Origin of the sequence: Streptomyces sp. RB17 (assembly GCF_009604455.1) — a bacterium.
Lineage (GTDB): Bacteria > Actinomycetota > Actinomycetes > Streptomycetales > Streptomycetaceae > Streptomyces.
The window spans coordinates 570365-625731 of the sequence record NZ_WEGL01000001.1 but is presented as its reverse complement, the minus strand read 5'-3'; the positions used below and the strand labels follow the sequence as shown (position 1 = coordinate 625731).

Below are 55367 nucleotides of genomic sequence, written 5' to 3'. Positions count from 1 at the left end.
CGAGCCCGGTGACCTCGTCGGGGAAGCGCTCGAGCCCGCACCGGCCGATGACCAGCGTGCCGAGCGGCCGGCCGCCCGCGATCAGCCGGTACGCCAGCGCCGTGCCGTCGGCGCCCTGCGGGCCGAGCGCATGGCCGGGCCACGGGTACGGCTCGGGGCCGGAACGCAGCCCCTCGCCCGGGCAGGGCGGCTCCTTCTCCAGGGCGCACCGCAGTTCCTCGATGCGGTTCTCGCTGGCGTGCCAGACCCGGTCGGGGCCGCTGCCGGCGCCACCGCGCACGGTCGCCTCGTCCTCCAGCCACACCGCGCACCAGTCGGCGAGCCGCGGCACGATGAGCTGGCCGGTGAGGGCGGTGACCAGGTTCTCGTCCAGCTGTCCGGCGAGCAGGTCGGAAGCCTCGGCGAGGAACGACAGCGCGCCCCGGCCGAGCCAGTCCCGGTCGCCGCCGGCGCGGTGCGGCTGCGGGGCCAGGTCCTCGGCGACCTCCAGGGCGGCGTCCGGGGCGGGGGCGTCCGGGTCCTCGACACCGCCCGGGGGCAGCCGCGCCCAGACGGTCTTGGCGCCGGCGCGGTAGGTGACACCCCAGGACTCGGCGAGCGTGGTGACCAGCCGCAGGCCGCGCCCGTACTCGGGGGTGTCGTACGGCCCCTCGGCGCCGAGCGGGTCGCGCGGGGCGCGGGAGGGATGCCGGTCGCCCACCTCCAGGACGAACGCGCCGGTCTCCTCCAGCAGCCAGTCGACCTCCACGTCCGTGCCGGCGTGCACGACGGCGTTGGTGACCAGCTCGCTGACGACGGCCATGGCGTCGTCGACGAGCCGCGCCGGGATCTCCGACACCCCGGACGCCTCGGTCAGCGCGGCCCGCACCAGCGCACGGGCCGCCCCGGGCGCGAGGGGGCTTCCGGGCAGCGTGGCCCGCCCCCGCACCTCCCGGGCCCGGGGCTCGCTCTCCCGTTGTGTCGGTATGGCCGCCATGTCCATGCGGCCAGGGTGACAGACCGAGGGCACCTATAAGCGCTGAGTTACCGAAGTGGACAGAAGAGGGCCACTTTCGAACGTCGGCGAGCGCAACCTACTCAGGGGCGCGGGGCTGTACCCGATCCGCGGCTCCGCCGCGTGGCAACGAGCAACCACGACGGAGCCGCACACCTGCCGAACCGGCCCTTACTTCCCCCGCGTCACTTCTCCCGCGTCACTTCTCCCGCGTCACTTCTCCCGCGTCCCGGCGTACATGTCCTCGATGAGGTCCTTGTACTCCCGCTCCACGACGGGCCGCTTCAGCTTCAGGCTCGGCGTGATCTCGCCGTGCTCCACATCGAGGTCCCGCGGCAGCAGCCGGAACTTCTTGATCGTCTGCCACTTCTGCAGCCCCGCGTTGAGCTGCTGCACATACCCGTCGACCATCTCCACGGTCTGCGAGGCGGCGACGATCTCGGCGTACGGCTTGCCCGCCAGGCCGTTCTCCTTCGCCCAGTCCGCGATCGCGAGCTCGTCCAGGGCGATGAGGGCGGTGCAGTAGTTCCGGTCGGCGCCGTGCACCAGGATGTTGGAGACGTACGGGCACACCGCCTTGAACTGGCCCTCGACCTCGGCCGGGGCGACGTACTTGCCACCGGAGGTCTTGATGAGGTCCTTCTTGCGGTCGGTGATGCGCAGATAGCCGTCGGGCGAGAGCTCGCCGATGTCGCCGGTGTGGAACCAGCCGTCGGACTCCAGCACCTCGGCGGTCTTCTCGGGCAGCCCGTGGTAGCCCTCCATGATGCCGGGGCCGCGCAGCAGGATCTCGCCGTCGTCGGCGATGCGCACCTCCGTGCCGGGCAGCGGCTTGCCGACCGTGCCGGTGCGGTAGGCCTCGCCGGGGTTGACGAAGGAGGCCGCGGACGACTCGGTGAGGCCGTAGCCCTCCAGGATGTGGATGCCGGCGCCGGCGAAGAAGTAGCCGATCTCGGGCGCCAGCGCGGAGGCCCCGGAGACACAGGCGCGCAGCCGGCCGCCGAAGGCCTCACGGAGCTTGGCGTAGACGAGGGTGTCGGCGACCTTGTGCTTGGCGGCGAGGCCGAAGGGCACCGCGGCGGTGCCGGTGCGCCGGAAGTTGTCCTGGCTGACCTTTGCGTACTCGCGGGCGACCTCGGCGGCCCACTGGAAGATCTTGTACTTGGCCGGTCCGCCCTCGCGAGCCTTGGCGGCGACGCCGTTGTAGACCTTCTCGAAGATGCGCGGCACGGCCGCCATGTACGTCGGCTGCACCACCGGAAGGTTCTCGATGATCTTGTCGACGCGGCCGTCGACGGCCGTGACGTGGCCGACCTCGATCTGCCCGGAGGTGAGGACCTTGCCGAAGACGTGCGCGAGCGGCAGCCACAGGTACTGCACGTCGTCCATGGTGACCAGGCCGGTGGCGGCGATCGCCTTCGCCATGTACGCCCAGTTGTCGTGCGGCAGGCGCACACCCTTGGGGCGGCCGGTGGTCCCGGAGGTGTAGATGAGAGTGGCGAGCTGGTCCTTGGTGATCGCGCCGACCCGCTCCTTGATCAGCTCGGGGTGCTGCTCCAGGTAGGCGGCGCCGCGACGCTCCAGCTCGGCGAGGGTGATCACCCAGTCGTCCGTCTCGACGCCGGCCGGGTCGATGACGACGACCCTGGTCAGCTCGGGCAGCTCGGCGCGCTTCTCGACCGCCTTGGCGACCTGGGCCGCGTCCTCGGCGATCAGCACCCGGCTCTCGGAGTCGGAGAGGATGAAGGCCGACTCGTCGGCATTGGTCTGCGGGTAGACGGTGGTCGTGGCGCCGCCGGCGCACAGGATGCCGAGGTCGGCGAGGATCCACTCGACCCGGGTGGAGGAGGCGAGCGCCACCCGCTGCTCGGACTGCACGCCGAGTTCGATGAGGCCGGCCGCGATCGCGAACACCCGCCCGGCCGCCTGCGCCCAGCTGAGCGACTTCCAGTCGTCGGGGCCCTGGCCGGACGCGGGCGGCACCGGGTAGCGGTAGGCCTCGGCGTCCGGTGTGGCCGCCACGCGCTCCAGGAAGAGGGCCGCCACGGACGGCGGACGGTTCTCGATCAGGGTCTGTGTGTCGCTCACGACATCCTCCGGGCCCGCGACGGTGCGGCTGTACTCGGTGCGGCTGGGGTTAACTCACGGTGGGGGTACGAGCTGTTGTATCGCTGTTGTTTAACTCGCGAGTAACTATCGAGCAGGGATCAGAGTAAGCCGCGACCGGCCGCTGCGTAAGAGGCATCGGCCTGTCTGTTTCCACGCATCTTCCACGCAGAGCGACGCTACGCACGCGTAGGGGCCCGTCGCGCTTTGCCGCGACGGACCCCCTTGTGTCCCGTTTGTGGACGTAACCCTTTGTTACCGCTGGTTACTTCTTGCCCTTGGCCGACCCCGCGCTGTCATCGCTGGACAGGACGGCGATGAAGGCTTCCTGCGGAACCTCCACGGAACCCACCATCTTCATCCGCTTCTTGCCTTCCTTCTGCTTCTCCAGCAGCTTCCGCTTACGGGAGATGTCGCCGCCGTAGCACTTGGCGAGGACGTCCTTGCGGATGGCGCGGATGGTCTCGCGGGCGATGACCCGGGAGCCGATGGCGGCCTGGATCGGCACCTCGAAGGCCTGCCGCGGGATGAGCTCGCGCAGCTTGGCGACGAGCCGCACCCCGTACGCGTACGCGGCGTCCTTGTGGGTGATCGCCGAGAAGGCGTCCACCTTGTCGCCGTGCAGCAGGATGTCGACCTTGACCAGGCTGGAGGTCTGCTCGCCGGTGGGCTCGTAGTCGAGGGACGCATAACCGCGGGTCTTGGACTTCAGCTGGTCGAAGAAGTCGAAGACGATCTCCGCGAGCGGGAGGGTGTAGCGGATCTCGACCCGGTCCTCGGAGAGGTAGTCCATGCCGAGCAGGGTGCCGCGCCGGGTCTGGCACAGCTCCATGATCGAGCCGATGAACTCGGTCGGCGCCAGGATGGTGGCGCGCACGACCGGCTCGTACACCTCGCCGATCTTCCCCTCCGGGAACTCGCTCGGGTTGGTGACGATGTGCTCGCTGCGGTCCTCCATGACCACGCGGTAGACCACGTTGGGCGCGGTGGCGATCAGATCGAGGCCGAACTCGCGCTCCAGCCGCTCCCGGATCACGTCCAGGTGCAGCAGGCCGAGGAAGCCGACGCGGAAACCGAAGCCGAGGGCGGCGGAGGTCTCCGGCTCGTAGACCAGCGCGGCGTCGTTGAGCTGCAGCTTGTCCAGGGCCTCGCGCAGCTCGGGGTAGTCGGAGCCGTCCAGCGGATACAGACCGGAGAAGACCATCGGCTTCGGGTCCTTGTACCCGCCGAGCGCCTCGGTCGCCCCCTTGCTCTGGCTGGTGACGGTGTCACCGACCTTGGACTGCCGGACGTCCTTCACACCGGTGATCAGATAGCCCACCTCGCCGACGCCGAGGCCGTCGGCCGGCAGCATCTCGGGCGAGTTGACGCCGATCTCCAGCAGTTCGTGCGTGGCGCCGGTCGACATCATCTTGATGCGCTCGCGCTTGTTGAGCTGGCCGTCGATGACACGGACGTACGTCACGACACCGCGGTAGGAGTCATAGACCGAGTCGAAGATCATCGCGCGGGCGGGCGCGTCGGCGACACCCACCGGCGCCGGGATCTCCTTGACGACCTTGTTCAGCAGCGCGTCCACGCCGAGACCGGTCTTGGCGGAGACCTTGAGGACGTCCTCCGGGTCGCACCCGACCAGGTTCGCCAGCTCCTCGGCGAACTTCTCCGGCTGGGCGGCCGGCAGGTCGATCTTGTTCAGCACGGGGATGATCGTGAGGTCGTTCTCCATCGCCAGGTAGAGGTTGGCGAGGGTCTGCGCCTCGATGCCCTGGGCGGCGTCGACGAGGAGGATGGTCCCCTCACAGGCGGCGAGCGACCGCGAGACCTCGTAGGTGAAGTCGACGTGACCCGGGGTGTCGATCATGTTGAGGATGTGGGTCGTGCCCTGGTCGGGGCCCTCGGTGGGGGCCCAGGGCAGACGCACCGCCTGGGACTTGATCGTGATGCCGCGCTCGCGCTCGATGTCCATCCGGTCGAGGTACTGAGCACGCATCTGCCGCTGCTCGACCACGCCGGTCAACTGGAGCATCCGGTCGGCGAGCGTGGACTTGCCGTGGTCGATGTGCGCGATGATGCAGAAATTGCGGATCAGAGCCGGGTCGGTACGGCTCGGCTCGGGCACATGGTTAGGGGTCGCGGGCACGCAGGGTCCTGTCTCTTGAGGCGCCTTATGCCTCGGGTCGGATCGATACGTAGTCTCCATGGTCCCACGCGCGGGGACCGGGCACCGTTTTGGGCCGCTCGCAGGGCCACTGGTACTGTAGATGGCTGTGCCTCTTGCCCTCTCGGCGTGAGGTGCGTCAGAGAAATTTTGGATCACCGGTAGCGGGACCTTCCTGGCCCCGCACCAGAACCTGAAAAGGCTCCTTCGTGGCGAACATCAAGTCCCAGATCAAGCGGATCAAGACCAACGAGAAGGCTCGGCTGCGCAACAAGGCCGTCAAGTCCTCCCTGAAGACCGCGATCCGCAAGGCTCGCGAGGCCGCTGCCGCGGGTGACGTCGAGAAGGCCACCGAGCTGCAGCGCGCTGCCGCGCGTGCGCTCGACAAGGCCGTCTCGAAGGGCGTCATCCACAAGAACCAGGCCGCCAACAAGAAGTCGGCGCTTGCTTCCAAGGTCACGTCCCTCAAGGGCTGAACCTCCTTTTTGATCTGACCGCCGGAAGGACCCAGAGCGGGCCCTCTCTCATCCGCTCCCGGCCGGCACCCCCGGATTCGCACGCGGCCTGCGTTCGCCACGCGGGTGCGAGTCCACCAGCTTGATCCGAAGGCCCCGGCAGCCTCCCTTCCCCAGGGCGGCCACCGGGGCCTTCGGCATGCGCCCGTCTTGCGTTGGTGGGGGGTGGTGGGCATCGGTGCCGGGGTGCGTGCGTTGGTGCGGGGTGGCGCATGTAGGTGCGGGGTGGCTCGCGTCGGTGTCAGGTCGCGTGCGTTGGTGCGGGGTGGGCGTGCGTGGGTGCGGGGTGGGCGTGCGTGGGTGCGGGGTGCGCGCGTGGGTGCGGGGTGCACGCGTGGGTGCGGGTGCACGCGTGGGTGCGGGGTGGCTCGCGTCTGTGGGGGATAGCGTGCGCGTCGGTGCGGGGGTTGCGCGTGTCGGTGCGGGGGTTGCGCGTGTCGGTGTCAGGTCGCGTGGGTCGGTGCGGGGTCGCGCCCGTCGTGTCAGGTCGCGTCGCGTGCGTTGGTGCGGGGTGGGCTTGCGTGGGTGCGGGGGCGCGCCCGTCGTGTCAGGTCGCGTCGCGTGCGTTGGTGCGGGGTGGGCGTGCGTGGGTGCGGGGGGTTGCGCACGTCTGTGGGAGGTAGCGTGCGGGTCGGTGCAGGGTGGTGCGCGTCAGTGCCGGGCGGCGGGTGGGCATGTCTGGGTGGGTGCGTGTCGGTACGGGGTAAGTCGCGTCGGTGCCGGGCAACGGGCACGTGGGTACGGGATAGCGCGCGGCGGTGCGGGGTGGCACGCGTCGGTGCGGGGTGGCGCGCGTCAGTGCCGGGCAACGGGCGCGTCAGCGAGGGGCTGCGCGCGTCAGCGCCGGTCCCTCCGGGATCCACCCCGAGATGAATCGGGGTCCTCCCCCGGATCCGCTCGGGCCCCACCCGATCCCCAGTCGGGGCCACGCCCCTCCCCTGATCCACCCGGGCCACCGGGTCCTCCCCCGGGCGACCCCCTAGCCACCCAGGTCAGCACCGGGTCCTCCCCATGTCGGCACCGGATCCCTCCCGAGTCGACACCGGGTCCTCCCCCGAGTCGACACCGGGTCCTCCCCCAAGTCGGCACCGGGTCCTCCCCCAGGCGGCGGTGGGCCGCCTCGCGGCGGTGGTGGATCAGCCTCGGCCTCTCGACCGGGCCGCCCGGGCGATCGTCACGACCGCCTTCTCCAGGGCGTACTCAGGGTCATCGCCGCCGCCCTTCACCCCGGCGTCGGCCTCGGCAACGGCCCGCATCGCCGCCGCGACCCCGTCCGGCGTCCACCCCCTCATCTGCTGTCGCACCCGGTCGATCTTCCACGGCGGCATCCCCAGCTCCCTCGCCAGATCCGCCGGCCGCCCCCCGCGCGCGGAGGACAGCTTCCCGATCGCCCGCACGCCCTGGGCCAGCGCACTAGTGATCATCACCGGCGCCACGCCCGTCGCCAGCGACCATCTGAGCGCCTCCAGCGCCTCCGCCGTACGCCCCTCCACGGCCCGGTCGGCGACCGTGAAGCTGGAGGCCTCGGCCCGGCCGGTGTAGTAGCGTCCGACGACCGCCTCGTCGATCGTCCCCTCCACGTCGGCGACCAGCTGGGACACCGCCGAGGCCAGCTCCCGCAGATCGCTGCCGATGGCGTCGCAGAGCGCCTGGCACGCCTCGGGCGTGGCCGACCGCCCGAAGGAGCGGAACTCGCCCCGCACAAAGGCCAGCCGGTCCGCCGGCTTGGTCATCTTCGGGCAGGCCACCTCCCGCGCTCCCGCCTTGCGCGCGGCATCGAGCAGTCCCTTGCCCTTGGCTCCGCCCGCGTGCAGCAGCACGAGCGTGATCTCCTCGGCGGGCGCTCCGAGATATGCCTTCACGTCCTTGACCGTGTCGGCGGACAGGTCCTGCGCATTGCGTACGACCACGACTTTCCGCTCGGCGAAGAGCGAAGGACTGGTGAGCTCGGCGAGCGTGCCGGGCTGCAACTGGTCCGGGGTGAGGTCGCGTACGTCCGTGTCGGCGTCGGCGGCCTTGGTGGCGGCCACCACCTCCTGCACGGCACGGTCGAGCAGAAGGTCCTCCTGGCCCACGGCGAGTGTCACCGGGGCGAGAGGGTCGTCATTCACAGTCTTCCTGGCCATCACTGACAGCATCCCACGCGGCACTGACAACCAACCGACCCCGGCACCCTGACCGGTCCCGGAGCGGACCCGGAGTCGGTCTCGGGGTTACGGCTCCTCGCGCCAGCCGTCCCACCGTCCAGCGAACTCGTCCAGCTCCGCCGGGTCCAGCCGCTCGTCCTCGTCCCGCAGGACCACCAGCCACTGGGCGTCCTCGGCGTCGTCCTCGCCGGCCAGCGCGTCCCGGATGATCCGGGGCTCCTCGTCCATCCCGAACCGCTCCCCGAGCGCCTCGGCCACCTCCTCGGCGGCATCCCGGTCAGGCAGCACCAGCACGTGTCTCACATCGCTCACGGGCCCATTCTCCGGCACCGCACCAGAACCGAACCGCCAGGTCAGACCGCCCACCGGAGCGGACGGGTCCGATTATGGGGACGGCACGACAGGCCCTAGAAATCCGACACATTCGCAGCAACTCGCCCGAATCAGAAGTCCAGGTTCCGGTTTCGCACAGCCGGCACGCAGTCCAGCTCGATCCCGAACCGCTCCCGGTACGCCGTCAGCACCTCCTCGTCCGTCTCCAACTCCCGTGTCCCGCGCGTACCGTCGCCCGCCGTCGTCTTCAGTTCCCGCCCGCTGAGCGTGACCCTCCCTCCGTCGTCACTGACCCGTGAGCAGACCAGTGACCGGGTGAAGTGCGACAGCGGCGAGGTGCTGTGCCACCACGCACCGGCCGCGAAGTCCCCGAGCACCCGGGGCCGCGTCTCCAGCCGGTACTGCGGCCTGCCGTCCCGTACGACGTCCAGGTCCCCGGAACCGGCCGGGCCGCCGCTCACCCCCGCCGCGTCGGGCCCTGCCGCGTCCGGCCCTGCCGCCACCACCCGGAACACGCCGACCGGGTCCGTCTGCTCCTCGCGTTCCGTGCAGCTCAGCGGGTAGTGACTGTGCGCACCGAACCCGACGTCCGCGAGCCAGGTCTCCCCCTCCGCCGTCCGCACCCGCAGGGCGAGATGGTCGTACGGAATCCCGAGCCGCCCCTCGACGCCGTACACGCGCGCCGCGAGCAGCTCGACCTCATAGCCGAGCGCGGCGAGCAACGCGCCGAACGTGCCGTTCAGTTCGTAGCAGAAGCCACCCCGCCCGCGTCCGATCACCTTGTCCAGCAGCCGCTCCTCCTCCAGGACGATCTCCTCGCCGAGGTGGATCGACAGGTTCTCGAAGGGGACGGTCCGCAGATGGCGCAGCTGCAGTCCGCGCAGCGCCCGGCCGGTGGGCTTCTGCGGGCGCTCGGCACCGATCCGGCGGAGATAGGCCTCGACCTGGCTTGAGTTCATGGACCCAGTCTGGGCGAACACCCCGTCATCGGTCTCTTGCCACCCGCACCTCGCCGCCCGCCCCTCCCGTCCCGCCGACCGCGAGTTCTCCGTCCCGGTCGGTGCGCAGCACCAGCGCGCCGCCCGCCCTCAGCGCGGCCACGGTCGCCGGTGCCGGGTGGCCATAGGGGTTGTCGGCGCCCACGGAGATCAGCGCCACTCGGGGAGCCGCGAGCCGTATCAGCTCTGGGTCCTGATAGGCCGAGCCGTGATGCGCCACTTTCAAGACGTCCACACCGGCCAGCTCGGCCGCGGCCGGCGACTGCACCAACGCCTGCTGGGCCGGCGGTTCGAGGTCGCCCAGCAACAGCAGCCGCAGCCCGCCCGTGCGCACCAGCATCGCGACGCTGGCGTCGTTCGGTCCGTCCGGCTCGGGCACCGGGTCCGGCCAGGCGGGGGTCTGCGTGTCTCCGGGCGGCCGGGTGTTCGGTGGGGGCCACAGGACCCGCCAGGACAGCTGTCCGGCACGCCGTTCCTCTCCCGCCACGGCCCGCGTGACCGGGATGTGCCGCGCCGTCGCCTCCCTACTGACGAACTCGGCCTGGTCGGCGGGCTCCTCGAAACCCGTGGTCTCGATCGCGGCCACAGAGCGGCCCCGCAGCACCCCGGGCAGTCCCGCCACATGGTCGGCGTGGAAGTGGGTCAGGACGAGCAGCGGGATGCGCGTGATGCCCAGCTGGCGCAGACAGTGGTCGACCAGCGCCGGATCGGGGCCGGCGTCCACGACCACCCCGGCCCCCTCGCCCGCCGCCAGTACGGTCGCGTCGCCCTGCCCGACATCGCACATCGCGAACCGCCAGCCCGGCGGCGGCCAGCCCGTGATCACCCGGGTCAGCGGCGCCGGCCGCACCAGCGCCAGCAGGAGCAGCACCCCGAGCAGCCCGCACCACCACGGATGCCGCGTGAGCCGCCGCCCGGCCAGGACGACGGCGACAGTGACCGCCGCGAGCAGCAGCGCCCCCGGCCAGCTCCCCGGCCAGTCCACACCCGCGCCGGGCAGCGCCGCGCCCGTCCGGGCCACAGCGGCGATCCACCCTGCGGGCCAACTCGCGCACCAGGCCAGCGCCTTGGCCGGTGCCATCGCCACCGGCGCCGTCATGAGCGCCACGAATCCCAGCACCGTGGCCGGTGCCACCGCCACCTCGGCCAGCAGGTTGCACGGCACCGCCACCAGGCTCACCCGCGCCGACAGCACCGTCGTGACCGGGGCGCACACCGCCTGTGCCGCGGCGGCCGTCGCCAGCGCCTCCGCGAGCCTCGGCGGCACCCGGCGCCGCCGCAGCGCCTCGCTCCAGCCCGGTGCCAGGACGAGCAGCGCGCCGGTGGCCAGCACGGAGAGCAGGAAGCCGTAACTGCGGGCCAGCCACGGGTCGTAGAGCACCAGCAGCAGAGCGGCCGTGGCCAGTGCTGGGATCAGGGATCTGCGGCGCCCGGTGGCAAGGGCGAGCAGCGCGACCGCGCCACACGCGGCGGCCCGCAGCACGCTGGGGTCGGGTCGGCAGACGACCACGAATCCCGACGTGAGCGCTCCGGCGAGCAGCGCGGTCGCCCGCAGCGAGAGCCCGAGGCGCGCGGCGAGACCACGGCGTTCGACCAACCGGGCCAGTCCGGGCGGCCCGATGAGCAGGGCGAGCAGGACGGTGAGGTTGCTGCCGGACACGGCGAGCGTGTGCGCCAGGTCCGTCTGCTTGAACACCTCGTCCAGCTCGGGCGTGATCCGTGAGGTGTCCCCGACGACCAGCCCGGGAAGGAGCGCCCGCGCATCCCCCGGCAGACCGTCGGTCGCCTCCCGTAGCCCGGCCCTGAGCCGTCCCGCGAGTCGTTGCACCCCGCTGGGCCCCGCCACGATCCGCGGCCCCGGCCGGCCACGCACCCGCAGCACGGCCGCGGTCCGCTCGCCGCCCGCCAGCGCGGGCGCCAACCGCCCGCCGACCCGCAGCCGCGTGGACGGCAACAGCCCGAGCCAGGCGTCATGAGCAGCCTGTGCACCCTGCTTGCGCTGCGCGCCCCGCGCATCCCAGGCGCCCTGCGCACCCCACACGCCTGGTGCGCCCGGGCCGGCGGACCGTGCCGCGCTCCCGCCTGTCGGAGAGCCGCCGTCCCGAGCGGCAGCCCCTTCCGATGCCGGAACGTCCGCGTCGACGACCAGCAGCACCGGAGTCCGCGTCCGCACGCTCGTCCCGTCGCTCTGTTCGACGCGCCGCACCTCCGCCCGGACCAGTACCGCCTGCGGGGCGGCGTGATCGCCGCGCACCCGTGGCCGGCTCAGCCAGGGGTCGCCGCTGACCTCGACCTCGGCGGTCACCGTCGCGTACCGCCGGGCCAGTTCGGGTAACGGCCCGCGGCGCAGGTCCGCCCCGTGCAGTCCGGCCGAGGCGGCCGCCGCTGCGACGCACAGCAGCACGGCGGCGCTGGACGCACGCGCCCAGGCGAACCGTCCGAGCGGCCTCACGGCCTGCGCTCTCCGCGTGACCCGCCCGGCCGGTACGGGCTGTGCGGGCCGTGGGGACTTCCGCGCCGCCAACAGGGCGACCCCGGCCACCAGGCAGGCGATCGCGATCCCGGCCGTCCAGCCCGCCGAGGTGTCCAACGTCAGGGCCGCCGTGACCCAGGCCGCGAGCGCGGGCGGCACCAGGCGCAGGTCCATGGGTCCGGCCCGTTCGCCACGAGCGGCGGTCCCGTCCTCGCCGGTGTCGCGGGCGGTGCCACCGGACCCCGGGTCTCCCGACCGCTCTCCTCCTCGCCGGGCACGCCCGAGCACGCCCGTCCTCCCGCGCCCCGGCAATCCGTCGACGATCGTGCGGCTCATGGCCGTACCAGGTTCCGCAGATCGCTGAAGCGGCGGTCGCCGAGTGTTCTATGGGTATCTAGCAAAGCGCAAAGTCCGCACTTCAGAACGTGCGGCGGCCCCACCAGGTGTTACCAGCACCGTGATGGGGCCTAACGGATCTACCTGCCAACACAGGAGACCGCTATGGCACAGTCTGCCATCAGCCAGCACATCGAGGCTTGCCTCCCCGCGATCCCGGCGCAGCCGAAGGCCGCCGGCCAGTCGCAGCCCATCGCCCCGGCCGTCCCCGCCGGCTTCCGTCTGGTGCCGACCCTGATAGGGCGCCCGGGCAACGTGGCCACGGTGTGGATCCAGTGCCCGACGTGGTGCCACATCGATCACGCCAACGACCGCCAGGTGGCCGTCGAGGACGTGTGGCACTCCGGGGACTTCGTCGACCTGGAGCTGCCGCACCGCGGCGGCAAGGAGCTGCTCGCGTACTTCCGGCTCGGCTTGGACCCGTACAGCAGCGACCCGGCGAAGCGGCGCACGTTCGTGTACGGCGAGGACGGCGACAGCGTCGACGGCCGCTACATGGACCCGCAGCACATCCGGGACTTCTGCGACCGCACCGAGGCCGCCATCGCGCAGCTGCGGGCGCTCGCCGAGGCCGCGGAGGCGACGGCCGGCGACTCCGACCCGGACATGGACGAGGCCCTGCGCCGCGTCCGCCAGGGCGGTGCCGTCTGATGCCGCGCCGCAACGGAAACGTCGTCCGGACGCGTGAGCGCGTGGAGCCGGATCTGCTGTCCCCGAGGGACGCCCGCCGTCTGGCCGCGAAGGCCCGCCGCAGGCGGTGGTCCGCGTGATCGCCGAGCCGAGGAAGTGGCTGCTGCAGACGATGGACCATGGCCGCGTCGAGGTCGAGTGCCCGTCGTGGTGTATCGGTCACGGCTGGCAGATGGGCGGCGGGATCGGCCGGAACGACATCACGCACCGGTCGGTGCGGGTGAAGGCCGGCACGGCGACCGACGCCGACGAGTGGCTGCCGATGCTGACCGCCTGCATCTCCTGGGCGCCGTACACGGAGCAGGTGCCGGTCATCTCGCTGGTGCTGGACGTCGAAGGCGACTTCCCGGCCGAGGACGGCCGCCACATCGCCGAGGGCCTGCGCCTGGCCGCCACCCGCGTCGAGGCCCTCGCCACCGAGGCGCTCCGTCTGCGGGGTGAGCTGTCGTGAGCGACGAGCGCGAGCTGCTGCAGGCCGTCCTGGAGGCCATCGCCATCCCGTACCCGGCCACGGTCGGGGACGCCGAGGTCCACGACCCCATCCTGCTGAGCCGCGTGATGGACGCCCGGGTCGCCCTGGAGGGCGTCCTGCGCCGCGGCGACGACGCCGGCTGGTCCGCGGACTACCTGCGATCCCGGCTGGCGGAGAAGCCGCCCGTCGGCTACCGCGCCGAGGGCGGGCAGCGATGACCGCCCGCTGGCCTGTTCGCCGGCCGACCGAGCATGCCGCCCTCCGTGCGGTGTGCCGGTCGGCCCGGCCGATCCCCCCTGTTCCTGCCCTGATGTCCGCGTTGATCGATGCCGTCGACCGCCGCGACCTCGAGGGCGTTTGTCTCGCCGCGCACCGTGTGGTGCGCGCTGCTGCCCCGAAGGAGTTGGGCGAATGAGCAAGCTGAAGAAGGCGGCGCCCTGGGTGCTGCCCGCCGTCCTCACCAGCGTCGCTGTGGCGTGGGCGGTCGACGCCATCGGCGGGATCCTCTCCCACCAGGCGGCGGCCCCGTTCGCGTACAGCGTCGCCGTCCTGTACGACGCCGTCTGGCTGTACGCCCTGGCGCAGGAGACCGCGCACCGCCGGCAGGGCTCCAACGCCCGCCTGCCCAAGGCCATCGGCTGGGTGTTCCTGCCGCTCACCGTCGCCGTGCTGGCCGCCCGCGGGCTGCTCGCCGGTGACGTCCTCGCGGCGGCCGTCGGCGCCCTGATCCCCGTGCTGGCCAAGGTGACGCTGGTGATGGCCATCGACAGGGACCGCACCCGCATCAGCGCCCGCGCCCAGGCCGCCATCGACCGGACCCGTGCCGCGACCCGTGACCGCATCGCCGTGTCCCGTGCCGTGGCTGCCGCCCGGGCCGACGAGACGAAGGCCGCGGCGGAGATCCTGAAGGCGACGCGGGAGGCCGAGGCCGAGGCCGTCACCGTCACGCATGACGCCTATGAGCGGTACGCCGAGGTGATGGACCGGCACCCCCTGCCGGAGCCTGCCGGGGAGCTGCCCGGGCTGGTCTCCGACAGTGAGCTGGAGGCCCTGCTCTCTGGGGGTGTGCCGGAGGGTGTTCCCGCACTTGGCACGGGGGTGTCCGACCCGTCCGGCACGGGCGGCGGCACGCCGTCGGCACAGTCGGCGAAGGCCGCCAACGACCAGGCGGTGGCGCTGCTCGCCGCGCAGCTGTACGCGACGAACCCGCCGCCGTCGAAGCGGAAGTTCCGGGAGGCCATGCGCGCCCAGATGAACGCCCGCCACCTGACCGGGTCATGGGAGACGATCGACGCCCTGTACGACCGGGAGAAGGCCCTCGCCGGCCCGGGCGGGGGCCAGCCGTGAGCAACCTGGAGAAGGCCGCCCGCGACGCCGTCGAGGCCGCCGACAACAGCCAGATGACCCAGCAGATCCTGGCGATCCTCGCCGCGCAGCAGCTGCTCAACCAGCAGCAGCCGCAGCAGCCGGCGCCCATGCCGGTGTCCCGGCCTATCGGCCTGTACGTGGCCGCGGGCATCGGCGGAGCGGTGGCCCTGTCGTTCCTGGCCATGGCCGCGGCGCTCCTGGCGATCGCCGTCACGGTCGGCGCCGTGTCCGCAACGGTCTGCGTGCTCGTCCTGCGATCCATCTGGCGCGACTACGAGAAAGGGAAGTGACCATGCAGCCCGCCAGCAAGCACGACGCCCTGACCCCGTGGGAGATCGCCAAGGTCATCCGGTGCGGCCACAAGGTCTTGAGGGCCCGCAGCCACCGTGAGGCGGCCCGCTGGGAACGCGAAGCCGACCGGATCATCGCCGCCGCTGAGGCCCGCGAGAACGCCCGAGCCAAGGGCCGCAAGAAGTAGCTACGCCACGGGGCGGCCGTCACCCAGGCAAGGCAACCGGCCGCCCCGTGCTCCCAGTCACACAGCTAGAGCAACTGGAGATCACATCATGACCGACACCGTCCCGGAGCAGGTAAACGGGCACGTCGAACCGCAGGTGTCCCTGCTGAAGTTCACCCCCGAGCAGCCGGCGGCGCCCGAACCTGTCGACAACCCGAACCTGCCCGCTCCCGGCGTCACCGAGGAGAAGCGCAAGCCGATACTGCCTGCCTGGCTGAAGGACAGCACCGAGTTCGCTACGGCCGCCAAGCACACGGCCAGCCGTCTCGGATACGCCTCGATGTACCACGGCGCGCGCCTGCCCTGGTACGGGCTTCAGCTGGCCTCAATGTCCCCGCGCGGCGCCTGCCGGTTCATCGCCTCGACCAATCGCTGGTTGTGGGACCGGGAGGCCGCACCGCTGCGCGACCACGCGGTACGCACCGAGGACGTCGAGGAGTACCTGCACCTGGCCCGGCTGCGCGGCAACCGCGTCCGCCTGCGCGGCCTGGTGACGGTCGTGGCCTGCGTGTTCGGCGTCGGCTTCGCCCTGTGGCTGTACGTCATGGCCCCGGCGTACCTGTGGGTGTTCGCGGCCGGCGGGGTGCTGACCCTCGGCTACTTCGGCCAGCAGCCGGACGCCCCGGTCATCGGTCCCGCGGTGATGCGCACCGAGCTGCAGAAACTGACCGGCACGATCGTGCTGCGCGCCCTGGACGCCATCGGCAACCCGAAGATCTCGGCTGCCATCAAGAAGGGCGGCGCCATGGACGGGATGCGCTTCACCAGCGAAATCACGCGTGACGGGCCCGGCTACCGGGCCGACCTCGACCTGCCTTACGGCGTCACTCCGGACGACGTCATGGAGAAGCGTGAGGCCCTGGCCTCGGGGCTGCGCCGCAAGGTCGGCTGCGTGTGGCCGTCCGGCGATCCCGACGAGCACGAAGGCCGCCTGGTGCTGTGGGTCGGCGACCGGCCCATGAACGAGACGACGAAGCCGGCCTGGCCGCTGCTGAAGGACGGACGCGTCGACCTGTTCCGCCCCGTCGTGTTCGGCAACGACCAGCGGATGCGCTGGGTCGAGGTGACGCTGATGTTCGCGTCCATCGTCATCGGCTCCATCCCCCGCATGGGCAAGACGTTCCTGCTCAGGCTGCTGATGCTCATCGGCGCCCTCGACCCGCGGGCATGGCTGCTGGCCTTCGACCTGAAGGGCACAGGCGACCTGGGCGCCCTCGAACCGGTCGCCCACCGCTACCGGGCGGGCGAGGAAGACGAGGACATCGAGTACATCCTTCACGCCCTCCGTGAGATCAAGGAGGAGCTGCGGCGCCGGGCGAAGGTCATCAAGTCCCTGCCCCGCTCGCGCTGCCCCGAGTCGAAGGTCACCCCGGCCCTCGCCGACGACAAGAGCCTTGGCCTGCACCCCATCGTCATCGGCATCGACGAATGCCAGGTGCTGTTCGAGCACGAGAAGTACGGCGCCGAGCTGGAGAGCATCTGCACCGACATCACCAAGCGCGGGCCGGCGCTGGGCATCGTGGGCATGTACGCCACGCAGCGCCCCGACGCCAAGAGCCTCCCGCCGGGCATCTCCGCCAACGCCGTCCTGCGGTTCTGCCTGAAGGTCATGGGCCACCAGGCCAACGACATGGTTCTCAGCACCGGCGCCTACAAGTCCGGCATTCGCGCCACCATGTTCAGCCGCCGTGACCTGGGCATCTGCTACATGGCCGGTGAGGGCGACGACCCGCGCATCGTCGCGTCCGCGTTCGTCGACGCGCCCAAGGCCGAGCTGGTTGTTGCCCGTGCCCGGAAGATGCGCGAGGAGTACGGCAACATCACCGGTCACGCCCTCGGCGAGGGCCCGGCCGCCACGGTCGGCATGGACGTCCTCGGCGACGTCCTGAAGGTGGTCGCCGCCAGCGAAGAGCAGGTGTGGAACGAGCGGGTGGCCGGCCGTCTCGCCGAGCTCCGCCCGGACGTGTACGACGGCTGGACGGCCGCCAACGTGACGACGGCGCTGAAGCCGTGGGGCGTCACCATCCGCGATGTGTGGGGCGAGACCGACGACGGGGAGAAGGCCACCCGTCGAGGCTTCCGCCGCGCCGATGTGGTCGCCGCCGTCACGCGCCGTGAGGCCGACAGGCTCGCCGCCTGACCCTCGGACCGCTGCTAGGCCTAGCAGACAGCCCTGCTAGGCCTAGCAGCCCCGCTAGCACCGAATCCGGCCCTTGAGCAGGCGCCTAGCGCCTAGCAGGGGCGCCGCTGAAACCCCGGGAAACGCCCGGATCGAAGGGGGAGAGACCTCATGCTGACTGCGATGGCCGCGACGCTGCTGTGGGCCGGTGGTTACGCCGTGTTGTGCTGGGCTAAGCCGTTCGCCCCGTGCCGGAAGTGCCGCGGCCTGGGCCAGATAGAGCGGTTCGGCAAGCCGCGGACGTGCCCGCGCTGCCACGGCCGCAAGCTCAGACTGCGCGTCGGCCGGCGTGCCCACAACGCATGGCGCCGAACCCATGACGCCGGCACCCGCTGAACGGGAAGATGAGCCGTGCCCTCACGACGGTCTTCATCCAACGAGCCGAGCCTGCTCGTCGCCATCTGGTGGATATTCCTCGCCGCCTGCGCCATCGTGATGTTCCTCGGCGGCATCAACTTCATCTCCAGCCTCTTCGGCCCTGACGACGAGCCCCGGCCCGCGCCGACTGTCACGGTCACCGAAACCTTCGGCCCCTCGCCGCTGGCCACCGACGTCCCCGACGACGTCATCGACAACGAACTGAACGACATCCCCACCCCGACCGCCTGTACCGACGCCGACGCCCGCGGAATCGTCCCCCGCGACCGCTGGACGCCATGCGGTCAGATCCTCGGCTACTTCGACGACTGGACGACGCCGCCTCCCGGAGCACCCGCCGTCGCGCCTTAGAACCCCCGCCACACTGGCCCAGCCCGAAGCCAGACGGCCCCCGCCTCGTTCATCGAGGACGGGGGCCTTTCGTGTTTTCGGGGGTCAGCAGGCGGGTCCGACCGAGACCTGTACGTTCTTCAGCCGCTTGGGCGAGTCGGCATCAGCGTTGTAGCCGGGGTTGTCGCTCGCCCACGCTGCCTCCGTGCAGTAGCCATCCCCGGTCGGCGAATCCTGCTGCAGCTCGTCGAACGTGGTCTGGCAAGAGGTCACGTTGTAGTTCCCGATGACCTGGGCGCTGTTGGGGGCGCCAGGCGTCTTGTACCAGACGATGACGTCCCGCTCAGGCCCGCAGCCCTTCGAGCGCGACGGCTTGGGCTTCGGCTTCGGCTTGGCCACGTGGGATGCGCTGGGCTCGGGTGCGGCGGAATGGCTGCTCCGTGTGGCCCGCGGGGTCGACGTATGCGCCGGCTTCGACGCGGTGTCCGATCCTCCGGAACTACACGCGGCGGTCAGCAGGATGGCGGCGATGGGCAGGATGGTGCGGCGCACGGGCCCCCCTCTTCCTCGGCTGTGCGAAGTGCGGGAACAGAGTGGCACCTGCACACGGAGGGCGGGCGCGTATTGCCGGACTGTGACCCCGCTCAGTCGGTCCCAAGCAACGGCCCCCGCCTCGGGTCTCGAGGACGGGGGCCTTTCGCGTTTCCCTACACTTCGCGCATGGAGGGGTGGAAGTTCTGGTGGGGGATCGCGGCGTTCTTCCTGGGCGGCCTGGCAACGCAGCTGAATGGTTGGCTCGCGTATCGGCGGCAGCGCAAGGACAAGGCTGCTGACGCAGCGGACGCTGCTGAACAACGGCGAGCCGAGTTCGAACTCGAGCACCTCATGGCGACGAACCAGAAGTTGCACGACTACCGCGAGAAGTTCCTGGACTTCACCAATGCGGCCGCGGAAGCCGACTCTTCCGATGGACGGGACAGTGCCGCGCGTCGCCACGCCCTGGAGGTGGCAAACGAAGCACTGAATGCCTGCGAGCTCGGTCTCAACGGGAACGTCGGCTTCATCCTCGACGACACCGTCCGGGCATCGGTCCGACAAGCCACCAAAACAATCGAGGACGCAGCTACCCGCGCCATCGGCGGACAGGCAGTCGACTACCTCGCGGTGAACCGGGCCGTCAGCGACGCCTCCGACGCCCTCTCGGCGCGTGTCCGAGCGCTATACGCCCGCCAGGCTGAGCGCTGACGTTCTACCCGTCCTGTCAGGCCCTGACCCCACGCAGGATCCGGTGAGGCTCCGTCTGCTCGATCCGCTTGAACTCCTCATAGTCCAGGCCGGCCATGCCGCGCACGACCAGGCCGTGCTCCCGCAGCCACGCATCCCGCTTCTGTCGCCATTCCAGGATCGCCTCGTAGCGGCCCTCGAGCTGGCCGTCGTGGTCGCGCGCCCAGTTGCGGGCCATGAACTCCCGGCCCCATACCCACTCCGGTACGCCGTCCTCGTCCTGCTCCGGCGGCCGATCCAGGCCCGCGCGGGCCGCACGGCGGGCCGAGACCATCATGCCCCCCTGAGAGGCACCACAGGGGCCGGCGCCGAAGGCGGCAGCTGCCAACCCAGCGCCGCCATGCCCTGCGGCGTGAGCCCCAACCGGTCGCCCAGGTGCCGCGCTTCCTGCGCATGCCAGGCCGCAGCCTGCCCAGCCAGTACGGCGAACGTGTACGAGACGTACAGGGCCACGGCCATGATGAACGAGTCGTCCCACTCGTTGGCCTGCGGGCCCTCCCACAGCATCTCCCACATCTCCCGCTCGGCATCCGACCAGGCACGGCCAGGCGGCAGATCGGGCACGGGGTCGGTACACACGGGCGGCAGAACGATCCGGCGGCGGTTCCCGCCGGCCCGCTCACTGCTGCGGCTCGCGGTGTACCGGGAGCGGTCTTTCCCAGGATTCGGCAGGGGTCCGGGCATCCGAGACACCTCACTTTCAGTTACTGATCAACTATGGACCGGAAACCGGTTTGGTCTATCTGGGATCGCGACCAGCGACACACCTCCCCGTCGGTCAAAATCCTGGCGTCCTGGACCTTCCCCCCGGTGGGTGGTGACGCTGCGGCCGTCACTGCTGGTCACGACGCTGCCCAGCCGCCCGGGGTCGTCGTGCCTGTCTTCCGTGAGTGGCAGCCGCGGCAGATGCCGCGGAGCCGGTGCGGCGCGTCCGGGTCGGGCACGCCGGCAGCCACCAGGTCCCGGCGTTCGTCGGGGTGGTGGTCGGCGACGGTCGACGGCTGGCCGCATCGCTCGCCATGCCCGTGCGCCTGGTCGGTGCACACGCACTGCGGGTCGCGGTCGAGGACGAGGCGCCGCACCGACTGCCAGCCGCGGCCGCCGTAGCCGCGCTGCCTGGCGCTGCCGCGCTTCTGCTCTGCTTCGCGTCGGTGCTCGGGGCAGCGTCCGCCTTGGTCGGTGAGCTCTGGGCAGCCGGGGACGGTGCACACTCTCCAGCCTGGTCGTCGTGGCATCGGTGCCTCCTGCCTTGCCTGTTGTGCTCGGCCTCGACCGATCGAGGTCGAGACCGAGGATGAGAAGACGATGAGCGCGTGCTGATGCGCATCGTGTTGTGCCTTGCCTGCCTGGCCTTGCCTGGTCTGCCGTGGTGGCGGCCGGCGCAGAGGAGGAGTAGGGCCCCGCGCCGGCCGCCGGTCTGTGGGTGTCAGGCGACCCGCGGTCGGGACGTCATGGCCTGCGGGTGGTAGCGGTGGTAGGCCTCGTCCTGCTGGGCGCAGGTCGGCAGCCAGATCTTCCCGCCGTTGTCGAGGAGCCAGCCGAGCTTGATGTGCAGGACGTGGGAGTGCCACGGCCACGGCGCCGCGCCGTGCCGCGCCTTCTCCCAGTCGCTGAACAGGTCGGGGAGGTTGCCGACTTCGGCGAGCGGGCTGAGCAGCTGCAGCGGGTCGGCGGTCTCACGCATGGCGCGGCGCCGGCAGATCTCCCAGCTGGCGCGCAGGGCGCCGTAGCGGGGCACGAGACTGTGCAGGCGGACGATGGCGGCGCGCACGTCCTCGTCCTCTTCCAGCATGTTGATGCTCGGCGATTCCTGCATGGCGTACCTGGCTGCGGTCTTGCGGTCGGCTCGCACCTGGTCGAGGAGTTCGGCGAGAGCGGGCTGCAGGTGTTCGGTGATGACCTGGTCGGCGCCGCCCCAGGCCAGGAAGCCGATCGCCTTGTTGGCCATGGGTTCGACTTCGAGCTGCTGCTTGGCGTTGAGGTGGATCTGGTTGCGCCCGTCGCGGTGGGCTTCGAGGTATTCCTCGGCAGCCGCGTAGTGCTCGAGGAACTCGTCGGGCATGGTGTGGTAGCCGAAGCGGGCGTTGCCGGCGAGGGCGGTGGTGCCGCTGTCGTTGAGCTGCTGAATGGGGTCGTAGAGCATGATTTCTCCTGTGGGTTAGAAGCGGGTGGGCGGGTAGATGCCGACCTTGGCGAGGGCGGCGCGGACTTCGTCGTGGGTGACTTCGGGCCGGGCGTAGTAGCCGTCCGGCGTGGGCTCGAACGGGTTGACGTCCTCGGTGGCGAGCGCTTCGGCGACGGCGGCGCGGGCCGCGCGCTTGGCCTCTTCGGTTTCGTACATGGGGTTTCTCCTGTTCAGCCGACGGGGGTGATGGGCAGTCCGTAGGTGTCGACGACGTACTCGTCTCCGGTCGGGGCGGAGAAGTGGGCGAGCAGGCGCCAGGGTTCGGCGACCGTGTGCCATAGCCGAGTCCGGCCGGCGCGCCTGGTCATGATGTGTTCGGCGTATGCGCGGTCGACGGTCCAGTAGGGCCCGGTTCGGTGGTCGCCGGTGGCGCCTCGCCACAGCTCGACGGGCTGCGGGGGCCGGTACCAGGGGCGGCCGTCCTCGGTGTAGCCGGTTGCCCTGAACAGGGCGAGCCACTGTGAGGGCGGCAGCTGCAGCGTGTCGGACACGCGCCATGTCGCCGGGAGTACAGCGAGCAGGGTGTCGGTCGAGAGCTTGCCGCTGGTGAACGCTTCCCAGAGCAGGCGCGGTTTGCTGTCGCGGCTGGTGCGGCCGAGCCACCAGATGAGCCAGTCGGCGTCGATGGCGTCCTGTTCGCCTATCTCCTGGGTGAACTCTGCGGTGAGGTCGAGCTGCGCGCCCTCGATGGCCGGGGGGTGGGGCGCGGTGCCGGAGTGGATTCCGTAGACGCGCAGGACGGTGCGGGCAAACGCTGCGAACGAGGGGTCGACCTGCTCGTTGTCGACCAGCTGCTGTATGGCGTCGGTGGTGGTCATGGCATCTCCGGGGGGAGTTGGAGGTTCGGGCACTGTCCGCCGTGAACGTCGGTGCACAGGGGGATGTGGGTGCTGCGGCAGAGGCGGGCGCCGCAGCTGCGGACGCACGGCCGGCCGCGTCCGGTCTTCAGGGGCCGGTCGCAGACGGCGCAGCGGCTGCGCGCCCGGGTCACTCGTCGTCCTCCGTGGCCCAGCGGGCCAGCTTCGCGGCGTACCGGGCCTTGAGGCCGTGCGCGCGGGCTTCGGCGAGTTCGGAGCGCTGCTGCCGCCTGCGCTCCCGCTTCCTCTTGGCTGCGGCGATACGGGCCTGTATCCGCTGCTCGACGTGCGACTCGGTCATGAGGCCTCCTGTCGGCCGTGGCAGCGCTTGTAGCGCCGGCCGGAACCGCAAGGGCACGGGCTCTTGCGGGTGATGACGTGGACGTCCTCGGCGGCCTGTACGGCGTTCTCTGCCATCAGGGCAGTGCAGGCGCCGCACAGGTGCCCGCTGATGCTGAGCGGGCCGAGGGAGGTCAGGTGCGGGGTGACGGTCTCGGTGCGCCGGCCGCAGCAGTCGCAGTGGTGGTCCCACAGGAACTGCGTGGTCTCTCGGGTCTGCTGCAGCCGGGCGATGCAAGCGGGCTGCATGCAGACGAGCGTGGGCGGGTCGCACAGGATGAGCACGGGGCGGATCTGCCGGGTGTGCTCGCACAGGTGGGTGACGTGGCCGCTGCTGAAGGCGGCGAGGAGCATCCGCAGCCGGGGCTTGACCATGCGGCGCAGCAGGGCGGCGTCTTTCGGGGCGTCGCCAAGGAGCGCCCAGCCGCCCCGGGCGATCGCCGCTAGGGCCATGTTCTGCCCCATGGCACCCGCTTCGCGGGTGGCCGCCTGCAGCTGGTCGAGGGTGGCGACCGGGAAAGAGTCCGCCCCGGGCATCGTGCCCATGAGCTCGTCGAGTTCTGCGTCGGTGAGGAACTGGCGGGCGGTCACGCGGACTCCTTCGGCGGGTCGTAGATCCAGGGGTGCACGTCGTACCTGGGTGAGGGCTTGCGGCCGGTCTTCCCCTCCCGCTCGGGGTCGGGCTTCCGGGCGACCCAGCCGAGGTCTTCCAGGTGGTCGACGGCCGCTTTGATGGCGTCGGCGCCGCCGTCCAGAGCCCATTTCTTCTGCACGCCGCGCTGTACGTCGCGCAGGGAGAACGGCTCTGCGGGCTTCTCTCGGCCTCGCAGCCACGCCAGCACGTCACGGCCCGGGGTGAGTTGGGCGTCCCGGTTGGCGCCCATCAGGTCGAGGCAGAGCCGGGCGTGGGCGATGAAGTACGGCGCCATGCTGATGGCTGCAGCCATGTACGGGCCGGTTACCTCGGTTGCGTCAGAATTGTCATAGAGGGTCAGCGCCGCGGCGATGCGAGCGAGCTTGGCCGGCAGCTTCGACGCCCACGACATGATTGGGCGCAGGTCTCCGAGGTTCCCCATGCGGGGCTCGAGGTGTTCCTCGAACCGGTACATGAACTCATTGGCCTCTGGCGTGAAGGCGAGGACGCGCGGCGCCTCGGCCTCCCACAGCTTCGCCACAAGATTCTTGATGCGCTGGCCGTAGTCGGCCGCGATCGTGTCCGGCACGGGCACGGCCGCCCTCGGGTCGCGCTGCCCGAGATTCGACTCGGGGTAGCTGTAGAGGGGCCGCTGCACGAACCCGTTGTGCAGCACCTCGTCGTCCTCGCTGCGGGCCAGGCCCTGCAGGATGACGGGCTGCACGAGCAAACCGAGGGTCAGGTGCGCGTTCGTCAGCTCGGTGCTGCCGCGCTGGACGCGGTGCACCGGGACGGCTTTCCCGTCGTATGCCTGCAGGGCGAACGTAGTGTCGGGTGAGCCGTTGCCGAACCTGCGTCCGGTGACGTTCGCGAAGAACACGCCCTCGCTGTCGAGGACGGCGCCGCGGCCGGCGTTCTCCGATGCCTTTACGGGCATCGCGGCCGGCGTGATGTCTCCCCAGAACAGCGAGGGGAGCGCGGGAGGCTGGCCGATGTCCTGAAGCGTCTGCAGGGCGATGACCGCGTCATCGGCGGCCAGCTGGGCATTCTCAGGCTTTGCCTTGATGGCGTTCTTCTCGGCGTCCTTCAGCCGTTCCTCGGCGATCCGGATGCGCTGCTTCGTCTGCTCGATGACGGGCTCTGTTTCGGCGCGCAGCCGGATCTCTTCCTCACGCAGAGGGCCGGTGAGCCGTTCCTCTACGCCGGTCTTGCGCTCGCCGGGCAGGGCGACGCCGACAGTCCACAGGGTGACGGGCTCGCTCCAGCCGGGCCGGATGCGCACGTAGGCGCGTCCGCCGATGGCTGTGGTGATGCAGGGCAGCGCCATCATCGCGGGCAGGTCGGGGGCTACCTGGGTGGCCTTTGCGATCGCCTCGACCATGCCGGAGAGGCTCTTTCCGAGCAGCATCAGGGGGAAGCCGGGCAGCGGCGGCCGGTCGATGGGTACGGGCGCGTCCCAGACGGGCTCAACTTCCCTGACAGAACTGACAGAACCGTCCTCGGGGTCCGCATCGTGGCCCCTGGCAGGGGTTGCGTCAGTTTTGTCAGGCACTCGGCCCCTCTCGGTGGTTGCTTCGCGGACCTCGGCCAGAACCTCGGCAGGAAGCGCCGCGGCGGCCGTCGACGACTGCCGCCCGTGGGCGGCGCGCAGGATGTCCCGCGCCGCCTCGGACTCGCTGCCGTTGTGGTGAAGGTGCGCGAACAGCTGTCCTGCGCTCATCACGTGGCCGGTGGGCAGGCCCGGGGTTTCGGACCAGATGGTGATCGCGGCACCGTCCTTGTGGACGTTGGCGCCGGTTCCGGACGTCTGGGCGTCCCAGCCGGGGTAGCTCCACAGCTGATCGGAGCCGCCGCAGTAGCCACAGCCGCCGGGCGCCTGCTCGCGGTAGGTCCAGCCGGCGGCCGACAGGACGTCGGGCACGGCGTTGTGCTCGCCGAGGATTCCCAGCGGTCCCCGATTTCCACTGACAGAACTGACAGAACCCTGTTTGCGGTCCGCTCGGCGAGACGCCAGCTGGGTTGCGTCAGTTTTGTCAGAGCGTCGCGGGGTCGGCGTCTTCGGCAGCAGCCCGTCGACGGTCTCGCGGAGCTCGGCGAAGCTGTAGCGGGGGCCGCCGGACTCAAGGACGCGGCACACTCGCGGCTCGGTGACGATCTTCCGGTTGACCGTGCCAGGTACGCGGAGGACGCGGGAGAGGTCGCCAACGCCGGTTCCGTAGCTGCAGCCGAGGCGCTCGGCGGACAGGCCGAGGACGCGCTGCCAGTCCGCAGCGAGCCGCGACGCCTCGTCGAGGTCGACGTCCTCGCCGACGACGAGCGGCACCATGAAGCTGGTCCGCACGTACAGGCCGCCACCAGAGTGAATGAGCTGCGTGTGGGGCGGCAGTCCGGACTCGGTGTAGACGCGCAGCGCCTGCTCGTCGTCCAGGGGAAGGTTTTGGTCCTTGTGGCCCGGGCCGGCGATGTCGATGTCCGACCACATATCGATCAGGGCGTGCGTGTCGGCGGCGCCGCCGCGCTTACCCGGGGCGAGCCGTTCCCGCACGGTGGTTGCGCGGGCGTAGATGCCGCTGACGCCCTGCCCGTTCCAGCGAGCGATGGCGTTCAGCGCCTGGTCGACTGATTCGACCTGTACGCCGGACCAGTCGCCTACGCAGCTGAGGGCGATGAGGCCGCCGGCCTCGCCGAACTGGGTCTTCAGCCATTCGCCGGTCACGCCGGTGTCGGCCAGCACGGATGCCGTCTTGAACCTGCTCACGCCGTCACCGCCTGGGGGCGCAGGACGACGAGGTACTCGACGCCGCACGGCGCGACCTTGAGGACGGAGCGGACGAGGGGAAGTGGGGCCCGGTGCAGGTGGGGGTGCCCGCAGCGGGGGCAGCGGTCTACCTTGACCTGCCGGTGCCACGTCGCGGAGCGGGAACGGTACGTGTCGAGGCGACCTGCTACACGGGGTGGGTTGTCCTGCGCTACGGTGAGTGCAGTCGACCCGCCGTCCGCGGAGACTTTCGGAGATGGGCCTGTGCCGAGCAGGCCCTTCTCTGCGTTATGGGTCATGCCGCTCGCTGCCCTTCTTGTGGGGCCTCTTCCGGCAGCTGTCGCAGTCCCAGCAGGGCTGCTATGCGCCGCAGTTGCTCGTCGGTGGGTTCGCCGATCGCGTCGGCCAGGGGGTTGTTCATGCCGCCCTCTGGCTCTGCTCTTCGAGGCGCCGCTGGAAGTACGCGCGGACGCTCGCGGCGATGACCAGGCGCCGGCTGCCCTCCTTGACGCTCTGGAGGTCACCGGAGCGGATCAGCTCGTAGACGGTCGACCTGCTGAGGCCGGATGCCTGCACGGTTTCGTCCACGGACATGGCGATCTTCTCGACCATGGATCTCTCCCAATGAATCCACGGAGCCTCATGGCTCATCTGCTGGGCAGAGTACACGCGAGATCATGCATTAGTCCACGGAATCTCATGCACACTCTCACGGACATTGACGCACACGCGTGGACGCCCGTACCGTTCGGGCATGGCTGATCAGTGGCAGGACATGGACGAGGGCGAGATCGAAGCCGCCCTCACCAGCTCTTTCGGCGGCATGTGGCGGTCATGGGTGTCAGAGAAGGCGCCGTTCAAGCGAGCCGCTGCACAGTTCACCGAGGGCAAGGACGGCCGCCTGGTCATGTCCGGCCTGCTGGTGCTCGACGACGCGATCACGACGGACCGCCTCAAGTCGGTGCCGGTCCGGGCGCTCGAGAACAGTTGGAATCTGACGAAGAGCGAGGCCGCCCGCGAGGAGATAAGGGGTCTCCCCAAACTGGAGCGCGCCGGCAGGACCCCGGAAGCGTTCGCCCAGCTGGTCGCCGAGCACTACAAGGCGTGGGCCGCAATCGTGCCGCATCCCGTGGCCGCTATGGCGGCGGACGCCGGCGTGAAGCCGCCCACCGTTCACGGATGGGTGAGAGAGGCGAGGCTCCGCGGGTTCCTGCCGCCAGCGTCGCGCGGGAAGGGCTGACCCGCTGCAGCAAAAAGCCCCCGGCCGGCGCCGGGGGCTTCGCTATTTGGACTTGATCGGTGCCAGCCGATCCGGGTTGAACTTGTTCCCGTATCTGCGATCGTGCGGCAGGACGTCGTATCCGGGGATGAGAGCGAGGATCACTTCCCGCTTGTCGGCGGGAGTCAGGCGCTTCCAGCTGGCCTGTACGTCGCCCGCGAGCAGGCCGCGGAGGATCCGCGGGGTAGCGGACACGACCAGGGCGCGCGACGCCTTCACGCGTTCGTCGATGAGAGATCGGGCCTCCCTGTACTCGGCGAACGTGATCTCGCGTTTCGCCCACATGCGGGCGAGCTCCTTCAGTTGCTCTTCGTCTTCTGCGAGCTCCTGACGGGCAGCCTCGGACACCTCAGTCGTGGCGACCCGCTGCAGCCGGTGCAGGACCTTCGGACGCGACAGCAGGTCGAGAACCTGGCGCTCAACCTCGTCCTCGACGAACGACGCCTTCACCGCGATCTTCCCGCAGCCGCCGCGGGGCGTGGCGCACCAGTAGCGAGGGCCGCCGTTGCCGTGCGAACCCTCGAGCATCCGGCCGCACTTGGAGCAGCGCAGAACCCCGTTGAGCCACCGCTGCAGCGTCAGGTCTGTCGTACCGGCCCGCTGCGCGAGACGCAGACAGATCTCTTCCCATCGGTCCTTTGGGACGATGGCGTCCCAGACGGCCGGCCCTACTACCTCACCCTTATGCGAGCGCAGGCCCGCGACGGATGCCTTGGAGACCACGGAACCGACGCTGCGGCCAGACCAGGGCACGCCCGTAGCGGTAGGCACTTCCCGATAGTTGAGGTCTTCGGCGATGGAGTGCAGGCTCTCGCCGAGCTCTGGGTCGATGCGCCCCCTCTGCTCGTCGGTCCAGCCGTCCCAGTCGCCGAGGATGCGCGCGCCGATCTCCCGCAGCACCTTCGCCTCGTCCTCGACGACCTCGTGCCCCTCCGCAGTGAAGCCGTAGCCGCGGAACCCTCCCCCGCCCGGCTTGCCCTCGGCGGCGAGTGCCTCATGCTTCCGTGCGACTCGGCGCGCAGTGTCTCGGCTCGACTTGTTGGCCACAGCTACGAGGACGCGCGCCATGGTGATGTCGCCGTCGGTGTCGAGCCTGAGCGAGCCCGTGACGGACGTGACGGGGATGCGCGGATTCCTCGACTCGACGATGTCGATCAGGTCTTCAAGGTCGCGGGGATCACGGGCGGTGCGGTCGAGGTCCCAGGCGAGAAGTCCGTCACGCTCCCCCGACGCCAGTTTGTCGAGCGCGCTTCGGAATCCGGGGCGCACGGTGCGGAGGGCTGTCGTACCGTCAGGAAGGCGTACCTTCCGCCTCTTGTAGGCGCTCGTGTCGTTCTCGACGATGACCTCGGCGATAGTCCATCCGAGCCGGTCAGCAAGGGTGCGGCCGTCATCTTCCTGCCGTCCAACCCCAGCAGCATCACCAGCTTTGTCGTCTGAGATCCGCACGAGGAGGATCGCGGCTCTTGGCTTCATGGTTCGTAGATTAGCATTGACATCTCGGATCGCCGATGCCGTTGACCTCGCGCAGTTCGTCCACCGAGCGGAAACCGCCGTGCTGGGTGCGGTAGTCGACGATGTGCTGAGCGAGGACCGGGCCGACTCCCGGCAGCGCGTCGAGCTGGTCCGCGGTGGCCGTGTTGAGGGAGACGGGCGCCGCGGGGCCCCTACCGGCCGGCCCGGCGACGGGCCCGGCCGACGGGCCGGGAGGGGCCAGCGCCCCGGCGGGCGCGCCGACGACGACCTGTTCGCCGTCGACCAGGAAGCGTGCCCGGTTGAGGCCCTCGGTGCTCACGCCCGGACGGACACCGCCCGCCGCCCGCAGCGCGTCGGCCACCCGGGAACCGGCCGGCAACCGCTGGATCCCCGGGTGGCGGACCTTGCCGCTGACGTCCACGACGATCTGCCCGCCCGGTGTCGCCGAGGCGCCTGTGCCCGCACCGGCGGCCCTGGAGTCGTCCTCCTTCTTGGCGTAGGGCGTGTCCCCCTTGTCCCCCTTGGCGTAGGGCGCCTCCGCGCGCACCACTTGAGGGGCGCTGACGGACTCGGTCCGCCCGGCCCAGAAGTGCTGTACGGCAAACACCGCGGCAGCCACGAGCACCACCGCGAGCGCCACGACTCCCCGCCGCTCCACCCCGCACCGCGCCTGCAACCACACCGGCATCCGCTCCCGCAGCGCCGGCCCGACCCGCTCCCGCCAGCCCGGTCCGACCGGGTCGGGGAGCTCCAACGGGCTCGGACCACCGGCTGGTTCCGGGTCGTGAGTCGTACTCGGAGCCGGAGCCGGAGCCGGCATGAGCGTCGGCGTCGGAGTCGACGTCGGCCTGTCAGCCGGCACCGTGAGCGGAGGCTCGGTCGGTACAAGCGCGGCCATGGCGGTCACCGTCCTCACCGGACTCAGCCCGGGCGCCCGGCCCATGACCGATGCCGTAGCCGCCCTGGGCGCCGCATGGGTGGCCCTGGTCGCCGCCTCGGTGGCACCGGTCATCGCCTGGGTGGGCCCGGTCACCGCCTCGGCGACCTCGGTCCCTGCCTCCGCGGCCTCGGTCGCTGCCTCGGGTGCCCTCGCGGTCGCCGGCCTGGGGGACCCCTCCCCCTGCGGTGGTCCGTTCCCCGACTCCCGCCTCCGCACGGCTCGTTCGCCGAAGAGGAGTTCCGTTCGGCGGCGCAGTTCCTCGGCCGGTGCCGGCGGGCGGTGGGGTGCTCGGCCGCGGTCGATGCCACGGCGGTGACGGATGCGACCGTCGGAGGTGGGGCCACGGCCGGGGCCACTGGTAGGAGTCACGGTGCGTGAACGTGATCGAAGTGCCATGCGACGAGGATGGGACATCCCGCCGATTCGCGATGATCTTGGTCAATTCCCGGGGATGACAAACCCGTTGTGGATAACTCCGTCACCCCTGCGAGTGACTGGCTCAGCGGGGGGAGACCACCGCTCCGAGCAGCCCGGGTCCGGTGTGTGCCCCGATCACCGCCCCGACCTCGCTGACATGGAGGTCGGCCAGGCCCGGCACCCGCTCCCGCAGCCGGTCGGCGAGTGCTGCGGCGCGTTCGGGCGCGGCGAGGTGGTGGACGGCGATGTCGACCTCGGCGCCGCCCGCCCGTTCGGCGGCGATCTCCTCGAGTCGCGCGATGGCCTTGGACGCCGTACGGACCTTCTCGAGCAGTTCGATGCGGCCACCGTCCAGCTGGAGGAGGGGTTTGACGGCCAGTGCGGAACCGAGCAGGGCTTGTGCGGCTCCGATGCGGCCGCCACGGCGCAGATAGTCGAGGGTGTCGACGTAGAAGTAGGCGGACGTGCCGGCGGCCCGCTTCTCGGCGGCCGTGACGGCCTCGTCCACCGTGCCGCCGGCCCCGGCCGCCTCGGCCGCGGCGAGCGCACAGAAACCGAGGGCCATCGCCACCATCCCGGTGTCCACCACGCGTACCGGAACCGGCGCCTCGCGGGCCGCGAGGACCGCCGCGTCGTAGGTGCCGGACAGCTCGGCGGACAGATGTAGGGAGACGATGCCGCTCGCGCCGGACTCGGCGATCCTGCGGTAGGTTGCCGCGAACGTCTCGGGGCTCGGGCGCGAGGTGGTGACGGGACGCCGCTTCTGCAGCGCCTGGGCCAGGGAGCGCGTCGAGATCTCGGTGCCCTCTTCGAGTGCCTGGTCGCCGAGGACCACGGTCAGGGGCACCGCGGTGATGCCGTGACGCTCCATCGTCCGCGGCGGCAGGTAGGCCGTTGAATCGGTGACGATCGCGACATGGCGGGACATGAGCTGGAGGTTACCTGCCGTAGTGCTCGCGCGGCAGCCCGGCCCCCCATGGTGCGGGCCCGGAGCGGCCAGGTCAGGTGGTGCTCTCGGGGCGCGGCTTCTTCTGCCAGGGGTGGGCAAGGCGCGGCGACGGCGGGGTGATCGCCTGGCGCGCCTGCTCCTCGGCGGGGCGGGGCGTCCGCGTGCGGGTGTGCTGGGCCGCCGGGCCGTCGGATGTGGACGCGGCGGATGGGTCGGGTCGCTGTCCCCGCGCCGGTGCGGGACCGGCCGGGGTCCAGTGGCGCAGGGCGTCGGCCTCCATGCCTATCTGGTCGCTGAGCGCGCCCAGATCGTCGTCGACGAAGCGGCGCGCCCGGTCGCGGACCGCCCGGCGCAGTGCGTCCGCGGACTTGGTGATGCGCTCGGTGCGGCTGCGCAGCTCGGCCAGCCGTGCGCCGAGCTCGGCCCGGTCCGGCTCCGACTCCAGCCGCCTGAGGTCGGCGTCGAGCTCCTGCCCGTGCGCGCTGAGCCGCTGGAAGAGCCCGAGGGACTCCTTCAGCGACTCGTCCTCGGCGGCGCCCGCGCGCAAGGCGTCCTGGGTGGCTCGCATGGAGGTGCGCAGCGCGAGTCTCAGCTGCGCGATCTCGGCGGCCGGACCGACCTGGACGAACGACTTGGCGCGCAGCGTGTGGTCCTCGACGGTGCGGCGGGCCTGTTCGATCGTCCGGTCCACCCCGCGCTTGGCGGCGCCGACCGCCTTGACCGTGGCGTACGCGCCCAGGCCGATGAAGAGCAGGAAGAGCAGGGCGAACACGGCGATCAGTGCTTCCACGACGCTCCTCCTCCGGGTGGTGCGGCACACGCCGCTGTGCTTTCCACGGTAAACGCAGCGGGCAGGCCCGGAGTTCCGGAAGAACCCTGAACCTGCCCGTAGGGGACCACCCCGAGAACCTGCTCACCGCGCGCCGGTCGTCACGCCGGAACGATGTTCACCAGCTTCGGCGCCCGGACGATCACCTTGCGGATGCCCGCGCCGCCCAGCGCCGCGACGACCTTTTCGTCGGCCAGTGCCACCTTCTCCAGGTCCTCCTCGGAGATGGCCGGCGGCACCTCCAGGCGGGCCTTGACCTTGCCCTTGATCTGCACGACGCAGGTCACGGTCTCGTCCACCACGTAGTCCGGGTCGGCGACCGGGAAGTCCTGGTGGACGACCGAGTCGGTGCGGCCCAGCCGGCGCCACAGTTCCTCGGCGATGTGCGGGGCCAGCGGGGCGACCATCAGCACCAGCGGCTCGGCCACCGAACGCGGCACGGCGGTGCCGGCCTTGGTCAGATGGTTGTTCAGCTCGGTGACCTTGGCGATGGCGGTGTTGAAGCGCAGGCCCTCCAGGTCCTGGCGGACGCCGTCGATCGCCTTGTGCAGAGCGCGCAGGGTCTCCTCGTCGGGCTCTGCGTCGGTGACGGTGACCTCACCGGTCGCCTCGTCGACGATGTTGCGCCACAGCCGCTGCAGCAGCCGGAACTGACCGACCACCGCGCGCGTGTCCCACGGCCGGGATACGTCCAGCGGGCCCATCGCCATCTCGTACAGGCGCAGCGTGTCGGCGCCGTACTCGGCAGCGATCTCGTCCGGGGTCACCGCGTTCTTCAGCGACTTGCCCATCTTGCCCAGCAGGCGGGTGACCTTCTCGCCCTGGTAGTAGTACGCGCCGTCGCGCTCCTCCACCTCGGCGGCCGGCACCGCGATGCCGCGGCTGTCGCGGTAGACGTAGGCCTGGATCATGCCCTGGTTGAACAGCTTGTGGAACGGTTCGGCCGACGACACGTACCCCAGGTCGTACAGGACCTTGGACCAGAAACGCGCGTACAGCAGGTGCAGCACGGCGTGCTCGGCGCCGCCGACGTACAGGTCGACACCGCCGTGCGGCCGGCCCTCGCGCGGGCCCATCCAGTACTGCTCGATCTCGGGGTCGACCAGCTGCCGCTCGTTGTGCGGGTCCAGGTAGCGGAACTCGTACCAGCAGGAACCCGCCCAGTTGGGCATGGTGTTGGTCTCGCGGCGGTACTTCTTCGGCCCGTCGCCCAGGTCCAGTGTGACGTCGACCCATTCCGCGTTGCGCGACAGCGGGGTCTCGGGCTGGGTGTCGGCGTCGTCCGGGTCGAAGGTGCGCGGGCTGTAGTCCTCGACCTCGGGCAGCTCCAGCGGCAGCATCGACTCGGGCAGCGGGTGGGCGACGCCGTCCTCGTCGTAGACGATCGGGAAGGGCTCGCCCCAGTAGCGCTGGCGGCTGAACAGCCAGTCCCGCAGGCGGAAGTTGACGGTGCCCTCGCCGATGCCCCTGTCCTGCAGCCAACCGGTGATGCGCGCCTTGGCCTCGACGACACCCAGGCCGTCCAGGGACACCTCGTCGCTCGCGGAGTTGACCAGCTTCGCCTCGTACGACACGAAGGCGTCGTCCCAGGTCGCGGAGTCGGTGCCGCGGCCGTCGGTGGGCTCGACCACGCAGCGGATCGGCAGCTCGAAGGCGCGCGCGAAGGCGAAGTCGCGGGTGTCGTGCGCCGGGACGGCCATGATCGCGCCGGTGCCGTAGCCCATCAGGACGTAGTCGGCGATGAAGACGGGGATCTGCTCGCCGTTGACCGGGTTGGTGGCGAACGCGCCGGTGAAGACGCCGGTCTTGTCCTTGGCCTCGGCCTGGCGCTCGACGTCGGACTTCGACGCTGCCTGCGCGCGGTAGGCGGCGACGGCCTCGGCCGGGGTGGCGTGTCCGCCGGTCCACACCGCGTGCGTGCCCTCGGGCCAGGCCTCGGGGGTGAACTTCTCGACCAGCGGGTGCTCGGGCGCCAGCACCATGTAGGTCGCGCCGAACAGGGTGTCCTGGCGGGTGGTGAAGATCGTGATGTGCTCGCCGTCGATCGGGAAGTCGACGCGGGCGCCCTCGCTGCGGCCGATCCAGTTGCGCTGCTGCAGCTTGATGGCCTCGGGCCAGTCCAGCTCCTCCAGGTCCTCCAGCAGCCGGTCGGCGTAGGCGGTGATGCGCATGTTCCACTGGCGCAGCTTGGCCTTGAAGACCGGGTAGTTGCCGCGCTCGGAGCGGCCGTCGGCGGTGACCTCCTCGTTGGCCAGTACGGTGCCCAGCCCCGGGCACCAGTTGACCGGCGCGTCGGAGGCGTAGGCCAGGCGGTACTCGCCCAGGATGTCGGCGCGCTCGCGGGCGTTCAGCTCGCTCCACGCGCGCGTGGTGCCCGGAACCGCACGCTCACCGGACTCGAACTGTGCGATCAGCTCGGAGATCGGGCGGGCCTTCTTCGCCTCGTCGTCGTACCAGGAGTTGAAGATCTGCAGGAAGATCCACTGGGTCCACTTGTAGTAGTCCGGGTCGATCGTGGCGAAGGACCGGCGCTTGTCGTGGCCCAGGCCCAGCCGGCGCAGCTGGGCCTTCATGTTCTCGATGTTGCCTTCGGTGGACACGCGCGGGTGCGTGCCGGTCTGCACGGCGTACTGCTCGGCGGGCAGGCCGAAGGCGTCGAAGCCCAGGGTGTGCAGGACGTTGTGGCCGGTCATGCGCTGGAACCGGGCGAAGACGTCGGTGGCGATGTAGCCCAGCGGGTGACCGACGTGCAGGCCCGCACCCGAGGGGTACGGGAACATGTCCATGATGAACTTCTTGGGCTTGGCGGCCAGCTCGGGGTCGCCCGCCAGATCCCCCTTGGGGTTCGGCGCCGCGTAGGTGCCGTCGACGTCCCAGAAGTCCTGCCAGCGTGCCTCGATCTCGGCTGCCATGGCGGCCGTGTAGCGGTGCGGCGCGGCCTCCGTCGACGTGGCGGCGGCAGCGGGGTTCGTCTCGCTCATGATCCTCAAAGCTCCATCGATCGTCTCTGCCTGCGGCTGTGACATCCAAAGAAACGAAAAAACCCCTCGCACAGGAGGGGACGCCGCGCCGATGCCGACCTCACGGTTCGACCGGGGTCGGTACTGATCAGCGCGGCCCGCTAAGCAGAAGGCGTACGGCACGCATGGCGTTAGGGTACCGCAGGCCTTGAGCGAGCGGCGACGGCCTTGAGCAAGCCGCGATCCGCTTCCGTATCCCTTGTGGACATGCCAGGAACCACGAGGGGAGCTGAACCAAGGTCAAAAGTTACTTCGCGTACCGTCCGCTAAGGGACATCACCTCAGTCGCATTGTCCGTTGATAACAACGCAATAACTCAAACCCCGTACTGATCGGTATGGCGCCACTTAGAGTTCGGCAGCGGGACCGCTTTCCCGAAACTGCTCGGAGTTGCCCCCATGAACCCTCGTCGTAGTACCCGCTCCCTCCCCAAACCGGGCCGCTCGGCCTATGGGGTGGCGTCGGCTGTCGTCCTGCTGCTCATACCCGTGGCCGTGCTGGCGGGAGGCAACCAGTTCCGCGACTTCCTGAACTTCGGCGCGGGCGTGTTGTCCCTGGTCTCACTCAGCTGCTCGGTGATCTGGGGCCTGTTCGCGCAGGACCGGATCTTCCTGAACATCCGGCAGCGGATCGTCGGCCAGGCGGTGCACCGCACGCTGGGGGTCGCCTCGATCGCGTTCCTCCTGCTGCACATCACCACGAAGGTCGCGCTCGGCCACACGAAGGCGATCGCGGCGATCATTCCGTTCGCGCTCGGCGTCACCGGTATCGGCGGCCTGATCGGACTGGGCTCACTGGCGGGCCTGCTGATGATCTTCGTGGGCGTCACCGGCGCCCTGCGCAGCAACTTCGCCACCCCGGCCCCGGTCGCCGCCCGCTGGCGCGCCATGCACATGCTCGCCTACCCGGCCTGGTGCGCCGCGCTGATCCACGGCCTGTACGCGGGACGCGCGGCCAAGCCGTTCTTCGTGATCTCCTACGGCCTGTCACTGCTGGGCGTGATGGCCGCCCTCGCCCTGCGCGCCGCCCCGCGCCCGGTCAAGCGCAGGGTCGCCGACCGGCTCGTGGCGCTGTTCGGCAGCTCGGAGCGGGCGGGCCTCGAGGAGCTGGACGCGAGCCGTTCCCGGGCGGCCGAGCCGGCCCCGGGGGGCTTCGAGGGCCGGCGCGAGCCCAGGGGAGCCGCCGCCCCCTCGGCGCCGCTGTACCAGTCCCCCGCGGCCCCCGCGGCGGAATCCGCGTCGGGCTTCGCGGCGGCCTACCGCGCCGTCTCCACACCGGGCCGCGCCCGGCCGTCGTACCAGGCCGGCCAGACCGCCCGCATGGATCTGCCGCTGGACATGCAGGCCACGGATGCCATCCCGCGCGTCGACGGCCCCGCCGGCACCTCGGGCAGCTGGCCGATCCCGTCCCCGCCGCCGGTCGGCGAGGCCCCGCCGTCCGCGTACGACCCCTTCCAGGACACCGGGCAGACCATTCCGGTCTACGGCAATTCGGGCACCGCCGGATACGGCGGAAGTGACATGTACGACACCGGTGAGACAAACGGCCTCTATGGCGCGTACAACGCCAGTGACACGTACAACAGCGGTCCCGCTACCGAAACGCTGCCCGGCGCGTCCTACGACACTCCGGGTTCGGGCGAACCTTGGAACACGCCGTCCGGAGGCTTTTAGTGAACGAGGCCCTGCCCGACGTCCCCGAAGTCCGCGTGGTCGGTCTTCCGCAGCTCACGTCGGGCTTCGACCTTGTGGAACGGCTCGATCTGCCCATGCACCTCAAGGTGCACGGGCCGCTCGACCCGCTCGGCGGCGAGCAGCTCGCGCAGCTCGCCGAACGCATCAACCTCAGGGGCCGCGGCGGCGCGGGCTTCCCCTTCCACAAGAAGCTGCGCTCGGTCGCCGAGTCGGCGATCAAGCGCGGGGTGCGGCCGGTCGTCGTCGTCAACGGCAGCGAGGACGAGCCTGCCTGCCGCAAGGACACGGTACTGATCAACCGCGCCCCGCACCTGATCCTGGACGGCGCACTGCTGTGCGCCGAGGCCCTCGGCGCACGGACGCTGGTGATCGGTGTCACACGCGAGTCCACGCAGCGCTCCATGGAGGCCGCGCTCGCCGAACGCGGACTGAGCAACAGCCGTAGATCGGCGCTACGCGCGTGGGTGCAGCGCAACCCGGTACGGATGGTCACCGGCGCCGCCGCTTCGCTGATCCGCTCGGTCGACGGCGGCCCGGCGATCCCGCCCGGCCGCAAGATCAGCGCCTCGCAGAGCGGCGTCGGCGGCGCGCCGACGCTGCTGTCCAACGCGGAGACGTTCGCGCAGCTGGCCATCGCCGCCCGCATCGGCCCCGAGCGCTACGGCAACACCGGCCTGTACGACGAGCCGGGCACCGTCATGCTCACCGTGTCCGGCGCGGTCGCCCGCCCGATGGTGATCGAGGTCCCCACGGGCGTGCCGCTGCGGTACGTCCTGCAGCTGGCGGGCGCCCCGCCGGTGCCGCAGGGCGTGCTGACCGGCGGCTATCACGGCAAGTGGATCGACGCGGCGACCGTCAACGAGGCGATCGTCTCCCGCAACTCGCTGGACGCGGTGGGCGGTTCGCTGGGCGCGGGTGCGATCCTGCCGATCAGCCAGGAGACCTGCCCGCTGGGCGAGTCGCTGCGGGTGGCCCAGTGGCTGGCCGAGGAGAGCGCGGGCCAGTGCGGGCCCTGCTACCTCGGACTGCCGGCTGCCGCGCGCGGCATGGAGGACATCCTGAACGGCGGCGGTCCGGCCGCCCTGGAAGCACTGAAGCAGGTCGCGAAGAACGTCAAGCGCCGTGGCGCGTGTTCGCATCCGGACGGCTCGGCGATGTTCCTGGAGTCGACCATCAAGGCGTTCACCGACGACCTGGCCGCGCACGTCCTCGGAAACGGCTGCGGACGGGCCGTGGAGGGGGTTCTGCCGCTCTTCGAGGGGGGCAGGGCGCCTGCGGGCATCCCGGGCGGCGGAGAGCCCGAGGAGACCGGCGCCAGCCGCCAGAAGATCTACGTCGACTGGACGCTGTGCCGGGGGCACGGCCTGTGCGCCGACATCCTCCCGGAGGTGTTCGAACTCGGCGCCGACGGTTTCCCGACCGTAGCCCAGGCGCAGGTGCCGCGATACGCGGAGGCGAAGGCGCTGCGCGCGGTCCGACGCTGCCCCGCGCTCGCCCTGCGCATCGAGGAGGACACGCGCGGGCAGGCACCGTCACGCAACCTGCCGGTCGTCTCCCAGGGCCGCGGCCGGCGCGCGCTCGGTCGCTGAGCACAGGAAGGGGCGGTCACCCGGTCCAGGTGACCGCCCCTATCGCACGACCGCGGTTCCGAGGCAACGCAACACGCCGAAGGCGGATCATCCGTCGGGATGATCCGCCTTCGACTTCTGTGGAGCTAAGGAGAATTGAACTCCTGACCTCCTGCATGCCATGCAGGCGCTCTACCAACTGAGCTATAGCCCCTTGTTCTGTTGTTTCGCCCGGTTCCCCCGGCGACGACGTAAACATTACAGGCCCGGGACCGCAGCACCAAATCGGTTTCCCCTTCGAACCGATACAGTCGCCAATGTCTGCTTTTGCGGCCCTGACCGTGCCGTCCGCAGCCCACCGCCGGGTGCCGGTCGCGCTGGGCATGTGTCTGCGGGCGACGGCCGCCCACGTACCCGCCGTTCGCGCGTGGACGCCGTCTGGCGGGTCGCGGCGCCAGCCGTGTGGTGCGGGCCGTCAGTCCGGTGTCGTGGGCCGACCGCCAGGTGTGGTGCGTGCCACTCGTCCTGGTCCTGTGGACACACCGGCACAAGGCAGCGCCCCTGGGCACGCTCCTGATCTTCTGTTCGTACGCCCTGGTGGGTACCGCACGGAACCGGACGGGCGGAACTGCACCAGAAGGCCGAGGAATTGATGCTCTCGGCCCTCTACGCGGCAACCGGTGCGCCGTTCCTCGTGCCGGCCCGGTCGACGTCGCCGGAACGCGACAGCGATGCGCCCGGTGTCAGGCGGTCACGAAGGAGTAGAACCGCTTGAGTGTGCAGTGCTCCTCGAGAAGGCGGCCGTAGATCGGCTCGCCCTCCAATTCCCGGTACGTCTCGATCGGGTCGCCTTTTATGATCAGCGCCCGCGCGCATTCCTCGCACCAGTACTGGTAGTCGGGATTGATCGGCTCCATGTCACGGACGATCGGCGTACCGCTCCCACACCAGTCACACTTTCGCCTGTGTGCACCCATCGATCAGCTCCAGCTGTGGCCGCAGGCCGTGCACACGTAGGAGATTCCGCCGTTGTCGCCGAGAACTTGGGCGACATGCGCGGAACCACAGGAAGGGCAGCTCAGCCGGGTGGTCGTGTCCCGTATCAAGGCTGCACCGAGGAGGTGGCGGACCTCCTCAAGGATGCTCGCAGGCATCGCTACTCCCTCCCGTCGGGCCGCGCCCCCTTCCGGCCGTTTGATTCTGCCACGGCCGGAGCAATACGGTCAGCGACGCCTCAGTACCAGTCCGGACACGGCGCCCGCCGCAGCCGCTGAGGCCAGCGCCCAGGCACACACCGAGAACGCCTCCGCAGAGGTATACGAGCGCAGAACCCCGAGCGACTCAACCCGGTTCAGGAACAGTGTGCCGAAAGACGCCACGCCGATCAGCTGACCGAGCTGGGTGACCGTCGCCAGCAGACCGCTGGCGTCCGCCGCGTCCTCGGGCCGCACGGTGGCGAGCGCACCGGTGAGCGTCGGGCTGAAGGCGAGCGCCAGCCCGGCGCCCAAGCCCGTGTACCCGGCGTACAGGACCGCTCCCCCGTCGCCGCCCCCGTGGAAGGCCAGCCCGACGACGGCCACGGACACCGCGGTCAGCACGAACCCGGCCGGGGTCAGCGCCCGTTGCAGCCCGGCGGGCCACCTCCGCCAGGTCAGGCTGACGGCGCCGAAGACGCCGGCGGTCGGGGCGAAGCTCAGTCCGGCCCGCAGCGCGCTGTAGCCGAGGCCGCCCTGGACGTGCAGGGTCAGCGCGAAGAGGAAGCCCGCGTTGACCGACATCACGGCGAGGATGCGGAAGACGGCCAGGCCGATGCCCGGATGGCGCAGCACTCGGGGAGCAATCAGCGGGGCGCCGCCGTGCCGGGCCAGCCGGGTCTCGTACCCGCAGAACAGCGCGAACAGCACGACCGCACCGGCCAGCGACAGCCAGGACCACAGCGGCCAGCCCTCCTCCTGCCCGAGCACCAGCGGCACCGTCAGCAGCGACACGCCCGCGCCCAGCAGCACCAGTCCGGGCAGGTCGAGCGCACGGGCCCGCTCCTTCCCGCGCACGCCGCCGAGCGGCAGCACCCGGCGGCCGAGTACGAGCAGTACGGCGCCCACCGGCACGTTGACGAGGAAGACCGGCCGCCACCCGGTGCCGAACAGATCGGCGCTGACCAGCACACCGCCCACGATCTGCCCGGCCGCCGCACCGACGGCGAGAACCGCGGAATAGGCGCCGAGCGCCCGGGCCCGGGCCTCGCCGGCGAAGGTGCGCTGGATCAGGCTGAGCACCTGCGGGATGGCCAGCGCCGCACCGGCACCCTGCACCAGCCGGAAGACGATCAGTTCGGTCGCCCCCTGCGCCAGACCGCAGGCGAGCGAGGCGGCGGTGAACAGGGCGACACCGGCGAGGTGGACCCGGCCGTGGCCGAGCCTGTCGCCGAGCCTGGCGCCGGTGATCAGCAGCACGGAGTAGGAGATGGCGTAGCCGGCGATGACCAGCTGCAGGTCGGCGCCCGAGGCATGGAGTGCGGAACCGATGGTGGGGGCCGCGACGTTCACGATGAAGACGTCGAGGGCCGCCATGAACAGGGCGGTGAGCAGGACCGGCAGCAGCAGCCGGGACCCGTTGTCAGTGCGGGGTGCTTCACTGTCGGTGACGGTTGATGAGGAACCCTCGGCGATCGAGGGGTCACTGTCAGTGGCGGGTGTTTCACTGATCGCAGGGTTCGGAACGGGCCCGGTTCGGGATGTCGTCGTCATGGCGTCGAGCCTGACGACGGTCCGGTACCGGTGCCGAGAGCCCGGCGATGCTGGTACTGCCAGCACCTGGCAGGGCCGGGTCAGGGTGCGGACGATGAGGACGGGGACGTCGGGGATGACGGGGATCGGGGGATGCCGAGGATGGCGGGGACGACGGGGGATGGCGGGGGGACACGCGCGATGACGACGCACGCGACGAACACGACGGACACCGCGAAAACGACGAACACGGTGAACGCAGCGAAGACGGCGAGCACAGCGCAAACGACGAGCACAGCGCACAGGGCGCGGACGGCGGAGACGGTCCGGCCGGCGAGCGCTCGGCGCCGCAGGCCGGAGCTGGCCTCCTTCCTGCGCACCAGGCGGGCGCGGGTGACACCGGCCGACGTGGGCATGCCGCCGGGCCTGCGGCGGCGCACACCCGGGCTGCGCCGGGAGGAGGTCGCCCAGCTCTCCGGTGTGGGTGTCACCTGGTACACCTGGCTGGAGCAGGGCCGGGCGATCAACGCCTCACCACAGGTGCTGGACGCGGTCGCCCGCACACTGCGGCTGGACGCGCCGGAGCGGGAGCATCTCTACCGGCTGGCGGAGGTGCCGTTCGAGGCGGCCCCGGATGCCCTGCCCCGACGCGTCACCTCCGAGGTGCAGGCCATCATCGACACCCTCGACCCACTGCTGGCGGTGGTCTACAACTCGCGTTACGACATCCTGGCCGCCAACTCCGCCTACCTCGACCTGTTCACTGTGCCGCAGACAGCCGGGATCGGCGCGCCGAACGCCCTGTGGACGCTGTTCACGGTGCCCGAGAGGGCCTGTCCGGTGGTGCACCGGGAGCGCGAGCTGCCGGTGATGGTGGCGACGCTGCGGTCGGCGTACGGCAGACACGTGGGCGAGCCGGCCTGGGAGGAGTACATACGCGCGCTGTCGGCGGCGAGCCCCTGGTTCGCGCAGCTGTGGGCGAGCGGTGAGGTGATACCGCCGGGCCCTCGGGTGAAGACGTTCCGTCACGCGGCGGTGGGCGAGATGCGGATGACCTCACAGTCGCTGTCCATCGACGGGATGCCCGAGTGCCGGATCGTCGTCTACACCCCGAAGGACGAGGAGTCGCGCGAGAAGGTCACGATGTTGCGGGAGCGAAGAGAGCGACTGTGGCCACCGTCGTCCACAACAGAAAATCCCGCCCCCTGAGGGGACGGGACCTTCATCACCGATCTTTGACAACTCAACAGAGTGCCGATCAGTGGAGCTAAGGAGAATTGAACTCCTGACCTCCTGCATGCCATGCAGGCGCTCTACCAACTGAGCTATAGCCCCTCACGCCACGCGGCGGAGCCGCATGGTGTCTCGCCCCGCTCGGCGGGGCGAACAAGAAGAACTTTAGCCTGTGACCTGCCAGAAAGTGAAATCCGGCGTCCGCGAGCCTCCTGAGGCTCAGTCGTCGTCGCCGAGGACCGGCTCCGGGAGGGTGCCGGCGTTGTGCTCCAGCAGGCGCCAGCCGCGGGCGCCCTGACCGAGCACGGACCAGCAGCAGTTGGAGAGGCCACCGAGGCTCTCCCAGTGCCCGGCCTCCAGGCCGAGCAGCCGGCCGATGGTGGTGCGGATGGTGCCGCCGTGGCTGACGACGACGAGCGTGCCGTCCTCGGGCAGCTTCTCGAGGTGCCGCAGGACGACGGGCGCGGCGCGCTCGGCGACCTCGGTCTCCAGTTCGCCGCCGCCGCGGCGGACCGCCTCGCCGCGCTTCCAGGCGGTGTACTCCTCGCCGTAGCGGGCGATGATCTCCTCGTGCGTCAGCCCCTGCCAGACGCCCGCGTAGGTCTCGCGCAGGCCCTCCTCGCGGGTGACGTCGAGGCCGGTGAGGACGGCCAGCTCGGCGGCCGTGTCCGCCGCCCGCTGCAGGTCCGAGGAGATGATCGCGTCCGGCCCCAGCGAGGCCAGCAGCCGGGCGGCCCGGCGGGCCTGGCCGATGCCGGTCTCGGTCAGCGCGACGTCCGTGCTGCCCTGGAAGCGTCGCTCCACGTTCCAGGCGGTCTGGCCGTGCCGCCACAGGATGATGCGACGGCCGCGGCTCTTGCGGTCGGTCACCTCGCCGGTGGAGCTCATCACCACTCCCCGCCCGACTCCTGCTCGGCCTCGGCGGCCTGCAGCTTCGCGTGCTCCTCCGCCTTGCCGCGGGTGGCCTTGGCGTCGGCGGGCAGCTCCAGCTCGGGGCAGTCCTTCCACAGCCGCTCCAGGGCGTAGAAGACCCGCTCCTCGCTGTGCTGGACGTGCACGACGATGTCGACGTAGTCGAGCAGGATCCAGCGGGACTCGCGGTCGCCCTCGCGGCGCACCGGCTTGGCGCCGAGCTCCTTGAGCAGGCGCTCCTCGATCTCGTCGACGATGGCCCTGACCTGGCGGTCGTTCGGCGCGGAGGCCAGCAGGAAGGCGTCCGTGATCGACAGTACGTCGCTGACGTCGTAGGCGATGACGTCGTGGGCGAGCTTGTCAGCCGCCGCCTGGGCGGCGGTGTTGATGAGCTCAAGGGAACGGTCGGTGGCGGTCACTACGAAGCTTTCGGGTCGGCGGTCACTGGACCTCAAGGGTCTCACGGACCGCCCGGCGCACCCCACGTGATTACGGTGGCACGTGGGGTGGCCGGGACCGGGTCAGGAACTGGCGGGCTTGTAGTCCTGACCGAGGACGACCGAGACGTCCGCGCCGGAGGAGACGGTGCCCTTGGTGACGGAGCCGGCGGGCAGACCGAGGGTCTTGGCGACCTCGGTGGCGTCCGACTTGTGGGAGGCGCCCGCGTAGACCACCTTCGAGGTGGCCTGCGTGCCGGAGGCGGTGCCGCCTTCCAGGAAGGTGAAGCCGCCGTTGAGCAGCACCACGCGGGCCTTCTCCGTGTCGTCCTTCACACCGGTGGCGTTCTGCACGGAGACCCGGACCGCGGAACCGGCGTCGGGGCTCTTGGCGGTGCCGCCGAGGATGTCCCTCACCACGCTGTCGCTGGTCTTGGCGCTCAGGGTGCCGTCGGCCTGCACGGGCAGCAGGGCCGTCTTGTAGGCGCCGCTCTTGGCGAGGTCGGCGAGCTTGGCGAGGAAGGTGCCGAGGTCCTTGTCGGTGAGCGGCGGGTCGAGGATCTGCGCGAGGGTCTGCACGGTGGTCGTGGCCGACGACGGGTCGGAGGACAGCTTGCGCAGCACGCCCTGCATGACCTGGCCGAACCGCTCCAGCTGAGCGTTCTGGGACTCGCCGGCGGCGCGGTAGGTGGCATAGGCGACGGCCGTCTTGCCGCTGAGGGTCTGGTCGCTGCCCTTGTGGACGAGGGGCTCGGCGCCCTTCTTCTTCGCGTCCGGGTCGGGCACGTCGGTATTGGTGTCGATGTCGATGTTGCCGACCAGGTCGACCAGGTTCTGCAGGTAGGGGGTGTCCAGGCGCCACGTGCCCTGGATGTCGGTGCCGAGGACAGTGCCGAGCTGGTCGCGGGTGCCGGAGGAGCCGTCGTCGTCCACCGACTTGGCGAGGGTGGTGGTGGAGCCGTCGTCGTCGCTCAGGGCGAGGGAGTTGGGCAGCAGCACGGTGCTGCCCTGCTTGGTGGTGGTGTTGTCGACCAGCAGCGCCGTGGAGGTACCGCCCTTGCCGGTGTTGTGCAGGTGGACGACGATCACGTCGCGTTTCTGGGCGCCGACCGGAATGGCCGCGCCGGGCTTGGAGCCGGAGGAGGACAGGCCGGGCAGCTTCCCGGCGTACCAGAGGTAGCCGACGCCGCCGACGGCGACGAGGGCGAGGACGACGAGGAGGGCGATGATCCGGCTGCGGGCGCGGCGCCGGGCCTCCTCGCGGCGCTCGGTGCGGTTCTCGGTGAACTTCAGCCAGTCGATGACGTCCTCGGAGTCACCGTCCGGCTCCTCGACGAACGCGAACTGCTCGGTGTGGTAGTCCCGGTCACCGTCGTCGTGCGGCCGCTCGGGCTGCGCCGGGGCGTGCGAGTGCTCCGCCGGGCCCGCCTGCTGCGGGATGTAGGCGGTCTGCTCGGTGACCCGGGGCTGCTGTCCGCTGCTCGCGGCCTGCCCGTAGGGGTCGTAGCCGGCGGGGTGCTGGGTGCCGGTGCCGTAGGGGTCGTACGGGGCCTGGGAGCCATAGGGGTCGTACCCGGGCGCGGGCCGGCCGGGGTCGTGGGAGGTCACCGGCGGCTGCTGGCCGGTGGCGTACGGGTCGTAGCCGTAGCCCTGCTGCTGGGCGTACGGGTCGTAGGTCGTCTGCTGAGCCTGCTGTGCCTGCTGTGCCGGGACCTGCCGGTACACGGGCCGGCCGTACTCGTCGTAGCCGACGATTTCGTACGGGCCCGTGCCGTAGCCGGCGTCACCCGCGTCGTATCGGTCGTTCACCGGTGCCCCTCTCGGCTCACTCGCCGCGGTACAGCTCGCGCTTGTCGATGTAGCGCACGACTCCGTCCGGCACCATGTACCAGATGGGTTCTCCCTTGGCGACTCTCGCACGGCAGTCCGTGGAGGAGATGGCCAGCGCGGGCACCTCGACGAACGAGACGCCGCCCTCCGGCAGGCCGGGGTCGGACAGATGGTGGCCGGGCCGGGTGACGCCGATGAAGTGCGCGAGGGAGAACAGTTCCTCGCTGTCCCGCCAGGTCAGCAACTGGGCGAGGGCGTCGGCGCCGGTGATGAAGAACAGGTCCGTGTCGGGGTTGAGCGCGCGGAGGTCGCGCAGGGTGTCCACGGTGTAGGTGGGGCCGCCGCGGTCGATGTCGATGCGGCTGACGGAGAACTGCGGGTTCTCGGCGGTGGCGATGACCGTCATCAGATAGCGGTCCTCGGCCGGGGAGACCTTGCGGTGCGACTTCTGCCACGGCTGGCCGGTGGGCACGAACACCACCTCGTCGAGCTGGAACTGCGCGGCGACCTCGCTGGCCGCCACCAGGTGCCCGTGGTGGATCGGGTCGAAGGTTCCGCCCATGACGCCCAGGCGCCGCTTGCCCGTGTCGGCGGGGCCGTGGCCCGGCCGGTGCCGGCGGTACTGCGGGTGCTTGACCGTGTCGTCGGCGGTCTCGTACGCCGGGCCGGTAGGCATGTCCTGCTCTCCCATGCGTGCAGACCCTACCGGCCCGGCCTCTGGTGTCCGGCCGGGGACGGGGTCCCTGCTCAGCGGTCGCGGTTGAAGCGGGTGGTGATCCACAGCAGAAGCAGCAGGATGGCGAGGGCGCTGCCGCCGGTGACCGCCGGGTTGAGGCTGTTGTGGTGGCCGCCCTCGGCTTCGGCGAGGGTGACCAGCTGGGCTGCGGCGCTGTGAAGGCTCATCTTCGGCAGGACCTAACGCGTGTGGGCGGGATAAAGATGTCGGCTCATCGTATGCGGGCGCCCCGGCGACGATCACGCCGACTCCGCCGTTCGCGCCGCGCGGGGAACTTCCGCGAGCTGTCAGTCGTCTTTCCGCTTGTAGCCGCTCAGCAGGAACCAGGCGGTCAGTGCACAGCCCAGGATCATCACGATCAGGACGATACGGAGCAGATCGCCCGATCCGTGCTGCTGGACGGCGCTCGTGGCGGCCTCGGTCAGCCACGCGGCTGCGGGGTGGTGCTCCATCTGTGGACTCCTTCGGCTGTACTGCCCGTCCACGGTATCTCCGCCTAGGCTGGGCTCTGCTTCGGGGGCACAGTGGGCACTCACACGCACATGGGGGAAGACATGTCCGACGACGGCCAGCAGCAGACAGGGCACGAGAGCGTGCCGAGCAGGCAGCGCAGGCGCTTCCCGGGGATCTCCTCGCGTGCCTACGAGCATCCGGCCGACCGCTCGGCCCTGGTCGCGCTGCGCAAGCTGAGCGGATTCGACACCGTCTTCAAGGCGCTCAGCGGGCTGCTGCCCGAGCGGAGCCTGAGACTGCTGTTCCTGTCCGACTCGGTGCGCGTCTCCGAGCGGCAGTTCCAGCATCTGCATCACATGCTGCTGGACGCCTGTTACATCCTGGACCTGGAGAAGGTCCCGCCCATGTACGTCAACCAGGACCCGCAGCCGAACGCGATGTGCATCGGCCTGGACGAGCCGATCATCGTGGTCACCACGGGGCTCGTGGAACTCCTCGACGAGGAGGAGATGCGGGCGGTCGTCGGGCACGAGGTGGGACACGCGCTGTCCGGTCACTCGGTGTACCGCACGATCCTGCTGTTCCTGACCACCCTCGCGCTGAGGGTGGCCTGGATTCCGCTGGGCAACCTCGCGATCATGGCGCTCGTGACGGCGCTGCGGGAGTGGTTCCGCAAGTCGGAGCTGTCCGCGGACCGGGCGGGGCTGCTGGTCGGGCAGGACGTCAAGGCCTCGATGCGCGGCCTGATGAAGATCGCGGGCGGCAACCATCTGCACGAGATGAACGTGGACGCGTTCCTGGAGCAGGCCGAGGAGTACGACGCCGGGGGCGACCTGCGCGACTCCGTGCTGAAGATCCTGAACGTGCTGCCCCGCTCGCACCCCTTCGCCACGATCCGTGCGGCCGAGCTGAAGAAGTGGGCCGAGTCCCGGGATTTCCAGCGGATCATGGACGGCCACTACCCGCGGCGTGACGAGGACAAGGACACCTCGGTCAGCGACTCCTTCCGCGAGTCGGCGGCCAGCTACGCGAGCGATGTGAAGACCTCCAAGGACCCGCTGATGAAGCTGGTCACGGACCTCGCGGGCGGTGCGGGTGACCTGGGCGGCCGGGTTCGCCGCGGCTTCGACGGCTTCCGCAGCCCGCCTCCCGCGAAGGAAGGCCCGACAGACGCCCCGGCCGAGGGCTGACACCCCTCTCCACAACGGCACCCGCCTCCTGCTCGCCTACCGGCGCGGCACCCGCGTCCGGCTCATCTGCCGCCATGACACCCTCGGCCTTGTCTTCCCCGCCGCAACGGCGCTCAGCCACGACGGCGGATCCGGGCGGCGCCGAACCCTCCTCAGCCCGAAAGACCAACCCCGGACACCCGGAAAACGCCGCACACCCCGGGCGACCCGAAATCGCCCCACACCCCGGGCGACCGGAAAGCACCACACGCCGCCGCACCCGAACACCCTCACCCCCGCCCCGCCGGCCCCCGAAACTCCCGGCTCACACCTTCGGCTCAGCCCCAGCGGCCAGCGTCCCGCACAGGGCCGTGGGGCTGTCCGTCTCGTAGGGGTCGGTGCCCGCGGGGCCGCCGGTGTGGGCGGTCTGGCCGGCCAGGAGAGGGCGGAAGTAGGACGTGGAGTCCTCGGCGCAGGCGAGGGGGCCGGCCTGGACGTAGGACGCGAGCAGCTGGACCTGGTGGGTGCGCAGGTCGTCGCGGGTGAAGCGGAAGGTCAGCTCGCGGCGGACCGTGAACAGGGACACCGGCGCGTTCGCCGCGGCCCCGGTGGGGCGCAGGGCGTAGACGAAGGTGTGGTCGGCGGTGACCTCCAGGGTGCCCGAGTCGCTCTCGGACGCCTGAAGGTCGCCCTGGACGCGGATCCGGTCGTCGGCGAGCTGGGCGCGGGAGGGGTCGAGACGGACCAGCCAGCCGGTGGGGGCGTGCCGGCCGTCCCCGGCCGGGCGGTCGAAGCTCTGGTCGAACTGGTCGAGCTGGTCGGCGTCGAGGAGGGACCGGGCGGGGCGGACCTGGCGGCCGGTGAGCACCTCGGGGTAGAGCGAGGAGCGGACGATGTAGTCCTTGGCGGTGGTGAGCGCGGTCACCACCTCGCTGTCGGAGAAGTGGGCGGTGCTGCGGGAGGCCGGCAGGGGTATACCCTCGGCGCCGACCTCGTACTGGGCGGCGGGACTGTGTGCGTACAGGTACTCGGCGTCGGCGGTGCCGGGCACCTTGCCCGTGGGGGCGAGCGGGATCACCGTCATCCGCAGGGGCTCGACGGGGCGCCGGGTCTCAGGGGAGCCGTAGGGGTGGCGGACGCCCATGTAGATCGCGGTGCCGAAGGCGACGGCGATCAGCAGGACGAGGATCAGGGCCTGCCGGGTCAGTCCGCGGTGCAGGGGCGGGCGGCGGCGTACGGCGGGCGCGTGGTCGGCCATCCGCTCCTCGGCGGAGTACTCCTGGAGGCGGGCAGCACGGACGAACGACTCGTCGAACACGACGGATCGGTACTCGTCCTCTCCACCTGCGGGGCCGCCCTCGGGTGTGCCCTCCGGTGGGTCTCCAGGCCCGCCCATACTTTCAGAGTAGGTCGCACGAGCCTCAGGTAAACGCCCTGCTACACGACAAGTTCTGACAGGTGCTCACCAAAAGCGAAGGCAGGCGTTCAGGGGGAGCGCGGGATGGCCGAGGCCGCCGGCTGGGAGGTGTCGGCGGAGACGGAGGGCGCGGCGGCGCTGCCCTGTTCCAGGCCGGTCGAGGCGGGTGTGGGGACCCCGTCCCGGGTGCCGGCGGAGCCGCCCCGGTAGACGGCCGCGAAGGCCAGGGCGACCATGCCGATGCCCATCACGACGGCCAGTACCCAGGCCACGGGGCGGTGCCAGCGGACCTGCTTGCCGTATCCCCCGAAGTGGCGGTCGCCGAGGACGTAGGTGTCCTCCAGCTCGTCGTCGTCGAGATCTTGGCCGAATTCGGTCCCCTCGGGACCGTAGGCGTCGTCGTAGCGCTCGCCTCGGGCGTGGGCGCGGCGGGCCTCCGCCTCGGAGGCCTCGGCTCTCGCCTGTGCGGCGGCCAGGAGGCGCTCGACGGCGGTCGGCTCATGGACCGTGGCCGCCTGTACGAAGGCCTCGTCGAAGACCACGGAGGCGAACTCTTCGTCCGACACCCCGCGGTCGTGGTCGTCGTCGGGCTCCCAGCCGTCAGGGAACGGCGTGCCCCCCACGTCCTCCGGCACGCATCCAGAGTAGACCTGGGGGGTCAATTTGGGCAGACGGTATGGAAATTCGTCTGACTGGTGAGATGCCGTTTCGGCCGCCCGCCAAGGCTCCCCGGGCGTACGGCCGGACGGGTGAATGTCAGGGGCGCACGTGGCCGTCGCCGGTGACGATGTACTTGGTGCTGGTCAGCTCCGGCAGACCCATCGGACCGCGGGCGTGGAGCTTCTGGGTGGAGATGCCGATCTCGGCGCCGAAGCCGAACTGGCCGCCGTCGGTGAAGCGGGTGGAGGCGTTCACGGCGACGGTGGTGGAGTCGACCAGCTGGGTGAAGCGGCGGGCGGCCTGCTGGGAGGTGGTGACGATCGCCTCGGTGTGCCCGGAGGTCCACAGCCGGATGTGCTCGACGGCCTTGTCCAGGGAGTCGACGACCGCGGCGGCGATGTCGTACGAGAGGTACTCGGTCTCCCAGTCCTCGGCCACGGCCTCCACGACCGTCGCCTTGGAGTCCTTGGCGTAGGCCATCACCCGCTCGTCGGCGTGCACGGTGACGCCGGCCTCGGCGAGGGCGTCGAGGGCGCGCGGCAGGAACTCGGCGGCGATGTCCTGGTGGACGAGGAGGGTCTCGGCGGCGTTGCAGACGCTGACCCGCTGGGCCTTGGAGTTGATCAGGATGTCGATGGCCATGTCGATGTCGGCGCGCGCGTCGACGTAGACGTGGCAGTTGCCGGTGCCGGTCTCGATGACCGGGACGGTGGACTCGCTCACCACGGTCTGGATGAGGGAGGCACCGCCCCGCGGGATCAGCACGTCGACCAGGCCCCGGGCGCGCATCAGCTCGCGGATGGACTCGCGGCTCTCGCCGGGCACCAGCTGGACGGCGTCGGCGGGCAGCCCGGCGCCGCCGACGGCGTCCCGGATGACGCGGACGAGGGCGGTGTTGGACTCGTAGGCGGAGGCGGAGCCGCGCAGCAGGACGGCGTTGCCGGACTTCAGGCAGAGGGCGGCGGCGTCCACGGTGACGTTCGGACGGGCCTCGTAGATGATGCCGACGACGCCGAGCGGGACGCGGACCTGGCGCAGGTCGATGCCGTTGGGGAGGGTGGAGCCGCGGACGACCTCGCCGACCGGGTCGGGCAGCTTGGCCACGTCACGGACGTCCGAGGCGATGGCGCGGACCCGCTCGGGGGTGAGGGTGAGCCGATCGACGATGGCCTCGCTGGTGCCGTTCTCCCGGGCCTTGGCGACGTCCTTGGCGTTGGCCTCGACGATCTCGCCGGTCCGGACCTCGAGGGCGTCGGCGATGGCGAGCAGCGCGTCGTCCTTCAGGGCCCGCGGGAGCGGCGCGAGGTCGGCGGCGGCGGCCTTGGCCCGGTAGGCGGCCCGGGTGACCGGAGACATCGAGTCGTACGGCGAGAGCGTGGTCATGAGGGAAGGGTAGTGCGCGGGGCGGGTCGGTCACCGCTCATCCCAAACCCCGAGACAAGGTCTCAGGAGGGCTCAAGAGGGATCAAGGAGGATCAAAAGGGGTGGACCCCGACCGGTGTCGCGGGCGGCGGGCCGTAGCCCTCGGCGATGCGCTGGTGGTAGGTCTCGCGGTCGATGACCTCCAGGCCGACGATCTCCCACGGGGGCAGACCCGCGGTCTGCCGGTGCTCGCCCCACAGGCGCAGGGCGACGGCCGCGGCGTCGTGCAGGTCGCGGGCCTCCTCCCAGTACCGGATCTCAGCGTGGTCGCTCGCGTACCGGCTGGTCAGCAGGAAGGGGTGGTCGTGGGCCAGCTGTTCGAGGGCGCGCCGCAGGTCGGTGAGGGGGACGTCGGGCCCGGCGACGCTGAGCGTGACGTGCCACAGCCGGGGCAGGTCCCTGGGCTCGAAGGTGTCACCGGCCGCGACGCTCGTCAGGGCACCGCGGGTGGCCACCCCAGTGCGCACTCGTCTCACGACGGCCTCCTTCACCCAGTGTTCGGGAACGTCCCTCGGAACGCGTCTCTGAGACAAAGTTGAGCAGGCCCTACGGCGGCGCGGGGCGGTTTTACGGAACGTCCCCCACCGAGGGTTGTCGTTACGTCCCGTTTTACGCGTGCAAGAGCACCAGGTCGTCCCTGTGTACGACCTCGCGTTCGTACGCCGGGCCGAGTTCCCGGGCCAGTTCGCGGGTCGAGCGCCCGATCAGCCGGGGGATCTCCTTGGCGTCGAAGTTGACCAGTCCACGGGCCACCGCACGCCCGGAGGTGTCGCGCAGTTCGACGGGGTCGCCGGCGCTGAACTCGCCCTCCACGGCGGCGATTCCGGCGGGCAGCAGCGACGTACGGCGCTTCACGACGGCGTCCACCGCGCCGTCGTCCAGGGTCAGCGCGCCCTGCGGGGTGGAGGCGTGCTGGAGCCAGAGGAGGCGGTCGGCGGAGCGCTTGCCGGCGGGGTGGAAGTAGGTTCCGGTGTCGCCGCCACCGAGGGCGTCCGCCGCGTGGACCGTGCTGGTGAGGACCACGGGGATGCCTGCCGCGGCCGCGATCCGGGCGGCCTCGACCTTGGTGACCATCCCGCCGGTGCCCACCCCGGCCTTGCCCGCGCTGCCGATCTCGACGCCCGCGAGGTCCTCCGGGCCCTTCACCTCCGCTATCCGCGAGGTGCCGGGCCTGCTGGGGTCGCCGTCGTAGACGCCGTCGACGTCGGAGAGGAGGACGAGGAGGTCGGCGTGGACGAGGTGGGCGACGAGGGCGGCGAGGCGGTCGTTGTCGCCGAAGCGGATCTCGTCGGTGGCGACCGTGTCGTTCTCGTTGACGATCGGGAAGGCGCCCATCGCGAGCAGCTTGTCGAGGGTGCGGGAGGCATTGCGGTGATGGGCGCGGCGGCTCATGTCGTCGGAGGTGAGCAGGACTTGGCCGACACGGACGCCGTAGCGGGCGAAGGAGGCGGTGTAGCGGGCGACGAGCAGGCCCTGGCCGACGCTGGCGGCGGCCTGCTGGCGGGCGAGGTCCTTGGGCCGGCGGCGCAGCCCGAGCGGGGCGAGGCCGGCGGCGATGGCACCGGAGGACACGAGGACGATCTCCCGCTCTCCCCCACTGCGGATCTTGGCCAGCACGTCGACCAGGGCGTCGACGCGGTCGGCGTCCAGACCGCCGGCGGCGGTGGTCAGCGACGAGGAGCCCACCTTGACGACGATCCTGCGGGCCTCACCCACGGCCTGCCTTGCCCTTGCCACCTTGCCCTCTGTTCCCTCGTGGTCCCGCGCGCTGTTCCGGCTGCCTGAGCGGCAATCTACGCGAAGTGGATCGCCCCTCGCCCATCGGTCCAGCCTCCGGACACGCGGTCCGTGACTGTGCTTTCACTATTTGCGTACGGCAAAAAGGTTGTACTGATTCCGTATAGAAATTAAAACTGATCCAAACATAAGTTGAAGTTCGTGAAACGCATTCTGCTCAGATCGGGCAAGAGCCCGTACGACGTCCTGTCCGTCGAGGAGGCCCTGCACCGGGACGTCATCGCCACCAACTCAGGCAATCTGATCTTCAGCGACGCGGCGCACAAGATCCTTCAGACACCGGGCACCGAGGTCGTCTCCAACGGCATCGGCACGGACCTGGCCGCGGCCGTCCGGATCAACGAGGAGTACGACGCGTTCGTCGTCCCACTGGCCAACGCCTTCCGGCCGTCCTTCGAGGGCCGGCTGAAGCGGCTGACCCGGCTGATCGGCAGGCTCCGGATCCCGGTGGTGGTGCTGGGCGTCGGCGCGCAGACCGGGGTGAGCTACGACCCGGCCCGGCTGAAGCCGATGGAACAGTCGGTGCGCGAGTTCTGCACGGCGGTGCTGGAGCGCAGCTCGTCGATCGGCGTCCGGGGCGAGTTCACCGAGCAGTACCTGCGGGACATGGGCTTTCGTGACGTCGAGGTCATCGGCTGCCCGTCGATGTTCCTGTACGGCCCCGAGCTCGAGGTCCGCAAGCGGGTGCCGGCGCTGAGTGCCGAGTCGCGGATCGCGCTCAACGGTTCGCACAGCGCGGTGCAGAAGCAGGGCCTGGACCGGATCATCGGCCGTGCCCACGCGCGCTATCCGAACCTGCGGTTCATCGGCCAGAACCTCAGCGACGCACGGCAGTTGCACTGGCGGGACCTCACGGATCCCAACTCCCGGGTGACCGCCATGCCGACACACCCCGACCACCCGATGTACCGGGAGGACAAGGTGCGGGTGTACGTCGACCCGGTCACCTGGATCGACGATCTGCGCGGCTTCGACTTCTCCTTCGGCTCGCGCATCCACGGCAACATCGCGGCGCTGCTGGCGGGGACGCCCGCGACCGTGCTGTGCGGTGACTCGCGCACCCTGGAGCTGTGCCGGTACTTCGAGATCCCGCACCAGCGGCTGGACAGGGCCGCCAAGGACCCGGAGGCGGCGGATCCGGCGCGGCTGTACGAGCAGGCGGACCTCGGCGGCCTGGTGGGCAACCACCGGGAGCGGTTCGACCGGTTCGTCGGCTTCCTGGACAAGAACGGGCTGCGGAACACATTCACGCACGGCGACGGCGGCGCCGTCTTCGAGGAGCGGCTGCGGTCGCTGTCCTTCCCGCCGGGCATCCGGCCGTGGAACGACACCGACCTGGCCTCGCTCAGCAGCCGCTTCGGCTGGCTGCACAGCCAGGTCAGCGAACTGGCCCAGGACAATGCGCAGTTGCGCAAGGAGCTGGCCCGGTCGAGCAAGGCGCAGGGCACGGCCGCGCCCGCCGCCTCCGTCTACCGGCGCGCCCGCCGCGTGGTGGGCCGCCCGCTGCGCCGGGCCCTGCAGCCGGGCAAGCAGTAGGGCCCGGCCCGCTCAGACCGCGGTGCAGCCAGCCCTGCTGTACGGCGGCCGGCCGCTCGGCAGGCCGCATTCGACACCGGGAAGGCTCGGCGTACGGCCCCGGCCGTGGGGAGCCGGGGTGGTCAGGCCGCCGCTGTTTTGAAGTCCTTCGCCGACAGCGTCCGCCGTACCTTGCGGACGGCCCGGCGCAGGAAGGAGTTGGCGGCGGCCTCGCGGTAGCCGTGGACGGTGCGGGCCTCACGGGGTGCGGCGAGGTAGATGTCGTCCGGGATGCCGGCCGTCTCCGACCGGAAGTGCGGGTAGGCGAGGTAGACGCGGGTGCCGCGCTTCTCCAGGATCGCGCCGGCCTCCTGCTTCGCCTTGACGAACTCCACGACGTCCAGGAGGAGTTCGGCGCGCTGCAGGGCGACCAGGTGCAGTCGCAGCCGCTCGTGCACCTTCAGCCGCCGGGCCACTCCGGGCGTCCAATAGGCGTCCGTCAGCGGCTTGGCCAGCTCCAGCTTGTGCCGGCGGACCTTCTCGCCGTCCCTGAGGAACCTGGGCCCGAACTGCGGCAGCAGGGTGATGAGGAAGGGCCGGACCATGAGGGTGTCGCGCTTGTCCCCGGCCGGCACCAGGTCCGCGATCAGCCTCATCAGGGCGCGCGCCGAGTCGAAGCGGAGCGTGTAGCTGCCGCTCTTGGTGACGTGCTTGCCGTCGTCGCGGCCGACCAGGTAGTAGCAGGGGTAGTCGGCGAGGACGGAGACGCCGTCCGCG

The 55367-nt window shown here is 70.8% G+C and carries 57 protein-coding genes and 2 tRNA genes (2 of these 59 running past the window's edge); 18 read left to right on the top strand and 41 right to left on the bottom strand.

The annotated features are described in order from the left end of the window. The 3 genes from SRB17_RS02845 to lepA all read right to left on the bottom strand — a co-directional run. Positions 1 to 976, bottom strand: the 5' portion of a protein-coding gene (locus tag SRB17_RS02845; RefSeq protein ID WP_194293926.1) for a SpoIIE family protein phosphatase. The gene continues 854 nt to the left of window position 1, outside the view; 976 of the gene's 1830 nt are visible here — the first part of the coding sequence; its start codon is at positions 974 to 976; the stop codon falls past the left edge of the window. 231 nt (positions 977 to 1207) lie between these two features. Continuing rightward, entirely contained in the window at positions 1208 to 3082 is a 1875-nt protein-coding gene (locus SRB17_RS02840; RefSeq protein ID WP_323374880.1) for an AMP-dependent synthetase/ligase, read from the bottom strand. A 283-nt stretch (positions 3083 to 3365) separates the two neighbouring features. Continuing rightward, entirely contained in the window at positions 3366 to 5240 is a 1875-nt protein-coding gene (lepA, locus tag SRB17_RS02835; protein ID WP_323374879.1) for a translation elongation factor 4, read from the bottom strand. 227 nt (positions 5241 to 5467) lie between these two features. Here lepA and rpsT point away from each other — a divergent pair, with 227 nt between their 5' ends. Further along, entirely contained in the window at positions 5468 to 5734 is a 267-nt protein-coding gene (rpsT, locus tag SRB17_RS02830; RefSeq protein ID WP_067006864.1) for a 30S ribosomal protein S20, read from the top strand. Between the two features lie 1175 nt (positions 5735 to 6909). Here rpsT and holA read toward each other — a convergent pair. The 4 genes from holA to SRB17_RS02810 all read right to left on the bottom strand — a co-directional run bounded on the left by holA (position 6910) and on the right by SRB17_RS02810 (position 11898). Continuing rightward, positions 6910 to 7899: a DNA polymerase III subunit delta gene (gene holA, locus SRB17_RS02825; protein ID WP_194293882.1), complete on the bottom strand. Its 990-nt coding sequence runs from the start codon at positions 7897 to 7899 to the stop codon at positions 6910 to 6912. 87 nt (positions 7900 to 7986) lie between these two features. Next, positions 7987 to 8232 (bottom strand): hypothetical protein, encoded by a 246-nt coding sequence (locus SRB17_RS02820; RefSeq protein WP_323374878.1) that lies wholly within the window; start codon positions 8230 to 8232, stop codon positions 7987 to 7989. A 131-nt stretch (positions 8233 to 8363) separates the two neighbouring features. Continuing rightward, on the bottom strand, positions 8364 to 9212 hold the full coding sequence (locus SRB17_RS02815; protein WP_153534281.1) for an arylamine N-acetyltransferase family protein: 849 nt from the start codon (positions 9210 to 9212) through the stop codon (positions 8364 to 8366). Positions 9213 to 9237: 25 nt separating this feature from the next. Beyond that, entirely contained in the window at positions 9238 to 11898 is a 2661-nt protein-coding gene (locus SRB17_RS02810) for a ComEC/Rec2 family competence protein (protein ID WP_228395873.1), read from the bottom strand. A gap of 327 nt (positions 11899 to 12225) precedes the next feature. Between SRB17_RS02810 and SRB17_RS02805 the strand changes: the two genes are divergently transcribed. From SRB17_RS02805 to SRB17_RS02765, 9 genes are all read left to right on the top strand, one after another. After that, entirely contained in the window at positions 12226 to 12771 is a 546-nt protein-coding gene (locus tag SRB17_RS02805; protein ID WP_153534277.1) for a DUF6907 domain-containing protein, read from the top strand. A gap of 115 nt (positions 12772 to 12886) precedes the next feature. Continuing rightward, positions 12887 to 13261 carry a DUF6907 domain-containing protein gene (locus tag SRB17_RS02800; protein WP_153534275.1) on the top strand — a complete coding sequence of 125 codons (375 nt, stop codon included), beginning with the start codon at positions 12887 to 12889 and terminating at the stop codon, positions 13259 to 13261. Next, positions 13258 to 13500, top strand: a complete 243-nt coding sequence (locus SRB17_RS02795) for a hypothetical protein (protein WP_153534274.1) — start codon at positions 13258 to 13260, stop codon at positions 13498 to 13500. The genes SRB17_RS02800 and SRB17_RS02795 overlap by 4 nt, the downstream gene beginning before the upstream one ends. Before the next feature lie 193 nt (positions 13501 to 13693). Beyond that, positions 13694 to 14629 (top strand): hypothetical protein, encoded by a 936-nt coding sequence (locus tag SRB17_RS02790; protein WP_153534272.1) that lies wholly within the window; start codon positions 13694 to 13696, stop codon positions 14627 to 14629. Next, positions 14626 to 14940 (top strand): hypothetical protein, encoded by a 315-nt coding sequence (locus tag SRB17_RS02785; protein WP_323374877.1) that lies wholly within the window; start codon positions 14626 to 14628, stop codon positions 14938 to 14940. Before SRB17_RS02790 ends, SRB17_RS02785 begins: the two co-directional genes overlap by 4 nt. Positions 14941 to 14942: 2 nt before the next feature. Next, positions 14943 to 15128 (top strand): hypothetical protein, encoded by a 186-nt coding sequence (locus tag SRB17_RS02780; protein WP_153534270.1) that lies wholly within the window; start codon positions 14943 to 14945, stop codon positions 15126 to 15128. A gap of 88 nt (positions 15129 to 15216) precedes the next feature. After that, a complete protein-coding gene (locus SRB17_RS02775) occupies positions 15217 to 17307 on the top strand; it encodes a cell division protein FtsK (RefSeq protein ID WP_153534269.1) in 2091 nt (696 codons plus the stop codon). A gap of 150 nt (positions 17308 to 17457) precedes the next feature. Further along, the gene (locus tag SRB17_RS45940; RefSeq protein WP_153534267.1) at positions 17458 to 17682 is read left to right on the top strand and encodes a hypothetical protein; all 225 of its coding nucleotides are present in this window, start codon (positions 17458 to 17460) and stop codon (positions 17680 to 17682) included. Between the two features lie 15 nt (positions 17683 to 17697). Then, positions 17698 to 18075, top strand: a complete 378-nt coding sequence (locus SRB17_RS02765; RefSeq protein ID WP_153534265.1) for a hypothetical protein — start codon at positions 17698 to 17700, stop codon at positions 18073 to 18075. An 84-nt stretch (positions 18076 to 18159) separates the two neighbouring features. On the opposite strand, the gene SRB17_RS02760 is transcribed toward SRB17_RS02765, so the two are convergent. Further along, complete coding sequence (locus tag SRB17_RS02760; RefSeq protein WP_153534263.1) at positions 18160 to 18606, bottom strand: hypothetical protein; 447 nt, start codon at positions 18604 to 18606, stop codon at positions 18160 to 18162. A 168-nt stretch (positions 18607 to 18774) separates the two neighbouring features. Between SRB17_RS02760 and SRB17_RS02755 the strand changes: the two genes are divergently transcribed. Next, positions 18775 to 19299: a hypothetical protein gene (locus tag SRB17_RS02755; protein WP_153534261.1), complete on the top strand. Its 525-nt coding sequence runs from the start codon at positions 18775 to 18777 to the stop codon at positions 19297 to 19299. Between the two features lie 16 nt (positions 19300 to 19315). Here SRB17_RS02755 and SRB17_RS02750 read toward each other — a convergent pair whose 3' ends face one another. From SRB17_RS02750 to SRB17_RS02705, 11 genes are all read right to left on the bottom strand, one after another. Continuing rightward, positions 19316 to 19615, bottom strand: coding sequence for a hypothetical protein (locus SRB17_RS02750; RefSeq protein WP_153534259.1), 300 nt, complete (start codon positions 19613 to 19615; stop codon positions 19316 to 19318). Further along, positions 19612 to 20022: a hypothetical protein gene (locus SRB17_RS02745; protein ID WP_228395822.1), complete on the bottom strand. Its 411-nt coding sequence runs from the start codon at positions 20020 to 20022 to the stop codon at positions 19612 to 19614. The genes SRB17_RS02750 and SRB17_RS02745 overlap by 4 nt, the downstream gene beginning before the upstream one ends. Before the next feature lie 158 nt (positions 20023 to 20180). Then, entirely contained in the window at positions 20181 to 20573 is a 393-nt protein-coding gene (locus SRB17_RS02740; protein WP_153534257.1) for a holin, read from the bottom strand. A 191-nt stretch (positions 20574 to 20764) separates the two neighbouring features. After that, positions 20765 to 21481: a hypothetical protein gene (locus SRB17_RS02735; RefSeq protein ID WP_153534255.1), complete on the bottom strand. Its 717-nt coding sequence runs from the start codon at positions 21479 to 21481 to the stop codon at positions 20765 to 20767. 15 nt (positions 21482 to 21496) lie between these two features. Further along, complete coding sequence (locus SRB17_RS02730) at positions 21497 to 21679, bottom strand: hypothetical protein (RefSeq protein WP_153534253.1); 183 nt, start codon at positions 21677 to 21679, stop codon at positions 21497 to 21499. Positions 21680 to 21693: 14 nt separating this feature from the next. After that, positions 21694 to 22341: a hypothetical protein gene (locus SRB17_RS02725; RefSeq protein WP_153534251.1), complete on the bottom strand. Its 648-nt coding sequence runs from the start codon at positions 22339 to 22341 to the stop codon at positions 21694 to 21696. Positions 22342 to 22510: 169 nt separating this feature from the next. Further along, positions 22511 to 22681, bottom strand: coding sequence for a hypothetical protein (locus tag SRB17_RS02720; protein ID WP_153534248.1), 171 nt, complete (start codon positions 22679 to 22681; stop codon positions 22511 to 22513). Continuing rightward, positions 22678 to 23310: an SEC-C metal-binding domain-containing protein gene (locus SRB17_RS47940; protein WP_323374876.1), complete on the bottom strand. Its 633-nt coding sequence runs from the start codon at positions 23308 to 23310 to the stop codon at positions 22678 to 22680. Before SRB17_RS47940 ends, SRB17_RS02720 begins: the two co-directional genes overlap by 4 nt. Further along, a complete protein-coding gene (locus SRB17_RS47935; RefSeq protein ID WP_153534246.1) occupies positions 23307 to 26111 on the bottom strand; it encodes a YfjI family protein in 2805 nt (934 codons plus the stop codon). Before SRB17_RS47935 ends, SRB17_RS47940 begins: the two co-directional genes overlap by 4 nt. Before the next feature lie 295 nt (positions 26112 to 26406). Continuing rightward, a complete protein-coding gene (locus SRB17_RS47475; protein WP_267133400.1) occupies positions 26407 to 26532 on the bottom strand; it encodes a hypothetical protein in 126 nt (41 codons plus the stop codon). Further along, complete coding sequence (locus SRB17_RS02705) at positions 26529 to 26723, bottom strand: helix-turn-helix domain-containing protein (RefSeq protein WP_153534243.1); 195 nt, start codon at positions 26721 to 26723, stop codon at positions 26529 to 26531. The genes SRB17_RS47475 and SRB17_RS02705 overlap by 4 nt, the downstream gene beginning before the upstream one ends. A 142-nt stretch (positions 26724 to 26865) precedes the next feature. Here SRB17_RS02705 and SRB17_RS02700 point away from each other — a divergent pair, with 142 nt between their 5' ends. Then, positions 26866 to 27351, top strand: coding sequence for a hypothetical protein (locus SRB17_RS02700; RefSeq protein ID WP_153534241.1), 486 nt, complete (start codon positions 26866 to 26868; stop codon positions 27349 to 27351). 42 nt (positions 27352 to 27393) lie between these two features. Here SRB17_RS02700 and SRB17_RS02695 read toward each other — a convergent pair whose 3' ends face one another. Then, positions 27394 to 28866, bottom strand: coding sequence for a recombinase family protein (locus SRB17_RS02695; protein WP_153534239.1), 1473 nt, complete (start codon positions 28864 to 28866; stop codon positions 27394 to 27396). A gap of 10 nt (positions 28867 to 28876) precedes the next feature. Next, positions 28877 to 29686 carry a helix-hairpin-helix domain-containing protein gene (locus tag SRB17_RS02690; protein WP_416237015.1) on the bottom strand — a complete coding sequence of 270 codons (810 nt, stop codon included), beginning with the start codon at positions 29684 to 29686 and terminating at the stop codon, positions 28877 to 28879. Between SRB17_RS02690 and SRB17_RS45930 the strand changes: the two genes are divergently transcribed. Continuing rightward, complete coding sequence (locus SRB17_RS45930) at positions 29685 to 30122, top strand: hypothetical protein (RefSeq protein WP_228395916.1); 438 nt, start codon at positions 29685 to 29687, stop codon at positions 30120 to 30122. The genes SRB17_RS02690 and SRB17_RS45930 overlap by 2 nt on opposite strands. A gap of 183 nt (positions 30123 to 30305) precedes the next feature. Here SRB17_RS45930 and SRB17_RS02680 read toward each other — a convergent pair whose 3' ends face one another. The 3 genes from SRB17_RS02680 to leuS all read right to left on the bottom strand — a co-directional run bounded on the left by SRB17_RS02680 (position 30306) and on the right by leuS (position 34982). Then, on the bottom strand, positions 30306 to 31151 hold the full coding sequence (locus tag SRB17_RS02680; RefSeq protein WP_153534233.1) for a DegV family protein: 846 nt from the start codon (positions 31149 to 31151) through the stop codon (positions 30306 to 30308). A 73-nt stretch (positions 31152 to 31224) separates the two neighbouring features. Next, positions 31225 to 31962 carry a hypothetical protein gene (locus tag SRB17_RS02675; protein ID WP_323374875.1) on the bottom strand — a complete coding sequence of 246 codons (738 nt, stop codon included), beginning with the start codon at positions 31960 to 31962 and terminating at the stop codon, positions 31225 to 31227. A 140-nt stretch (positions 31963 to 32102) separates the two neighbouring features. Continuing rightward, entirely contained in the window at positions 32103 to 34982 is a 2880-nt protein-coding gene (gene leuS / locus SRB17_RS02670) for a leucine--tRNA ligase (RefSeq protein ID WP_153534231.1), read from the bottom strand. Between the two features lie 437 nt (positions 34983 to 35419). Here leuS and SRB17_RS02665 point away from each other — a divergent pair, with 437 nt between their 5' ends. Together SRB17_RS02665 and SRB17_RS02660 are read left to right on the top strand one after the other, a co-directional pair. Next, a complete protein-coding gene (locus SRB17_RS02665) occupies positions 35420 to 36694 on the top strand; it encodes a cytochrome b/b6 domain-containing protein (protein WP_153534229.1) in 1275 nt (424 codons plus the stop codon). Then, positions 36694 to 38304, top strand: a complete 1611-nt coding sequence (locus SRB17_RS02660; RefSeq protein ID WP_323374874.1) for an NADH-ubiquinone oxidoreductase-F iron-sulfur binding region domain-containing protein — start codon at positions 36694 to 36696, stop codon at positions 38302 to 38304. Before SRB17_RS02665 ends, SRB17_RS02660 begins: the two co-directional genes overlap by 1 nt. Before the next feature lie 120 nt (positions 38305 to 38424). On the opposite strand, the gene SRB17_RS02655 is transcribed toward SRB17_RS02660, so the two are convergent. From SRB17_RS02655 to SRB17_RS02640, 4 genes are all read right to left on the bottom strand, one after another. Continuing rightward, positions 38425 to 38497, bottom strand: a tRNA-Ala gene (locus SRB17_RS02655). A 529-nt stretch (positions 38498 to 39026) separates the two neighbouring features. Next, complete coding sequence (locus tag SRB17_RS02650) at positions 39027 to 39260, bottom strand: hypothetical protein (RefSeq protein WP_006136074.1); 234 nt, start codon at positions 39258 to 39260, stop codon at positions 39027 to 39029. A gap of 3 nt (positions 39261 to 39263) precedes the next feature. Then, positions 39264 to 39437, bottom strand: a complete 174-nt coding sequence (locus SRB17_RS02645) for a hypothetical protein (protein WP_153534225.1) — start codon at positions 39435 to 39437, stop codon at positions 39264 to 39266. 69 nt (positions 39438 to 39506) lie between these two features. Then, complete coding sequence (locus tag SRB17_RS02640; RefSeq protein WP_267133407.1) at positions 39507 to 40871, bottom strand: MFS transporter; 1365 nt, start codon at positions 40869 to 40871, stop codon at positions 39507 to 39509. A 339-nt stretch (positions 40872 to 41210) separates the two neighbouring features. On the opposite strand from SRB17_RS02640, the gene SRB17_RS02635 reads away from it, so the two are divergent. Then, positions 41211 to 42218 carry a helix-turn-helix transcriptional regulator gene (locus SRB17_RS02635; protein WP_153534223.1) on the top strand — a complete coding sequence of 336 codons (1008 nt, stop codon included), beginning with the start codon at positions 41211 to 41213 and terminating at the stop codon, positions 42216 to 42218. A gap of 53 nt (positions 42219 to 42271) precedes the next feature. Here SRB17_RS02635 and SRB17_RS02630 read toward each other — a convergent pair. The 7 genes from SRB17_RS02630 to SRB17_RS02605 form a co-directional block, all read right to left on the bottom strand. After that, a tRNA-Ala gene (locus SRB17_RS02630) sits at positions 42272 to 42344 on the bottom strand. Positions 42345 to 42461: 117 nt separating this feature from the next. Beyond that, positions 42462 to 43130 (bottom strand): histidine phosphatase family protein, encoded by a 669-nt coding sequence (locus SRB17_RS02625; RefSeq protein ID WP_153534221.1) that lies wholly within the window; start codon positions 43128 to 43130, stop codon positions 42462 to 42464. Then, positions 43130 to 43573, bottom strand: coding sequence for a ribosome silencing factor (gene rsfS / locus SRB17_RS02620; protein WP_323374873.1), 444 nt, complete (start codon positions 43571 to 43573; stop codon positions 43130 to 43132). Before rsfS ends, SRB17_RS02625 begins: the two co-directional genes overlap by 1 nt. A gap of 102 nt (positions 43574 to 43675) precedes the next feature. Next, entirely contained in the window at positions 43676 to 45400 is a 1725-nt protein-coding gene (locus SRB17_RS02615; protein WP_323374872.1) for an LCP family protein, read from the bottom strand. 16 nt (positions 45401 to 45416) lie between these two features. Continuing rightward, complete coding sequence (gene nadD, locus SRB17_RS02610) at positions 45417 to 46112, bottom strand: nicotinate-nucleotide adenylyltransferase (RefSeq protein ID WP_153534217.1); 696 nt, start codon at positions 46110 to 46112, stop codon at positions 45417 to 45419. Positions 46113 to 46168: 56 nt separating this feature from the next. Beyond that, positions 46169 to 46324, bottom strand: coding sequence for a hypothetical protein (locus SRB17_RS45285; RefSeq protein WP_194293880.1), 156 nt, complete (start codon positions 46322 to 46324; stop codon positions 46169 to 46171). A 120-nt stretch (positions 46325 to 46444) separates the two neighbouring features. Continuing rightward, positions 46445 to 46609: a hypothetical protein gene (locus SRB17_RS02605; protein ID WP_153534215.1), complete on the bottom strand. Its 165-nt coding sequence runs from the start codon at positions 46607 to 46609 to the stop codon at positions 46445 to 46447. 102 nt (positions 46610 to 46711) lie between these two features. Here SRB17_RS02605 and SRB17_RS02600 point away from each other — a divergent pair, with 102 nt between their 5' ends. After that, positions 46712 to 47800, top strand: a complete 1089-nt coding sequence (locus SRB17_RS02600) for a M48 family metallopeptidase (RefSeq protein WP_153534214.1) — start codon at positions 46712 to 46714, stop codon at positions 47798 to 47800. Between the two features lie 304 nt (positions 47801 to 48104). Here the strand turns inward: SRB17_RS02600 and SRB17_RS02595 are convergent, their stop codons facing one another. From SRB17_RS02595 to proB, 5 genes are all read right to left on the bottom strand, one after another. Then, positions 48105 to 49175 (bottom strand): hypothetical protein, encoded by a 1071-nt coding sequence (locus SRB17_RS02595; RefSeq protein ID WP_153534212.1) that lies wholly within the window; start codon positions 49173 to 49175, stop codon positions 48105 to 48107. 89 nt (positions 49176 to 49264) lie between these two features. Continuing rightward, positions 49265 to 49858, bottom strand: coding sequence for a hypothetical protein (locus SRB17_RS02590; RefSeq protein WP_153534210.1), 594 nt, complete (start codon positions 49856 to 49858; stop codon positions 49265 to 49267). Between the two features lie 94 nt (positions 49859 to 49952). Continuing rightward, positions 49953 to 51239: a glutamate-5-semialdehyde dehydrogenase gene (locus SRB17_RS02585; RefSeq protein WP_153534207.1), complete on the bottom strand. Its 1287-nt coding sequence runs from the start codon at positions 51237 to 51239 to the stop codon at positions 49953 to 49955. A 92-nt stretch (positions 51240 to 51331) separates the two neighbouring features. Next, on the bottom strand, positions 51332 to 51754 hold the full coding sequence (locus SRB17_RS02580; protein ID WP_323374871.1) for a hypothetical protein: 423 nt from the start codon (positions 51752 to 51754) through the stop codon (positions 51332 to 51334). 133 nt (positions 51755 to 51887) lie between these two features. Continuing rightward, positions 51888 to 52994: a glutamate 5-kinase gene (gene proB, locus SRB17_RS02575; protein WP_323375106.1), complete on the bottom strand. Its 1107-nt coding sequence runs from the start codon at positions 52992 to 52994 to the stop codon at positions 51888 to 51890. A gap of 222 nt (positions 52995 to 53216) precedes the next feature. On the opposite strand from proB, the gene SRB17_RS02570 reads away from it, so the two are divergent. After that, positions 53217 to 54611, top strand: a complete 1395-nt coding sequence (locus tag SRB17_RS02570; protein ID WP_323374870.1) for a polysaccharide pyruvyl transferase family protein — start codon at positions 53217 to 53219, stop codon at positions 54609 to 54611. Between the two features lie 122 nt (positions 54612 to 54733). Here SRB17_RS02570 and SRB17_RS02565 read toward each other — a convergent pair whose 3' ends face one another. Then, positions 54734 to 55367: the 3' portion of a glycosyltransferase family 2 protein gene (locus tag SRB17_RS02565; RefSeq protein WP_153535615.1), read on the bottom strand. Its footprint extends 527 nt past the window's final position; only the last 634 of its 1161 coding nucleotides appear in the window; its start codon lies beyond the right edge, outside the window — the gene reads right to left on this strand; its stop codon occupies positions 54734 to 54736.

Coding starts and splice junctions, on each gene's coding strand:
- SRB17_RS02635 (WP_153534223.1), top strand. CDS start 41,211: ATGACGACGCACGCGACGAACACGACGGACACCGCGAAAACGACGAAC.
- SRB17_RS02810 (WP_228395873.1), bottom strand. CDS start 11,898: ATGGACCTGCGCCTGGTGCCGCCCGCGCTCGCGGCCTGGGTCACGGCG.
- SRB17_RS02790 (WP_153534272.1), top strand. CDS start 13,694: ATGAGCAAGCTGAAGAAGGCGGCGCCCTGGGTGCTGCCCGCCGTCCTC.
- nadD (WP_153534217.1), bottom strand. CDS start 46,112: ATGGGAGAGCAGGACATGCCTACCGGCCCGGCGTACGAGACCGCCGAC.
- SRB17_RS02585 (WP_153534207.1), bottom strand. CDS start 51,239: ATGACCACGCTCTCGCCGTACGACTCGATGTCTCCGGTCACCCGGGCC.
- SRB17_RS02680 (WP_153534233.1), bottom strand. CDS start 31,151: ATGTCCCGCCATGTCGCGATCGTCACCGATTCAACGGCCTACCTGCCG.
- SRB17_RS02780 (WP_153534270.1), top strand. CDS start 14,943: ATGCAGCCCGCCAGCAAGCACGACGCCCTGACCCCGTGGGAGATCGCC.
- SRB17_RS02645 (WP_153534225.1), bottom strand. CDS start 39,437: ATGCCTGCGAGCATCCTTGAGGAGGTCCGCCACCTCCTCGGTGCAGCC.
- SRB17_RS02745 (WP_228395822.1), bottom strand. CDS start 20,022: ATGCCCGGACCCCTGCCGAATCCTGGGAAAGACCGCTCCCGGTACACC.
- SRB17_RS02720 (WP_153534248.1), bottom strand. CDS start 22,681: ATGACCGAGTCGCACGTCGAGCAGCGGATACAGGCCCGTATCGCCGCA.
- SRB17_RS02690 (WP_416237015.1), bottom strand. CDS start 29,686: ATGCCGGCTCCGGCTCCGGCTCCGAGTACGACTCACGACCCGGAACCA.
- SRB17_RS02750 (WP_153534259.1), bottom strand. CDS start 19,615: ATGATGGTCTCGGCCCGCCGTGCGGCCCGCGCGGGCCTGGATCGGCCG.
- SRB17_RS02700 (WP_153534241.1), top strand. CDS start 26,866: ATGGCTGATCAGTGGCAGGACATGGACGAGGGCGAGATCGAAGCCGCC.
- SRB17_RS02600 (WP_153534214.1), top strand. CDS start 46,712: ATGTCCGACGACGGCCAGCAGCAGACAGGGCACGAGAGCGTGCCGAGC.
- SRB17_RS02605 (WP_153534215.1), bottom strand. CDS start 46,609: ATGGAGCACCACCCCGCAGCCGCGTGGCTGACCGAGGCCGCCACGAGC.
- SRB17_RS02735 (WP_153534255.1), bottom strand. CDS start 21,481: ATGCTCTACGACCCCATTCAGCAGCTCAACGACAGCGGCACCACCGCC.
- SRB17_RS02815 (WP_153534281.1), bottom strand. CDS start 9,212: ATGAACTCAAGCCAGGTCGAGGCCTATCTCCGCCGGATCGGTGCCGAG.
- SRB17_RS02705 (WP_153534243.1), bottom strand. CDS start 26,723: ATGGTCGAGAAGATCGCCATGTCCGTGGACGAAACCGTGCAGGCATCC.
- SRB17_RS45285 (WP_194293880.1), bottom strand. CDS start 46,324: ATGAGCCTTCACAGCGCCGCAGCCCAGCTGGTCACCCTCGCCGAAGCC.
- SRB17_RS02695 (WP_153534239.1), bottom strand. CDS start 28,866: ATGAAGCCAAGAGCCGCGATCCTCCTCGTGCGGATCTCAGACGACAAA.
- SRB17_RS45930 (WP_228395916.1), top strand. CDS start 29,685: ATGAGCGTCGGCGTCGGAGTCGACGTCGGCCTGTCAGCCGGCACCGTG.
- SRB17_RS02730 (WP_153534253.1), bottom strand. CDS start 21,679: ATGTACGAAACCGAAGAGGCCAAGCGCGCGGCCCGCGCCGCCGTCGCC.
- SRB17_RS02625 (WP_153534221.1), bottom strand. CDS start 43,130: ATGAGCTCCACCGGCGAGGTGACCGACCGCAAGAGCCGCGGCCGTCGC.
- SRB17_RS02805 (WP_153534277.1), top strand. CDS start 12,226: ATGGCACAGTCTGCCATCAGCCAGCACATCGAGGCTTGCCTCCCCGCG.
- SRB17_RS02665 (WP_153534229.1), top strand. CDS start 35,420: ATGAACCCTCGTCGTAGTACCCGCTCCCTCCCCAAACCGGGCCGCTCG.
- SRB17_RS02755 (WP_153534261.1), top strand. CDS start 18,775: ATGGAGGGGTGGAAGTTCTGGTGGGGGATCGCGGCGTTCTTCCTGGGC.
- SRB17_RS45940 (WP_153534267.1), top strand. CDS start 17,458: ATGCTGACTGCGATGGCCGCGACGCTGCTGTGGGCCGGTGGTTACGCC.
- SRB17_RS02595 (WP_153534212.1), bottom strand. CDS start 49,175: ATGGGCGGGCCTGGAGACCCACCGGAGGGCACACCCGAGGGCGGCCCC.
- SRB17_RS02740 (WP_153534257.1), bottom strand. CDS start 20,573: ATGCCACGACGACCAGGCTGGAGAGTGTGCACCGTCCCCGGCTGCCCA.
- holA (WP_194293882.1), bottom strand. CDS start 7,899: ATGGCCAGGAAGACTGTGAATGACGACCCTCTCGCCCCGGTGACACTC.
- SRB17_RS02650 (WP_006136074.1), bottom strand. CDS start 39,260: ATGGGTGCACACAGGCGAAAGTGTGACTGGTGTGGGAGCGGTACGCCG.
- leuS (WP_153534231.1), bottom strand. CDS start 34,982: ATGAGCGAGACGAACCCCGCTGCCGCCGCCACGTCGACGGAGGCCGCG.
- SRB17_RS02725 (WP_153534251.1), bottom strand. CDS start 22,341: ATGACCACCACCGACGCCATACAGCAGCTGGTCGACAACGAGCAGGTC.
- SRB17_RS02775 (WP_153534269.1), top strand. CDS start 15,217: ATGACCGACACCGTCCCGGAGCAGGTAAACGGGCACGTCGAACCGCAG.
- SRB17_RS47475 (WP_267133400.1), bottom strand. CDS start 26,532: ATGAACAACCCCCTGGCCGACGCGATCGGCGAACCCACCGACGAGCAA.